Raw genomic sequence first — 57102 nt, 5'->3', positions numbered from 1 at the left:
GGAGCAGGTGGCGCAGTTCGGCCAGTGGGGCCTGGCCGGCGCCCTGTCGCTGCTGCTGCTCGCCGCCGTCTTCCTGCTGCTCGGCCTCGCCTGGCGGCTCTCGGCGGCGCGGAGCATCGCCCCGTGACGCTCTGGCGCTGCCTGCGCGGCGTGGTCTGCGCCCTGGTCGGCCTCTACCTGCTGGCGCCGCTGCTGGTGGTGCTGGTCATCTCCTTCAGCGCCGGCGCCTTCCTGCGCTTCCCGCCGCCCGGCCTGTCGCTGCAATGGTACCGCAATCTCCTGGCCGACCCGGCCTGGCTGGACGCGCTGGCGGTCAGCCTGCAGGTGCTGCTGCCCACCGGCCTGATCGCCACCGCGCTGGGGACGGCGGCGGCGCTCGCCCTGGTGCGCGGCAGGATCCGCGGCGCGCCCCTGCTCACCGCCTTCCTGCTGGCGCCGCTGGTGGTGCCGGGCGTGATCACCGCGGCCGGGCTGTTCCTGCTGTTCCGCCTGCTGGGGCTGGAGGGCACGCTGACCGGGCTGGTCATCGGCCATGTCGTGCTGACCCTGCCCTATGTCCTCGCCACGGTCGGCGCGGCGCTGCGGGTGATGGATCCGGCGCTGGAACGCGCCGCCGCCGGGCTCGGCGCCGCGCCCTGGACCGCCTTCCGGCGGATCACCCTGCCGCTGCTGGCGCCGGCGCTGGCCTCCAGCCTGCTCTTCGCCATGGTGCTGTCCTTCGACGAGCTCATGGTCGCGCTGTTCAACGGCTCGGCGACGCTGCGCACGGTACCGGTGCAGATGTGGTCGAACCTGCGCGGCGACTTCGATCCCACCATCGCCGCGATCGCCGCGCTCTGCTTCCTGGCGGCGCTGCTCGCCCTGCTGGCCGAGGCGCTGCTGCGCCGGCACCGCTAGCGGGCGCGCCGGAGAAGGCGCAGCCGTGATCTCTGCTGCACAGCGCGTCTCGAGCGCAGCGGGGCAAGGCTGCATGCAAAGCAATTCCGCCGAAAGGCGCTTTATGCTACGCCGCTTTCTTCACGCGAACGTGTGTCGCGACGGCGATGCGGGGGACAGGCCGGCGATGATGGCGGAGCGTCTGCCTCCGGGCGACGGGACAACGGGCGGATGGGCCGCGGAATGGCGCAGCCTGCGCCCGGCGGCGCTGCTGCTGGCGGCCAGCCTGGGCGGCATCGCGCTGCTCGGTGCGATCGCTCCGCGCCCGGCCGCCACCATGGCGGTGATCGGCGCCCCCTGGTGGGACGCGCCGCGCATGGCCGCGATCGCGGTCGCCGCCGGCGCCCGGCTGGTCGATGCCGGCCGCTTCGACAATGTGCTGATCGTTCGCCGCGCCGAGGGCGAGGACACCGACCTGGCCGCCGCGCTCTACGGCGCCGGCGCCTGGCTGGTGCTCGACGCGCCCGGCCCGCGCGGCTGCCTGGCAGGATTCTCCGGATGACCGAGCTCGACCGCCTGCGCGCCGGCTTCGCCCGCCTGCTGGTCCCGCTGCTCTGGCTGCACCTGCCGCTGATCTGGCTGGTGGCCGAGATCCTGCACCGTCCGCCGCTGCCGCCGCTGATGCTGGCGGCGCTGCTCGCGGCGGTGACGCACCTGACCTGGCGCCGGCACGGGACGGCGCCGGTCACCCGCTATGTCTCCGCCGTCGCCCTGATGGGCGAGCCGGCGCTGCTGGTCTGGCTGCTCGCCGGGGTCGGCTGGCAGATGGACATGCACATGTACTTCTTCGCCTGCTTGGCGCTGATGATGGCCTGGTGCGACGGGCGCAGCATCCTGGTGGCCGCCGCGGCCATCGCCGCGCATCACCTGCTGCTGAACTACGTCATGCCGGCCGCCGTCTTCGCCCAGGGCACCGATCTGAGTCGCGTGCTGCTGCATGCCGGCATCGTCGCCTTCCAGGCCGCCGTGCTGGTCTGGCTGAGCGGCATGGTGGCCCGGGCCTTCCACCGCATCGAGGCGATGCAGCGCGAGATCACCGAGCAGAACGAGAACCTGGAGATCCGCGTCGAGCAGCGGACGCGCGAGGCCGAGCAGGCCAATGCCGCGAAAAGCCTGTTCCTGGCCAATATGAGCCACGAGATCCGCACGCCGATGAACGCCATCCTCGGCTTCAGCCACCTGATGCTGCGCACCGGGCTGACCGAGCGGCAGCACGACTATGTCTCGAAGATCCGCGCGGCCTCCGCCACCCTGCTGAACCTGCTGAACGACATCCTCGACTTCTCCAAGATCGAGGCCGGCAAGCTGGCGCTGGAGACCGCCCCCTTCGACCTGCGCGACCTGGTCGAGCGGACCATGGGCATCGCCATGGTGCGGGCCCAGGAGAAGGGGCTGGCGCTGCGCTGGGACCTCGACCCCGCCATCCCGGCCCGGCTGCTGGGCGACGAGCTGCGGCTCGGCCAGATCGTGCTGAACCTGGTCAGCAACGCGGTGAAGTTCACCAGCGTCGGCGAGGTCACGCTGCAGCTGCGGCTGCGCGAGCGCCAGGCCGGCCGGCTGGTGATCGAGGGGGTGGTGCGCGACAGCGGCATCGGCATGTCGGCCGAGCAGCAGGCGCGGCTGTTCGAGAGCTTCTCCCAGGCCGACAGCTCGACCACGCGGCAGTTCGGCGGCACCGGCCTCGGCCTCGCCATCTGCCGCCAGCTGGTCGAGCTGATGCAGGGCGAGATCGCCGTGGAGAGCGTGGCGGGCGCCGGCAGCAGCTTCACCTTCACCGTGGTCATGGCCGAGGCCGGCGAGGCGCCGCGCGGGCTGAACCCGGAGGCGCTGCGCCGGCTGCGCGTGCTGATCGTCGACGACAACCAGGCCTCGCGCGAGATCCTGCACGGCTATTTCCAGTCCTGGATGATCAATGCCGAGCTGGTCGCCTCGGCCCGCGAGGGGCTGTCGGCGCTGCAGGCCGCCGCCAGCGAGGGGCATCCCTACGACCTGCTGCTGCTGGACTGGAAGATGCCCGGCATGGACGGCATCGAGGCGATGCGGGCGATGCGCGCCGTGCTGCCCGAGGAGCGGTGGCCGGCGGTCTTCATGATCTCCGCCTATGGCCAGGACCGCGCCATGGGCGAGGCCGAGGCCATGGGCATCGCCGGCTTCCTGGCCAAGCCGGTCACCGCCGCGGCGCTGCTCGAGGCGCTGCAGCGCCAGTTCGGCGGCGCGCGCGGCCCGGCCGCCACGGCGCCGCAGCCGGCCGCCGCCGCCGGCCCGCCGATGGTCGCGCCGTCGCGCCGCGGCGCCCGCGTGCTGCTGGTCGAGGACAACGAGATCAACATGGAGCTGGCGGTCGCCATCCTGGGCGATGGCGGGCTGGTGGTGGAGACCGCCGAGAACGGCCGCATCGCCGTCGACCGCCTGCTGAAGGCGGGCGAGGCCTTCGACGCCGTGCTGATGGACGTGCAGATGCCCGAGCTCGACGGCGTCGCGGCGACCCAGGAGATCCGCGCCGCCCGGCCCGGCGACGGCCTGCCGATCATCGCCATGACCGCGCATGCCTATGCCGCCGAGCGGCAGCGCTGCCTGGAAGCCGGCATGAACGACCATGTCGCCAAGCCGGTCGATCCGGCGGCGCTGATGCGCACCCTCGACCGCTGGATCCGCCTGCCGCTGGTCGCCGGCCCGGGCGGCGCGGTGACGGCCGCCGAGGCCCGCCCGGCGGTGCTGCTGCCCGACAGCCTGCCCCCCTTCGACCTGGCCTCGGCGCTGGCCCGGGTGAACGGCAAGTCGGCCCTGCTGCACAAGCTGATCGGCGATTTCGGCCGGAAGTTCGCCGGCTGCATCCCGCAGCTGCGCCAGCACGCCGCCGCGCGCCGGCAGGCCGAGGCGCGCATCCTGGCGCATACGCTGAAGGGGGTGGCCGGCTCGCTCGGCCTGGCCGAGGTGGCGATCCGCGCCGGCGAGGTGGAGCTGGCGCTGGCCGCCGGCGAGGCGCCGTCGGAGGCGCTGCTGGCGACGCTCGACGCGGCGCTGGGCCCGGCGCTCGCCGCCGCCGCCTCGCTCAGCATGGTGGGCGTGGCGCCGGCCGCGACGCCCGCGGCGGGCTTCGACCAGGCCGCGGCCGCCGCCCTGGTCGGCGAGCTGGAGGGTCTGCTGGCCCGCCGCAGCCTGCGCGCCCGCCGCGTCTTCGAGACGCTGGAGGCGGCGCTGCAGGGCCGTGGCGCGGCCGAGCTCGTGCCGCTGCGCGAGGCGCTCGGTGCGCTGGATTATGCGGCGGCGCGGACCGCCCTGACGGCGCTGGCGGAGAAGCTGGCGCTGACCAAGGAGAAGACGGCTTGAGGCGTCCGAACATCCTGATCGTCGATGACGAGGTCTCGAATATCGAGATCATGAGCGCCATCCTGGAGGATGATCACGAGATCTGTTTCGCGACCTCCGGCGAGGAGGCGCTGGAGGTCGCCCGGGCCGAGCTGCCCGACCTGATCCTGCTCGACGTGCTGATGCCCGGCATCGACGGCTACGAGGTCTGCCGCCAGCTCAAGGCCGATGCGGTGCTGGCCGATGTGCCGGTGATCTTCACCACCGCGCTCGGCGACCAGGAGGCCGAGGTGAAGGGCCTCGAGCTCGGCGCCATCGACTATGTCACCAAGCCGGTGGCGCCGGTCATCCTGCAGGCGCGGGTGCGCAACCATCTCGACATGAAGCGGATGCGCGACGAGCTGGCCGAGCTGGCCGTCACCGATGCGCTGACCGGCCTCGGCAACCGGCGCTGCCTGGAGCAGCGGCTGACGCAGGAGGCGGCACGCCTCGCCGCGACCGGCGAGATGCTCTCGGTCATCATCCTGGATGTCGACTTCTTCAAGCGCTTCAACGACCTCTATGGCCATGCCGAGGGCGACCGCTGCCTGACCATGGTCGCCGCCGCGCTGAACCGCGCCATGCACCGCAGCAACCACCTGGCGGTGCGCTACGGCGGCGAGGAATTCGCCTGCATCCTGCCGGGCCTGCCGCATGAGGAGGCGATGGAAATGGCGCATTCGATCCTGACCCGCGTGCAGGCGCTGGGCATCCCGCATCCGGCCTCCGACGCGGCGCCGCATGTGACGGTGACGGCCGGCGTCGCCACCGCCGCCTGCCGGCCGGAGGTCGAGCCGCAGCGCTGGATCGTTGCCGCCGACCGGCAGCTCTATGCCGCCAAGGCGGCGGGCCGCAACACCGTCGCCGGCCGCTTCTACGACGCCATCGCGCTGGCCGAACTCTAGGCCGGCGCGGCCGGGCGGATCAGCCGCTGGCGCACGGATGCGGCGGCCGCGCCAGGCCGAGATGGTCGCGCAGCGTCCGCCCTTCATAGGCGTGGCGCATCAGCCCGCGCCGCTGCAATTCCGGCACGACACGGTCGACGAAGCCCTCCATGTCGCGCGGCAGCAGGTTGAACAGCAGCATGAAGCCGTCGCAGGCGCCGGCCTCGAACCATTCCTGCATCTGGTCGGCGACCTCGGCCGCCGTGCCGCGGATCGTCCGGTTGCCGCGCTCGTAGCGCAGGTAGAGCTGGCGCAGGGTCAGCTTCTCGACCCGGATCATCCGCACGATGTGGTTGAAATAGGCCTGGTGGAAATTGGCCTTCTGCGGGATCCGCTCCTCCGGGATCGGCTGGTCGAGGTCGAGGCCGGACAGATCCGCCTCCAGGTCCATCGCCAGCCGGCTGCGCCCGACATCGGGGTGGATCAGCGCCTGCAGCTCGGCATGCATGTCCTCCGCCTCCTGCCGGCTCCCAGCCACCAGCACCGGCAGGCCGGCCAGCAGCCTGAGCTGATCGGGATCGCGGCCATGCTTCGGCATGCGGCCCTTCAGGTCGCGGTAGAAGGCGATGGCGTCCTCGAGCGTCGATTCCGAGCCGAAGACCACCTCCGCCGTCTCCGCCGCCAGCTCGCGGCCGGTGTCGGAGGCGCCGGCCTGGATGATCACCGGCCGCCCCTGCGGCGGGCGGGCGATGTTCAGCGCGCCGTTGACGCGGAAATGCGCGCCCTCATGCGCCACCGCATGCTGCCGGGCCGGGTCGAAGAACAGCCCCTGCGCGCGGTCGCGGATGAAGGCGTCATCCTCCCAGCTGTCCCACAGCTTCCGCACCACCTCGACGAACTCGCGCGCCCGGGCATAGCGGTCGCCATGCGCCGGCAGCCTGTCGAGGCCGAAATTCCGCGCGGCGAAGTCATTGGCCGAGGTGACGACGTTCCAGGCGGCGCGGCCCTGGCTCAGATGGTCGAGCGAGGCGAATTGCCGGGCGATGTTGTAGGGCTCGCTGAAGCTGGTGCTGGCGGTGCCGCCGAGGCCGATATGCCGCGTCGCCCCCGACAGCGCCGAGAGCAGCGTGATCGGCTCGAAGACGTTCATGAACAGCGGCATGCGGCTGAAGGCGGTCAGGTTGCTGGTCCGCGCCGCCGGGGTATCGGCGATGAAGAACAGGTCGAACAGCCCGCGCTCGGCGGTCTGCGCCAGCCGCCGGTAGTAGTCGATGCTGGTCGAGGCATCGGCCTGCGCCTGCGGGTGCAGCCAGGAGGCGACGTGGTAGCCCGTCGGATGCACCAGCGTCGCCAGCGCCATCCTCTTTCCGCCTTCCGCCACCGCATCCGCCCCCGCTGGTCGAGCCGGATTTGTCACAGCTGGGCGCCGGGCTGTCCAGAAGGGGGTGGCGGCGCCGGCTCTCCCGCGCCGCATCGGTTTCCGTGGCGCCGCGCCTGTGGCAGACTCGCCGCATGGCCGGAACACGATACGGCGTCGACCTGCGCGGCATCCAGGCCGGCGACGCCCAGGACCTCGCCGCCCTGCTCGACACCACGGCCCCCCGCATCGAGGCGCTGCTGCGCGACCCCGCGGCCGCCGCCACCGTGGCCACTGGCTGGAATGGCAGCGTCATCGGCGTCGTCGCCCTGCGCTGGGGCGCCGAGCTCACCGCCGACCGGCCCGGCGCCTGCATCACCGCTCTGGTGGTCGCGCCCGACGAGCGCCGCAACGGCATCGGGCGGCTGCTGCTGAAGGCGGCGGCGCAGGCGGCGCGGCAGCATGGCTGCGACCAGCTCGACATCGCCCTGCCGGAGGGCGCCGAGGCCGCCGCCGCCTTCTGCGCCGCCCTCGGCTTCACGCCGGGCGGCCAGGCCTGGCGCCGTCCGCTGCGCAAGCGCGCCGAGCCGCGCTGAGCCGCGCCACCCCTCCATCGACGCGCCCTGCCCCCCTGGTCGCCTTCCGGCGGCACCGTTAGCATGGCCGGTGCGAGGGGGCGTGCATGGGACAGTTGGTATTCCTGCTGGTGGGCTCGGAGGCGCTGCGGCGGCGCTGGTACATGCTGACCCTGCTGGCGCTGCTGCTGCTGGCGCTGGCGCTGCTGCTGCTGACCGGCGCCGCCCCGGCGGTGGTCAGCGCCACCACGGCGCTGTTCGGGCTGCTGGCCCTGCTGCACGGCCTGCTGGTGACGCTGTCGGCGCGGCCGGCGGCGGCGCAGGGCGGCAGCTGGCTGAACCTGGCGCGCGGCCTGGCGCTGGCCGCGATCGGCGCGCTGATCCTGGCGCGGCTGGCCGGCGCGCCGCTGCCGGCCGGGCCGCTGGCCGGCCTCGCCTTCATCGTTGACGGCGGCCTGCGCATCTTCGGCGGCCAGCTGATGCGCTTCGCCGCCTGGCGCCGCGTCGTGCTGGGCGGCGCGCTGGAGGTGCTGCTCGGCCTCGCTCTGCTCGCCGGCTGGCCGATTCCCGGCGAACAGGCGGTGCCCGTCTCGCTCGGCGTGCTGCTGCTGATCTCCGGCGCCGTGCTGCTGCAGCTGAGCTGGGAGCTGCGCCGGCTGGAGCCGGAAGCCGCCATCCTGCTGCTCTCGGTGTTCGGCGGCCGCGGCTGGCAGGACAATGCGCCGGTGCTGCCGGATGGCGGCAGCGGCCCGGCCGCGGCGCCGGCGCATCCGCTGACCATCCATGTCTGGACGCCCGCCGTCTCCGCCGGGGTGAAGCCCAGCCTGCCGGTGATCAACCGCTATGTCGCGGCGATGGACAGCAGCGGCAAGGTCTCGACCGGCCACTGCGCGCTGGAGGCCGGGCCGCTCTATATCAGCCACTATCCGGCCAACGAGCTCGCCTATGCGCCGGACCAGTTCGCCCAGACCATGCGGGCCACCGCCGAGAACGACCAGCCCGGGCGCTTCCTGCCCTCGCTCGCCGCCGAGATCGCCGAATGGTGCCCGCCCGACCAGCAGCTGGTGTTCCACCACTATGACGAGCGGCGGCTGCGCGCCTACTGGGCCGGCTACCGGCAGGACGACACCTACAACACCGCCAACCGCAACTGCGCGATCTGCGTCGCCGCCGCGCTGGAGGCGGCGCTGGAGGGCCGGCTCGCCTCGCCGCGGCCCTGGCTGCGCATCCTGCGGCTGCTGTGCAACCCGGACATCTGGTCCGCCGCGGTGCTGCGCAAGCACGCCTCCTCGATCACCTGGACGCCCGGCTCGGTGCTCGACTATGCCCGCGCGCTGCGCGAGGTGGTCGAGCCGCACGAGGCGCATCCGGCGCAGCGCCTGCGCCGCGCCGCCCGCCTGCTGCTCGGCGCCTGGCGCCGCGACAGCCAGGATCCCGTCATCCGCTGAGAGCCTGCGCATGAGCGAGCTGCTGCACCCTTCCGCCCCGCTGCCCGACACCACCCGCCTGCCGCGGCTGCAGGCCGCGCTGCTCGGCCGGCTCGGCGCGCTGCTGCCGCGCGGCACGCTGCTGGTGGTGACGCCGCAGGGCGGCCGCTGGCAGCATCGCGGCGCGGCGCCGGGGCCGGCGGCGGTGCTGGTGCTGCACCGCTGGCGCGCGCTGTCGCGGCTGTATCTCGGCGGCGATGTCGCCTTCGCCGAGGCCTATGGCGAGGGCGACTGGTCGAGCCCCGACCTCGCCAGCCTGATCGAGCTGGCGGCGGTGAACGGCGCGACGCTGGACCGGGCGGTGCGCGGCGGGCTGGCGGCGCGGCTCTGGCACCGGCTGCGGCACCGGCTGCGCGACAACAGCCGGGCCGGCAGCCGGCGCAACATCATCGCCCATTACGACCTGGGCAACGACTTCTTCGCCGCCTGGCTGGATCCGGGGATGTCCTATTCCTCAGGCCTGCACGCCACCGCCGACACCCAGCTGGAGGCGGCGCAGCTGGCCAAGCAGGAGCGGGTGCGCGCGCTGCTCGAGCCCGAGGCGGCCGGCACCATCCTGGAGATCGGCATCGGCTGGGGCGGGCTGGCCGAGCACCTGCTGCGCGGCAGCAAGGCGCGGCTGACCGGCATCACCCTGTCGCCGTCGCAGCTCGCTCATGCGCAGGCGCGGCTCGCCGCGGCCGGGCTGGCCGGGCGCGCCGAGCTGCGGCTGCAGGACTACCGCGACACGGCGGGCCGTTTCGACCGCATCGTCTCGATCGAGATGTTCGAGGCGGTGGGCGAGGCCTATTGGCCGGCCTATTTCCGCATGCTGCACGACCGGCTGGCGCCCGGCGGCATCGCCGTGCTGCAGGTCATCACCATCGCCGAGGCGCGCTACGCCGCCTATCGGCGCGGCGCCGACTTCATCCAGCGCCACATCTTCCCCGGCGGCATGCTGCCGACGGTCGGGCTGCTGCACAGCCAGATGGCCGCCGCCGGCCTCACCCTGGAGCATGAGGAGCGGTTCGGCGACAGCTATGCCCGGACGCTGGCCGAATGGCAGCGGCGCTTCGTGGCGGCCGCCCCGGCGATCGACCGGCTCGGGCTGGATGCGCGCTTCCAGCGGCTCTGGCGCTACTACCTCGCCTATTGCGAGGGCGGCTTCCGCGCCGGGGCGATCGATGTCGGGCTCTACCGCATCCGCCGCGAGGCCGGCTGAGCGCCGGGCGGGCGCGCGGCGCTCAGCCCGGCCAGGGCTGCTCGCCGAGGTCCCAGAACAGGCCGGCGGCGATCTCCAGCCCCTCGCGCATCAGCGGCAGCAGCGCATGCTCGTTCGGCGCGTGCTGCGAGCAGCCGCTGTAGGAATGCGGGATATAGACGGTGGGCAGGCCGAGGGTGATGGCGAAGCTGTCATTCGGCAGCGAGCCGCCGGCATTCGGGATGATCATCGGCGCCTTGCCGGTGCTGCGCTCGATCGAGGCGGCGACCAGCCGCGGCCAGGGCCCCTCGGGGTCCATCCGCGTCGCCGCCCAGTCGGCGCCCTCGACAATCGGCACCACCTCGACATCGTCGAAGCCCTCGGCCGCCAGATGCGCGCGGAGGGCGGGGATGAAGCTCTCCACCGGCCGGTCGACGGTGTAGCGGATCTGGCAGCGGGCGAAGGCCTCGGGCGGCACCGCATTGACCGGCGCCAGCGGATTGCCGGTGCTGAAGGCCAGTACCTCGAAGGTGTTCCATGAGAAGACCTTCTCGGCGGCGGAGAGGCCCGGCTCGCCCCACCAGCCGTTGATCTCCGGCCCGGTCGGCCCGCCATCGACGCGGCAGCTGCGCAGCGCCCGGCGGATGCTGTCGGGGATCGCCTCCGGCACCAGTGCGCGCACCAGCACCTTGCCGTTGCGGTCGATGATGCTGGCCAGCGCATGCGCCAGCCGCACGCCCGGATTGGCCAGCAGCCCGCCCCAATTGCCGGAATGGTGGCCGCCCTCGCGGTAGCGCACGCGCAGGTCGAAGCTGATGGCGCCGCGCGTGCCGAGGCTGAGCGTCGGCACGTCCGGCACCAGGCGCGGCCCGTCGGAGGCGATCAGCACATCGGCCTTCAGCGCCTCGCGATGCGCCGCGCAGAAGGCCTCGATGCCGGGGGAGCCCACCTCCTCGCTGGTCTCCAGCAGCACCACGACATTGTAGCCGAGCCGGCCGCGGATCTGCCGCACCACGTCGAGCGCGGCGAGATTGGCGGTGAACTGGCCCTTGTTGTCGACGATGCCGCGGCCGTAGAGCCGCTCGCCCCGCTGCGTCAGCACCCAGGGCGAGAGGCCCTCGAGCCACTCGCCCTCCATGCCCAGCACGGTGTCGCCATGGCCATAGGTCAGCAGCGTCGGCAGCGAGGGATCCTCGATGCGGCGGCCGATCAGGAAGGGGCCGCCCTTGCCCGAGGGATTCTCGTGCACCGTGCAGGCGAAGCCCATGCGCTCCAGGTCAGGAAGGATCTCCTGCTGCAGATAGGCCCAGAGATGCGGGCCGCTGGCCGGGTCCTGGCTGGCGGTCGGGAAGGCGACGCGGCGCCGCAGCACCTCCAGCAGCGACCCGTCGTCGAGCAGGCTGCGCGCGGCGGCGATGGCGGCGTCACGACTCATGCGGTGGTCTCCCCCGGTTTGTTGCGGCGCGCGATCGGCGCGCCGGAACCCTGTCTCTCGCCCATCCCGCCGGATGGCACAAGGGCGGCGGGGCCGGGCGGCATCAGCCCGGCGGCGGGCGCGCGGCCTCGGCCTCCATCGCCAGCAGGTCGAGCGACCAGAGCTGCTTCATGGTCAGCGCGGTGACCGCGACGATGCCGAGCGTCACCAGCCCGCCCGACCAGATGGCGGCGGTGACGCCGAGCAGGCTGGCGGCGATGCCGCTCTCCAGCGCGCCCAGCTCGTTGGAGGAGCCGATGAAGACCGAGCGCACCGCGGCGATGCGGCCGCGCATCGCCTCCGGCGCGGCGAGGCGCATGATGGCGCGGCGGATCACCACGCTCATCCCGTCGCAGAGCCCGGCGGTGAAGAAGGCGGCCAGCGACAGCCAGAGCGAGGTGGAGAGGCCGAAGATGATGATCGAGACGCCGAAGCCGGCGATCACCGCGTGCAGCACCTGGCCGGCCCGGTGCATCGGCAGGAAGCGCGCGCCGAACAGCGCGGCCAGCAGGGCGCCGGCGCTCATCGAGGCGCGCAGGAAGCCCAGCCCCACGGCGCCCACCCCCAGCACGTCGGTGGCGATCGCCGGCAGCAGCGCCACCGCGCCGCCGAAGAAGACGGCGAAGAGGTCGAGTGCCATCGAGCCGACCAGCAGCTGGTTGCGGAAGACGAAGCCGACGCCCTCGCCGATGCGGCGCAGCACGCTCTCGCCAGGCGCGACCTTGTGGCGCGGCGGGTGTTCCGAGACGCCCAGCGCCAGCAGCGCGAAGGAGGCGGTGAAGACCACGGTCAGCGCCGCATAGGTGAAGCCCGGCCCCATCGCCGCCCAGGCGAAGCCCGCCGCCACCGGCCCCAGGATATCGGCGCAGCGCCCGGTGGTGGCCAGCAGCGACACCCCGCGTAGGATCTGGTTGGGCGGCACCACCTGCGCCTCCAGCCCCGAGGCGGCGGGCACCTGGAAGGCCTTGGCGATGCCGAAGAGCAGCGCGATGCCATAGAGCAGCGGCAGCGCGGCATGGCCGGCCGAGAGCAGCGACAGGCCGAGCGTCAGCAGGCCGAGGCAGGCCGCGGTCACCAGCATGATCCGCCGCCGGCTGCGCAGATCGGCGATATGCCCGCCATAGAGCACCAGGGTGACGCCGGGGACCGCCTCGATCAGCCCGAGCAGGCCGAGATCCAGCGGGTTGGAGCGCACCTCGTAAACCTGCAGCCCCAGCAGCACCGCGATCGCCGAGGCCGCGAAGCGCTCCAGGTTGCTGGAGAGCATGAAGGACAGAAATTCGCGGCTGCGCAGCAGGGAGGTGGGCAGGGAGGCGGTCATGGGCATCCTGGGGCGGGCGGGCTGGGGCCCCGCCAGGATAGGCCAGGGCGGCGCGCGCCACATCCCGCGCCCGGGGCGCAGCTGGGGCGCGGCCGGGGCAGCGCCGGCGCGCCGTCCGTCTCAGCCGCCCGGCCCGGCCGGGCCGCGCTCAGGTGCGGCGCAGGGGCCGGCCGCTGCCGCCATTCGGGCTGCCGGGGGCGGGACGGGCATCCTCCACCCGGTCCTCCAGCGCCCCGACCTTGCCGGCGGGCGGGCGCGCACCCTGCTGATAGGGATTGCCGCCGTCGCGCTGCGACGAACCACCGCTATCGCGCTGCGAGGGGCCGTCATAGGACGGGCCGCCGCCCTTGCCGGTGCCGCCGGTGTTGTTGTCGGGCCCGCCGCCGAAGGGCTGGGTCGGCGCCGAGGGGCGGCCCTCGCGCGGGGTGGCCATGGCCTCGCGGCCGGAATAGCTGGCCATGCAGCTGACCAGGTGGCTGCTGATCTCGCTGGAGCCGGTCAGCGCTGTGGTCCAGGCGCCCTCATTGCCCTGCAGGAACTGGATCTGCATCCGGGCGCCGCTGCGGAAGATATTGAGGAACTCTTTCACATCGGCCAGCTCGGCATCGCTGTCATTGCCGATGGTGATGCTGATCAGGCTGTCGTCGATCGCCCGGGCATTGGCGCGCCAGGGGGCGGCGCGGTCGATCATCAGGCGCACCGGCACGGCGGTGCCGCGCGGGATCGCCCAGCCGACCTTGCCCAGATGCAGCGTCAGGTGCCTGGTGCCGGCAAAATGCTTGATGGCGAAATACCGCCCGCCGCCGCGGATGCTGACGCCGCAGACGCGGTTGCCATCATTGGCGACGCCGCGGAAGGCCGTCCAACCATTGGCGCTGGCATATTCCTGCACCCCGTTGCGCTCCGGCTGCCCCTGGGCGGCGGCCGGGAGGGCGATCAGCAGCCCCGCTGCCAGCCAACCCGCCGCCCCCAGCAGGCCAGCGTGAGCCATCAAGCCTCGACCCGGCAGTCCGCGCATCCGTCCTCTCCGCTCCAGCCCTGTCGATCGCGTGATCCAGGCTTCCCGACGATTTCGCCAAGCCACCACGCTCTAGCCTGGAAGATAAGGGCCTCCAACGCCCCTTGCCGCCCCGGCGGCCGGCTGGCAGAGGCAGTTCACGATGTTTTTCGCCCGCCACCGCCTCCGGGGATCCGCATGACCGAGCTCTTCACGCTGCCGCTGGTGCTGGGCGACGGCCGGCCGACCACGCTGGAGGCCTGGCGCGGCCAGGTGCTGCTGGTGGTGAACACCGCCAGCCAATGCGGCTTCACCCCGCAATACGAGGGGCTGCAGGCGCTGCAGCGGGATTTCGGGCCGCGCGGCTTCAGCGTCCTCGCCTTCCCCTGCAACCAGTTCCGCGGCCAGGAGCCCGGCAGCGATGCCGAGATCGCCGCCTTCTGCACCAGCCGCTTCGCGGTCAGCTTCCCGGTCTTCGCCAAGGTCGAGGTGAACGGTCCCGGCGCGCATCCGCTGTTCCAGGCGCTGAAAGCAGCGCAGCCCGGGCTGCTGGGCACCCGGGCGATCAAGTGGAATTTTTCCAAGTTCCTGATCGCCCGGGACGGCCGGGTGGTGGCGCGTTTTGCGCCGACCACCCGGCCGGAGGCGTTGCGCGGGGCCATCGAGCCGCTGCTCTGAGGCCACCCCGCCGGCGGCCTGCGGAGGAGGATCAGCCGTCGGCGCGGATATTGGCGGCGCGGGCGACCTCGCCCCAGCGGGCATGGTCGCGGCGCACCCGCTCGTCGAACTCGGCGGCCGTGCCGCCGCCCGGCTCGTCGCCCTGACCGGTGATACGCTCGCGCACCGTGGCATCGGCCAGCGCGACGTTCAGCGCGGCATTGACCTTCTGCACCACCTCGGCCGGCGTGCCGCGCGGGGCGGAGAGGCCGATCCAGCTGGTGATCGAGAAGTCCTTCACCCCCTGCTCGGCCGCCGTCGGGATCTCCGGGAAGGCGGGGGCGCGCTTGTCGCCGGTGACCAGCAGGCCCTTAACCTGGCCGGACTTCAGGAAGGGCGCCACCACCGAGGCGGCGTCGAACAGCATCGGGAAGCGGCCGGCGATGAAGTCCTGCATGGCCGGGCCGCTGCCGCGATAGGGGATGCTCTCCATCGCCGGGTTGCCGATGCGGCTGCGGAACAGCTCCATCGCGCAATGCGACATGCTGCCGGCGGCGGCGGTGCCGTAATCGACGCCCTTCGGCTGGCTGCGGATCCAGGAGGCGAGCTCATCGACATTCTTCGCCGGCACGGAGGGATGCAGGCAGAGCACCAGCGAGCTCTGCAGCGCCAGGCCCACCGAGACCAGCTCCAGCGGGTTGATGGTCATGCCCGGGAAGGTATGCGGGTTGATCGCCATCGAGCTGGAATTGGCGGCGAGCAGGGTATAGCCGTCGGGCCGCGCGCGCAGCACCGCCTCGGTGCCCAGATTGCCGCCGGCGCCGCCACGGTTGTCGATCACCACCGGCTGGCCGAGCGCGGTCGACATACCCTGCTGGATGACGCGGGCGGCGAAGTCGGTCTGGCCGCCGGGCGGGAAGCCGACCACCAGGGTGACCGGGCGGCTCGGCCAGGCGGCCTGGGCGGAGGCCAGGCGCGGAGCGGCCAGGGCGCCGGCGCCCAGCGCCAGGCCACCGGTCAGCAGCGCGCGGCGCGAGGCCGCGGGAACGGGGGTCTTGGTCATGATTTCCTCGGTCATTCTTGGACAGGCCGAAGGCATGACGCCCGGACGCAGGCGGGCGCGCGCGGCCACGGGGCGGAGGGGCACCCCCGGCGGACATCGTCATCCCGGATGCGGGCCCTGGGCGGCGGGCCGTCTGGTTGCAGAATGGTTAGATGCGCCGTGGCATGACCGTCCAGCGCATTTTTCCGCCGCCATGATACCGGATCTGATATGCCATCAGGCATGGCCAAGCCCACGCCCCTCCGCCCCCTCGCCCCCGACTGGTTCGCCCGTGCCCGGCTGAAGCTGCGCCACCTGCAGCTGCTGGTGGCGCTCGACGAGCTGCGCAACCTGAACCGCGCGGCGCAAAGCCTGGGCCTGACCCAGCGCCGCCTCGCGGCTGCTGGCCGAGGTGGAGCAGATGGTGGGCGGCGCCGTCTTCGAGCGCCGGCCGCGCGGGGTGGAACCCAATGCGCTGGGCGAGGTGCTGCTGCGCCGCGCCCGGCTGGTGCTGGTCGAGCTGCAGCAGGCGGCGGCCGAGCTGAACGGGCTGCGCTCGGGCAGCGGCGGCGCGGTCGCCATCGGCGCGGTGACGGCGCCGGCGGTGGATGCAGTGATGCGGGCGGTGGAGGCGATGCAGCGCGACACGCCCGGGCTGCAGGTGACGGTGGAGGTGGAGCCCAGCGCCCGGCTGATCGAGGGGCTGCGGCGCGGCCGGCTGGACCTGGCGCTGGCCCGCATCCCGGCCGGCGTCCAGGCCGGGGAGCTCGACTACCGCGAGGTGGGCGAGGAGGAGCTGTGCTTCCTGGTGCAGGATGCGCACCCGCTGCTGGGGCGGGAGCGGATCGGGCTGGCGGACCTGCTGGGCTTCACCTGGCTGCTGGAGCCGGCGGGCAGCCTGCTGCGCCAGGCGGTGGAAATGCTGTTCGCGCGGCACGGGCTGCCGATGCCGGGGCGGGTGATCAACACGGCGTCCATCCTGCTGAACCTGGCGGCGCTGGGACGCGGCGACGCGGTCTCGGTGGTCAGCGCGCCGGTCGCCGCGATGCTCGGCGCGCAGGGGCGCTTCCGCCGCCTGCCGCCGCTGCGCGAGGCCGAGTTCTTCGCGGTCTCGCCCTACGGCCTGATCCGGATGCGCGACCGGCCGCTGTCGCCCGCCGCTGCGCGGCTGCAGGCGGTGCTGGAGCCGATGCTGTTCGGCGTCCGAGATACCGGAATCGTCATGTCGAAGGGGTAAATCCTGATTGGATCGATATGCCGGGCCGTGGCTAGCTTGCGGCCCCACGCTGCTCCCCGGCGGCGCGGCGCTCCAGCGGGATGGGAAACGCGATGGCTGAAGAACAACAGAAAAAGACGCTGCGCAGCCAGGAATGGTTCGGGCGGCAGGACAAGATGGGGTTCTACTACCGCTCCTTCCTGAAGAACCGCGGCATCCCGCAGGACCAGTTCGACGGAAGGCCGGTGATCGGCATCTGCAACACCTGGTCCGAGCTGAACCCCTGCAACAGCCATTTCCGCACCATCGCCGAGCATGTCCGCTATGGCGTGCTGGAGGCGGGCGGCTTCCCGCTGGAATTCCCGGTCTCCTCGCTCGGCGAGGTGACGATGCGGCCGACGGCGATGCTGTACCGCAACCTCGCCGCGATGGACGTGGAGGAAGGCATCCGCGCGCATCCGCTGGATGGCGTGGTGCTGCTGATGGGCTGCGACAAGACCACCCCGGCCCTGCTGATGGGGGCTGCCAGCGCCGACCTGCCGGCGATCGGCGTCTCCGGCGGGCCGCAGCTGCGCGGGGTGTATCGCGGGCAGATCATCGGCTCGGGCACCAACATCATCTCGATGAGCGAGCAGCTGCGCGCCGGCGAGATCACGCTGAAGGAATTCCATGAGGCCGAGGCGGGGATGAACCGCAGCCATGGCTCCTGCATGACCATGGGCACGGCCTCCTCGATGGCCTCGATGGTCGAGGCGCTGGGCATCGGCCTGCCGACCAATGCCGCCATCCCCGCCGTCGACGCGCGCCGCAACGAGCTGGCGCGGCTCTCCGGCCGCCGCATCGTGCAGATGGTGCATGAGGACCTGACACCGACGAAGATCCTGACGCGCGAGGCTTTCGAGAACGCCATCCGCACGCTGGCGGCGATCGGCGGCTCGACCAATGCCGTGGTGCATCTGATCGCCATCGCCCGGCGCATCGGCGTCGAGCTGACCCTGGAGGATTTCGACCGGCTGGGCCGCGGCGTGCATTGCCAGGTCAACCTGATGCCCTCCGGCCAGTATCTGATGGAGGATTTCTACTATGCGGGCGGCCTTCCCGTGGTGCTGCGCGATCTGGCCGAGGCCGGGCTGCTGCACAAGGATGCGCTGACGGTCAATGGCCGGACGATGTGGGAGAATGTGCGCGAGGCGGAGTGCTGGAACCGCGAGGTGATCACCAGCATCGCCGAGCCGTTCAAGCCGGATGCCGGCATCGCCATCCTGCGCGGCAACCTGGCGCCCAATGGCGCGGTGATCAAGCCCTCGGCGGCCTCGCCGCATCTGCTGAAGCATACCGGCCGCGCCGTGGTCTTCGAGAGCATCGAGGACCTGCACCACCGCAAGGACGATCCGGATCTCGACATCGATGCCGACTGCATCATGGTGCTGCAGAATTGCGGCCCGCGCGGCTATCCCGGCATGGCCGAGGTCGGCAACATGCCGCTGCCGCAGAAGCTGCTGAAGGAGGGGGTGCGCGACATGGTGCGCATTTCCGACGCGCGGATGTCGGGCACGGCCTATGGCACGGTGGTGCTGCATGTGGCGCCCGAGGCCGCGGCCGGCGGCCCGCTGGCGCTGGTGCGCAGCGGCGACCTGATCACGCTGGACGTCAAGGCGGGCTCGCTGCACCTGCATGTCGACGAGGCGGAACTCGCCGCGCGCCGCGCTGCCTGGGTGCCGCCCGCGCCGCCGATGGATCGCGGCTATACCCGCATGTATGTCGAGCATGTGCTGCAGGCCGACGAGGGCGCCGATTTCGACTTCCTGGTCGGCAAGAGCGGCTCCCCCGTCCCCCGCGACAATCACTGACAGAAAAAAGATGGGGGTCTGGGGGAATTCCTTCCCCCAGCCTTCCTGTTCGTTGGGAGGATTTTTAATGGCCTATCGCGGCATTTTCCCGGTCGTGCCCACGATCTTTGACGAGCGCGGCGCGCTGGACCTGGACGGCCAGAAGCGCTGTGTCGACTTCATGATCGATGCCGGCTCCGACGGTCTCTGCATCCTGGCGAATTTCTCCGAGCAGTTCGTGCTGTCCGACGAGGAGCGGGCGCTGCTGACGCGGGAGATCCTGGCGCATGTGAAGGGCCGCGTCCCGGTGATCGTCACCACGACGCATTTCAGCACGCGGATCTGCGCCGAGCGCAGCCGCGAGGCCGAGGCGCTGGGTGCCAGCATGGTCATGGTGATGCCGCCCTATCACGGCGCCACCTTCCGCGTGGCGGAGCCGGCGATCTTCGACTTCTTCCAGGGCGTGTCGGAGGCGATCGGCATTCCGATCATGATCCAGGATGCGCCAGTGGCGGGAACGCCACTGTCCGCCGCCTTCCTGGCGCGGATGGCGCGCGAGATCGCGCAGGTGCGCTATTTCAAGATCGAGACGGCCGGCGCCGCCAGCAAGCTGCGCGAGCTGATCGCGCTGGGCGGCGAGGCGGTCGAGGGGCCCTGGGATGGCGAGGAGGCGATCACCCTGCTGGCCGACCTGGATGCGGGCGCGACCGGCAGCATGACCGGCGGTGCCTTCATGGACGGCCTCCGGCCGATCATCATGGACCACCTGGCCGGGCGGCGGGAGGAGGCGGTCGCCGGCTATGCCCGCTGGCTGCCGCTGATCAACTACGAGAACCGGCAATGCGGGCTGCTGGCGGCCAAGGCGCTGATGCTGGCGGGCGGGGTGATCCGCTGCGACGCGCCGCGCGCGCCGCTGGCGCCGATGCATCCGGCGGTGCGCGAAGGCCTGCTGGACGCGGCGCGCCGGCTGGATCCGCTGGTGCTGCGCTGGGGGAAGTAGACCGGCTCCCCGGGGGCCCCGCCCCCGGGAAACCGAAAGAGAGTTACGCCGGTTCCTGGGCGCGGTCGGCGGCCATGCGCTGATGCGCCGGGCGGGCCTGGACGGTGGCGATCCAGGCGGAGATCGCCGGGAATTCGGCGAACAGCGCCTTGGCCGGGGCGGCGTAGCGGACGATCTCGGCGACCATGATGTCGGCCACGGTGAAGCGGCCGCCGAGGACATGGCCGCCGCCCGCCTGCAGCTGGCGCTCCAGCACCGCGAAGGGGCGGCGCAGCGCGGCGGCATTGGCCTCGACATCGGTGCCGCGCAGGATGGCGAGGCTGCGGGGCTCGACCTCGGTCGCCGCCCAGAGCGCCCACTGGATCATCAGCGCCTCTTCCTGCGCGTCGCGCGCGGCGAGCGGGCCGCCGGCCTTGCGCGCCAGATAGAGGCAGATGGCCAGGGATTCGTGCAGGACGAAGTCGCCATCCTTCAGGCTGGGCACCATGCCGTTCGGATTGACCGCCAGGAACTCGGGCGAAGCGGTGTTCAACGGTGCGCCGGCGGCGGCGGGATCGGGCAGGCGATAGGACTGGATCACCGGCACATGCTGGAAATCGAGGCCGAGCTCATGGGCGAGCCAGACCGGCCGGGAGGCGCGCGAGCGCAGGACACCGTAGATGGTCAGCGACATGGTTCTGTCCGTTGTCAGGAAGAACCACGATCAGCTGGTGCCGCGACGATCTTGTCAAGCGGCGCCGCCGCCTGGGCGAATCGTGGTACCGGGCGCGCCGCCGGCGGCGACGCGCAGCCGGGCCGCAGAGGCTAGAAGAAGGGCCGCACCACCAGCACGAGGCCGGTCCAGAGCAGGGCCGAGAGGCCGAGGCCGATCATGATGCCGCGGGCCGGGCCGGCCGGGACGGCGCGCTTCGCGACCTTCGGTGCCGCCAGACGCATGCCGTGGAAAGCCTGGTGAAGATGCGCCATGGTTCGACCCCTGCTGGTGGGGCCAAGTTAAGCGGCAAATTCTCGCCAATTTGTTAACGGCGCCGTGATGGCGGGTGGCGGCCGGCCCGCCGGCGACGGACCGCCGCGGTCAGTCGGCGGCGATCAGCCCCCGTAGGCGCTGCGCCAGGGCCTCCAGCGAGAAGGGCTTGGTCAGCAGCTGCATCCCCGGCCCCAGATCGCCATGGCTCAGCACGGCGCTTTCGGCAAAGCCGGTGATGAACAGGATGCGCAGCCCGGGCCGCAGCCGCTGCGCCGCCTCGGCCAGCTGCCGGCCGTTCATGCCCCCCGGCAGGCCCACATCGGTGACCAGCAGGTCAAGCGGCGCCGCGGATTGCAGGATGCGCAGGCCGGCGGGGCCATCCGCCGCCTCCAGCGCGGCATAGCCCAGCTCCTCCAGCACCTCGGCCACCATCAGGCGGACGCTGGGCTCGTCGTCGACCACCAGCACCCGCTCGCCGCCGCCCTGCGGCATGGTGGCCTCGCCCGACGGCGGCGGCGGCAGGGCCGGCCCCGCATGCCGTGGCAGGTCGAGGCAGATGCAGCTGCCCTCGCCGGGGGTCGAGGCGATGCGCACCGTCCCGCCCGACTGCCGGACGAAGCCATAGATCATCGACAGGCCCAGCCCGGTGCCCTGGCCCTGCGGCTTGGTGGTGAAGAAGGGCTCGAAGGCGCGGGCGATCACCTCGGGCGTCATGCCGCTGCCACTGTCGCTGACGCAGAGGGTGACGTAGTCGCCGGGCGGCAGGCCGCCGGCGGCGGCCTCGGCCGCGTCCAGCCGGCGGTTGAGCGTCGCGATCTCCAGCCGGCCGCCCGACGGCATCGCGTCGCGCGCGTTGATGCAGAGGTTGAGCAGCGCATTCTCCAGCTGCGGCGGGTCGACCAGCACGGTCCAGAGCGCCGGCTCCGCCACCAGCACCAGCGCGATGGAGGGGCCGACGCTGCGGCGGATCATCTCCTCCATGCCGGCGACCAGGCGGTTGGCATCGGTCGGCCGCGGGTCCAGCGTCTGCCGGCGCGAGAAGGCCAGCAGCCGGTGGGTCAGCGCCGCCGCCCGCTGCGCCGCGCCGCGCGCCGCCTCGGCATAGCGCGGGATCTCGGCATACTGGCCCTGGGCCAGGCGCCGGGTCAGCAGCTCCAGGCTGCCGATGATGCCGGTCAGCAGGTTGTTGAAGTCGTGCGCCACCCCGCCGGTGAGCTGGCCGACCGCCTCCATCTTCTGGCTCTGCCGCAGCTGCTCCTCCAGCTCGCGCTGGCGGGTCGTCTCGACGCCGACGCCGAGGCGCCGCACCGGCCGCCCATCGGCGGCGAAATGCGTATGCCCGCGCGACAGCATCCAGCGGACCCGGCCGTTCCGGTGCAGGATGCGGTATTCGAGCTCCTGGTCGCCCTGGTGATGCAGCCCGGACTGCATCACCGCCTGCAGCCGCTCCCGGTCCTCGGGATGCACCTGCGCCAGCACCTGCTCGCGCCCGATGCCGGCCGCGAGCTCGGCCGGATCGAAACCGTAGAGGTCGGCGATGGCGGCATCGGCGGTGAAGCGGCCGCTGGCGACGTCGAAGCTCCAGACGCCGATGCCGCGCACCGCGGCCAGCGCCAGGCGGGAGAAGGCCCGCGCCTCCGCCAGGGCCTGGGCGCGCTCGGCCACCTGCTGCTCCAGCGAGGCGGCCAGCGTGCGCAGCTCCGCCTCGGCGCGGCGGCGCTCCACCGCCTGGCGCAGCCGCTGCGCCAGCTCGCCGGCGAAGGCGACCTCCTCCGCTGTCCAGGCCCGTGGCGCGGCCTGGTTGACGAAGAGCACGGCGACCAGCCGCCCGCCCTCCATCACCGGCAGGTTGATCAGCGCGTGGATGCCGGCCCCCTGCAGCATCGCGGCGATCGAGGCGGTGCGCGGATCGGCGCCGACATCCTCGACCACCACCGCCTCGCCCTGCAGCAGCACCGGGCCATAGTCGCCGAAGATGCACATCGGATAGTCGCCGGCCAGGCTCGCCAGGCCCGGCGCGGTCCAGTCCTCGCCCAGCGTGAAGCTGGCACCCTCCGCCGTGATGGTGCCATAGCCGGCGCGGTCGGCGCGCAGCGTGCGGCCGAGGATGGTGGCACCGATGCGCGCCATCTCCGCCGGCGCCCCGCCCTCACCCAGCCCGGCATCGAGCTCGGCCAGGGCAGCGCGGCGCCGCTCCGCCTCGCGTGCCGCGGTGACCTCGGTGAAGAGGATGACGAAGCGGTCGCCCTCCAGCCGCTGCAGCCGGCCCTCGTAGCAGCGGCCCGGCCGGTCGACCTGCCAGGGAGGCACCACGCCTGCGTCGCCATCGAGGAGGCGGGCGACCTGCCCGATCCGCGCCGCGTCGGCGCCGGGGAAGAGCTGGCGCAGCGGGGCGCCACGCGCCGTCCCGGCCGGCAGGCCGGTCATGGCGCACCAGGCCGGGTTGACGTCGAGACAGCGGGCCTCGACGACCTGCCCGGCCGGATCGCGGAGGGCCTCGCCGAGCAGCAAGGCTTCCTGCAGCCACGCGAAGACGCTGCGCCAGAGCGCCTCGCCCGCCGGCGGCGCCGGCCCGGCCGTGACAGGGGTGTCGACGGCCAGGGCGCGCGGGGTGCCGAGATGGGAGAGCAGCCGCCCGTGCCGGTCGCGCACCGGGGTGATCAGCAGGGCGTTGCGGAAGCGGCTGCCGTCGCGGCGGCGGTTGACCAGCTCGACCGCGACCTCCTGGCCCGCCGCCAGGGCGCCACGGATCCGCCCGCGCGCCGCCGGGTCGGTCTCCGGCGCCTGCAGCATCCGGCAGTTGCGGCCCAGCAGCTCGGCGGCGGAATAGCCGGTCAGTTCCTGGAAGGCCCGGTTGGCGAAGGTGATCGGGTGGTCGGGCTGGTTCGGATCGGTCAGCACCAGCGGCGTCGCAGCCTGCTCCAGCACCGTCAGCAGGGCCGACGGCGGGGTGGGCGCCGCCTCGGCGTGCAGCCGGACGAGTTCGACGAGCAGCGCCTGCTCGCGCTGCCACGGACTTTCGATCTCGCCGCGCTTCATCCTTCCATCCAGGTTGCCGCCGCGTTCCCCTTCGCGTCGCTTATCGCACCCGCCGAGACAACTGGCAATTTTATAAGCCTGTTCTTGACTTTAGCGCCGGATCTCGTGCCGCGGGAAGCGGCGCCGCGCGGGCGGGCCGCCGGGGCAACCGGGGGTGCCGACAGGCTATCGGCCGAGGCTGCCCCTGTCCTCGATCCCGTCGGGAGGGGACAGCCGGCTCAGGACAGCGTCCTCTCCCGGGCAGCGCGGTTGCGCTTGGTCTCGTAGAGGGCAGCATCGGCAAGGCCGATCGCGGCGTCCAGCGTTGCCGCATCGCGCGGCATGACGGCGACGCCGGCGCTGCAGCCCAGCGCCACCCGCCCGGCCGGCGTGTCGAGCCCGGCGCGCAGCATGGCGTCCAGCCCGGCGGCGATCCCCGCCGCCGCTTCGCCGACCCGCTCCGGCCGGCCGGGGAGGCAGAGCAGGAACTCGTCGCCGCCGAGGCGGACGGCGGCATCCCCGTCGCGCAGGTGGCGGCGCAGCCAGGCGCCGATGGCCTGCAGCACGGCATCCCCCGCGGCATGGCCATGCCGGTCATTGACCGGCTTGAAGCCATCGAGGTCGAGCACCACCACGGCAGCGCCGGCCGCCAGCCCCGGCTGGCCCGCGGCCCAGGCGGCAAGGCCGGCCCGGTTGAGCAGGCCGGTCAGCGGGTCGTGCCAGGCCTGGTCGCGCAGCTGCAGCAGCCGGGCCTCGAGCTCGGGCCCGGTCCTGCCCTCGCCCAACACCCGCTGCACGGCGCCGCCGAAGCGATGCGCGTTGCGCCCGGCCAGCGCCCCGCCGACCCCGGCCAGCACCAGCGTGCCGAGGCCCAGCCACAGGGCGAAGCCCCAGAGCGAGGCGAGGATGGTGGCGGTATCCCGCTCGGCCACCACCACCCAGCCCAGCGCCGGGCGGTCGCTGCCGCCCTCATCGGCATTGGCGAAGGCCTGCAGCAGGGCCGGCCCCTCGCCCTCCGCCTCGCGCCAGGCCGGCAGGCCGGGGCCGGGCGGCATGGCGCCGGCCCAGGGCTTGCCGCGCAGCCGCTCGGGGCCGAGCAGCACGGTCCGGTCGGCCCCGACCACCAGCAAGGTCGGCGCCGGCTGCCAGGGTGAGAGGCGGGAGATCTCGCGCCGGACACTCTCGGCCCAGCGCCAGGTCAGGTGGCCGGCGATGACGCCGATGACCCGGCCGTCCTCGCCATGCACCGGCGCCGCCGCGTCGACAAAATAGGCATCCGCCCCGCCGCCCTGCGCCGCCGGCAGCAGGCGGGCCAGCAGGGCCGCCGGATGCACGTCGCCAAGATGCAGCCCCTTCAGCCCGGGAGCGAACCAGGGCCGGGCGGCGACATCCACCCCCTCCAGCAGCCCGCCGGTGGCGGCGATGACGCGGCCGTCGACGCCGGCGAAGCCAATCCAGGCGAAGGTCGGGGAGCGGGTCTGCAGATCCTCCATCAGCCGCCGCGCCATGGCAGGCTCGGGCGGCTGGCGGGAGAAGGCCTCGAAACGGGCCATCAGCCCGACGTCATGCGCCCATTCGACCAGGCCGGAATCCAGGCGCTGGGCCATCACCCGGGCGTAGTCGGCCAGGCGGGCGCCGTCCTCGGCCAGCAGGCGGTCGCGCTCGGCATGCAGCAGCAGGGCGGAGCCCGCCAGGCCGACCACCGCGCAGATGGCGCCCACGGCCAGCCCGTGCCGCCACCCCGACCCGAAGACGTCTCGCAGACGCATCTATCCCTGATCCCTGCCAGGTGCCGGGATCCCAGCAAATTGCTGCCAGACCATTAATGGTCTGGCTACAGTTCGGTACGCTCGCACCATGAAGCCGGGCCTCGGCGTGCAGGCAGATCGCAATCCTGCCCGGCGCAGCCTCAGTCCCAGCTCAGCGCACCGCCATTCTGATACTCGATCACCCGGGTCTCAAAGAAATTCTTTTCCTTCTTCAGGTCCATCACCTCCGACATCCACGGGAAGGGATTTTCCGCCTCGGGGAAAACCGGCGCCAGCGCCAGCTGGGCGCAGCGGCGGTTGGTGATGAAATGCATGTACTGCTCGCAGAGCGCGGCATTCAGCCCGAGGAAGCCGCGCGGCATGGTGTCGCGGCCATAGGCCACCTCCAGCTCGCAGGCCTCGCGCAGCATGGCGCGCACCTCCTCGGCGAAGTCCTTCGTCCAGAGCCCCGGATTCTCGGCGCGGATCTGGTTGATCACGTCGATGCCGAAGTTCAGGTGGATGCTCTCGTCGCGCAGGATGTACTGGTACTGCTCAGCGATACCGACCATCCGCCCGCGCCGGCCGAGCGAGAGGATCTGCGCGAAGCCGGTGTAGAACCACATGCCCTCGAAGACGACGTAGAAGGCGATCAGGTCGCGCAGGAAGGCGCGGTCATTCTCCGGCGTGCCGGTGGCGAAGGCCGGGTCCGACAGGTTCTGCGTATACTTCAGCGCCCAGGCCGCCTTGGCGGTGATCGAGGGCACCTCGCGATACATGTTGAACAGCTCGCCCTCGTCGAGGCCGAGGCTTTCCACGATGTACTGGAAGGTATGGGTGTGCACCGCCTCCTCGAAGGCCTGGCGCAGCAGGTACTGGCGGCATTCCGGGTTGGTCAGGTGGCGATAGACGGCCAGCACGATATTGTTGGCGACCAGGCTCTCGCTGGTGGCGAAGAAGCCCAGGTTGCGCTTGATCGAGCGGCGCTCCTCCTCGGTCAGCCCGTCGCGCGACTTCCACAGCGCGATATCGGCCTGCATCGAGATCTCGGTCGGCATCCAGTGGTTGTTGCAGGCCGAGAGGTACTTCTCCCAGGCCCAGCGGTACTTCAGCGGCAGCAGCTGGTTCACGTCGGCGCGGCAATTGATCATCGCCTTGTCGTCGACCGAGACGCGGCCGCCGCTCTCGTCGATGGCGCCGAGGCCGGTGGCGTCACCGGCCTCCGGCTTCTGCGCCGCCGCGCCAGGGGTCGGCGCCAGCGGCGCCGGGTCGGACCAGTCGAGCATGTTGGTGTCCATCAGGTCCGTTCCTTACTGGCAGGCTTCGCAGGTGGGATCGTCGAGCGAGCAAAAATTGCCGACTTCGGTCGCCGGCACCGGCTTCGGCGCTTCCGCCACGACGGCGGAAGAGGGGGCCGGCGGCGGCGGGGCGGCGACGACGGCCGCGGCCGGCGCGGCGGCAGGCGCCACCTTCACCGCGTTCAGCTTGCCGTCCGAGGTCTTCAGCGTCGACTTCTCGACATGGGTCGCGCTCTGGGTGCGCAGGTAATAGGTGGTCTTCAGCCCGCGCTGCCAGGCCAGGCGGTAGAGCGCGTCCAGCTTGCGGCCGTTCGGATTGGCCAGGTACAGGTTCAGCGACTGCGCCTGGTCGATCCATTTCTGCCGGCGCGCGGCGGCCTCGACCAGCCAGGAGACGTCGACCTCGAAGGCGGTGGCATAGAGCGACTTCAGCTCCGCCGGGATGCGGTCGATGGCGCCCAGGCTGCCGTCATAATACTTCAGGTCGGAGACCATGACCGGGTCCCACAGCTCCAGCGCCTTCAGGTCGCGGACCAGGGCCGGGTTCACCACCGTGAAGTCGCCCGACATGTTCGCCTTCACATAGAGGTTGCGGAAGGTCGGCTCGATCGACTGGGTGGCGCCGACGATGTTGGAGATCGTCGCGGTCGGCGCGATCGCCATCACGTTGGAATTGCGCATGCCGATGGTCTTCACCCGCTCGCGCAGGCCGGACCAGTCCAGCGCCGCCGAGCGGTCGAGGTCGAGGCCGCCGCGCGCCTCGGCGACGAACTCGACGCTGTCATGCGGCAGGATGCCCTGGCTCCACAGCGAGCCAGGGAAGGAGGCATAGGCGCCGCGCTCGGCGGCCAGGTTCACCGAGGCCTCGATGGCGTGGTAGCTGATCAGCTCCATGCTCTCATCGGCGAAGCGCACCGCCTCGTCGGAGGCCAGCGGCAGGCGCAGCGCATGCAGCGCGTCCTGGAAGCCCATCAGCCCGAGGCCGACCGGACGGTGCTTCAGGTTGGAGCGCCGGGCCTGCGGGATGGTGTAGAAATTGACGTCGATGACGTTGTCCAGCATGCGCATCGCGGTGGCGATGGTGCGCGCCAGCTGCGCCCGGTCCAGGCCCTTCCCGGTGACATGGCGGCCGAGATTGATCGAGCCCAGGTTGCAAACCGCGACCTCGCTGTCCGAGGTGTTCAGCGTGATCTCGGTGCAGAGGTTGGACGAATGCACCACGCCGGCATGGCGCTGCGGCGAGCGCAGGTTGCAGGGGTCCTTGAAGGTCATCCAGGGATGGCCGGTCTCGAACAGCATGGTCAGCATGCGGCGCCACAGCTCGACCGCGCGGACGGTCTTGTGCACCTTGATCTCGCCGGCGCGCGCCTTCGCCTCGTAGCGCTCATAGGCCTCGCGGAAAGGAATACCGTAGAGCTCGTGCAGGTCGGGCACCTCGTCGGGCGAGAACAGCGTCCATTCGCCATCGGCCTCGACGCGCTGCATGAACAGGTCCGGCACCCAGTTGGCCGTGTTCATGTCATGCGTGCGGCGGCGGTCGTCGCCGGTGTTCTTGCGCAGGTCGAGGAATTCCTCGACGTCGATATGCCAGGTCTCGAGATAGGCGCAGACCGCGCCCTTGCGCTTGCCGCCCTGGTTCACCGCGATGGCGGTGTCGTTCGCCACCTTCAGGAAGGGAACGATGCCCTGGCTCTGGCCATTGGTGCCGCGGATATGCGCGCCGAGGCCACGCACCCGGGTCCAGGCATTGCCGATGCCACCGGAATACTTGGCCAGCAGCGCGTTGTCGCGGACGGCGCCGAAGATGCCGTCGAGGTCATCGGGCACGCTGGTCAGGAAGCAGGAGGAAAGCTGGCTGTGCCGCGTGCCGCTGTTGAACAGCGTCGGCGTCGAGCACATGAAGTCGAAGGAGGAGATCAGGTCGTAGAACTCGATCGCCCGCGCCTCGCGGTCAATCTCGCGCAGCGCCAGCCCCATGGCGACGCGCATGAAGAAAGCCTGCGGCATCTCGAAGCGGATGCCCTGGGTCTGCTGCAGGTAGCGGTCATACAGCGTCTGGAAGCCGAGATACTGGAACTGCAGGTCGCGTTCCGGCTTCAGCGCGGCGCCGAGGCGCGCCAGGTCGAACTGCGCCAGCTCCGGGTTGAGCAGCTGGTGCTCGATGCCCTTGGCGACATAGGCCGCGAAATACTCGGGATAGCGCGCGGCCATCTCGGCCTGGCTGGTGGCGGGCGTGCCCTCGACGAAGACCAGGGCCTCGCGGCGCAGCTCGGCCAGCAGCAGGCGGGCGCTGACCTGGCTGTAGCCCGGCTCCTGCTCGATCAGGGTGCGCGCGGCCAGGATCGGCGCCTGGGCCAGCTCGTCCTCGCTGATGCCGTCATAGAGGTTGCGCCGGGTCTCGGCCAGCACCGGCTCGGGCGTCACATCGGCCAGGCCCTCGCAGGCCTCGGCCACGGCGCGGGCCAGCGCCGCGGCATCCAGCGGCCGCAGCACGCCGTCGCGGCCCTTGACCTGCAGCGCCGGCGCCGAGGGGGTGCTGACGGAAGCCGCCGCCGCCCGCTCGCGCGCCCGGTCCTCGCGGTAGAGCACATAGGCGCGCGCCACCTTGTGGTGGCCGCCGCGCATCAGCGCCAGCTCGACCTGGTCCTGCACATCCTCGATGTGGAAGATCCGGTCGGCGCCGCTGTGGCGGGTCAGGCCGGCGACGATCTGCTCGGTCAGCCCGGCGACGATCTCGTGGATGCGGTGCGAGGAGGCGGCGGATTGCCCCTCCACCGCCAGGAAGGCCTTGGTCAGCGCGATGCTGATCTTGCCCGGGTTGAAGGGGGTCGGCCGGCCGTCGCGACGGATCACCTGGGCGGCGCCCGGACCGGCGGCCTGCGAACCGGCGCGGCTGGCGGTCGCGGCCTGGGGATCGGCAAGCGTGTCGTAAGGGGACATGGCGGAGGCCTTCGGCTGGCGGCGCGCCGGTCCCTCTGGAACAGGGTGGCGGCGCCGTATGGAGCTGGCAGGGGCGGCACGGCGGCCGGGCTGCGCGAGCCCGGCGACGGGCGGCCACGCCCTGCTGTTGCCCGGAGAATGCCACCCGGACGACCCAATATCTAGGGCTTCACTGCCCCGTTATCGCTACATCTTGTGGATCGATTGGGGACAAGCCGCGCAAGACGCGGAGCGGACTAAGGATTTTCCCAGGCCACCGCGCGATGCCGTTTGCGCGATGTCGGCCGACTCGCGGGGGTCTTTCTGCTGCGAATCGGTCGCAACGACGGCGGTGCGCTCAGCCCCGCGGCAGCCGCTCCAGCAGCGCCGCCAGATGCGGCGCGGCCGCTTCGGCGGCAGCGGCTTCCAGCGCCCGGAACCCGGCCACCACGGCCTCGCCCAGCGGCGTCAGGCGGGCCCCGCCGCCCTTGCTGCCGCCGGTCGCCGTGGCGGCGACCGGGGCGCCGAAGGTGGTGTTGAGGTCCTCCACCAGCTCCCAGGCCCGGCGGTAGGACATGCCCAGGCTGCGCGCGGCGGCCGAGATCGAACCGTCGCGGGCGATCGCCTCCAGCAGGGCCACCTTGCCGGGGCCGAGCCGCCGCAGCCCCTGATGCGCCGTCCCGAGATCCACCCGCAGGCTCAGCCGCGCCTCGGCCATGCCGCACTCCCTACTGGCAGCGGCGGCGGCCGTCCGCGCGCCGCCCCTCCCCGCCTTCTAGGCGCAAGCCGCTAGCGCGCAAAGCGGCAGGCATGAAAAAGCCCGGGGGAGCGGGCTCCCCCGGGCGTTCAGCGGCGGAAGCCGAGCTCAGCTCAGCGCAGCACGATCTCGACGCGGCGGTTCTGCGGCTCGCGCACGCCATCGGCGGTCGGCACCAGCGGACGGCTCTCGCCAAAGGCCTGGACCGAGATGGCCGAGCGGGCAACGCCGAGCCGCACCAGCTCCGCCGCCACCGCATCGGCGCGGCGCTGCGACAGGCGCTGGTTGTACTGCGGCGAGCCGGAGCGGTCGGCATGGCCGGCCACCTCGATCCGCGTCGCCTGCACGCGGCCGGAATTCTGCGCCGCCTCGGCGATGATCTGGCGGGCGCGGTCGGTCAGGTCGGCGCGATCGAAGTCGAAGAACACCAGATAGGTGCGCGTCGGCGCCGGGGCGGCGGCCGGGGCCGGCGCGGCCACCGGAACCGGCGCCGGCGCCGGCGGCACCGGCTGGTTGAAGGCGTAGCGCAGGCCGAGCATCAGCGAATGGTTGTAGTTGTCGGCCTCCACCTTGCCGCGGGCGACGGTGGTGCCGCCGAAGCGGATGGAGGCGTCCATCTCCGGCTGCAGCGTGCCGAGGAAGCGGTATTCGGCGGTCAGCGCCAGGCCCGGCAGGGCGCTGATCGGCAGCGAAAGGCCGGCGATGCCCTGATAGGCGAACTGGGCGTCGCTGCCATCGATGCTGATCCGCCCGCCATTGGCGGCGGTGGCGCGGACGGAGTCGTAATCGGTCCAGACATAGCCGATGCCGGCGCCGATATAGGGCACCACCGGCAGGCCGAGCTGGTGGAAGTCGAAGAAGGCGTTGAACATGGCGCCATAGGAGCGCGCCGTGCCGCCGCTGCGCAGCGGGCCGAAGCCGCTATAGCCGCTCAGCTTGTCGACCTCGTTGGAGCGGAAATTGCCTTCCACCTCGGCGCGCACGCCATTGCCGAAGCCATAGCCCAGCGAGACCACGCCGGCGAAGCCGGTGTCGAACTCGGCCTGGCCGGAGGTGCCGACGCCGTTGCCGCGCAGGAAGCGGGCGACGCCGCCCTGGGTGTCGAGGTCGCTTTCCTGCAGGAAGTTCACGCCGGCGCCGGCGCCGAGATAGACGCCGGTGACCGGCTGGGCGAGCGCGCCCGTGGCGGTGAGGGAGACCGAGGCCAGCGCGACCGAAGCCAGCGCCACGCCCGACAGCAACGACGTCCTGAACTGCATAGCCTGCTCTCCCCCAACCCGCTCTGAATTCGAGCGGAAAGATATTTCCGGGGGCGGGGAAAGAACAGCGGTGACGGGGCGCGCGGCGGTGCGGCCGCGCCAGATGCGCCGTGACTGTGGCGGCGGCGCCACAGCGGCCCGAAGGCCACGCATCCCGGTCAGGCGGGATAGGCGCGCGCGGCGAGCGGCTGCAGCGTGCAGGCCTGGCCGGGCCGCAGCGCCGCCGCCTCGTGCGTGCCGGCCGCCAACTCGGCCTCGATCACCAGGCCGTCCAGCGCGAAGACCGCCTGCAGCCGGCCGCCGACCGGCCGGCAGCTGCGCAGCACCGCCGGGCCGGCGGCAGGGGTCACCCGCCATTCATGGCCGCGGATAAAGGCGGCCACCGGGCCGTCGCCCGCCGGCGCCGCCAGCAGGCTGGCGCGCGGCAGCGGCGCCAGGCCGGGCAGGCGGAAATGCAGCGCGCCCGCCTCCAGCACCCCCTCCAGCCGCAGCGCCTGGCCGAGGAAGCCGGCGACGAAGGCATCGGCCGGCTGGTCGAGGATGCGCGCCGGGGTGTCGAACTGCACGATGCGGCCGGCCTGCAGGATGGCGACCCGGTCGGCCAGCTCCATCGCCTCGTCCTGGTCGTGGGTGACGAAGAGGCTGGTCAGGCCGAGCTCGCCATGCAGGGCGCGCAGCCAGTGGCGCAGCCCCTTGCGCACCTCGGCATCGAGCGCGCCGAAGGGCTCGTCCAGCAGCAGCAGCCGCGGCTCGATGGCCAGCGCCCGGGCCAGGGCGACGCGCTGGCGCTGGCCGCCGGAGATCTGCTCAGGCAGCCGGCGCTCCAGCTCGGCGATCTGCATGCGTTCCAGCAGGCGGCGGACGCGGGCCGCGATCTCGGCCTCGGGCGGGCGGCTGGCGCGGGGGCGGACGCGCAGGCCGAAGGCGACATTCTCGAAGACCGTCATGTGGCGGAACAGGGCGTAGTGCTGGAAGACGAAGCCGATGCGGCGCTGCCGCGCCGGCACCTGGGCCATGTCCTGGCCGTCGATCCGCACCTCCCCCTCATCCGGGAAGTCCAGCCCGGCGAGGATGCGCAGCAGCGTCGTCTTGCCCGAGCCGGAGGGGCCGAGCAGGGCGACGAATTCCCCGCCCGCGACCCGCAGCGCGATGTCGTGCAGCGCCTGGGCCGCGCCGAAGCGGCGGCTGAGACCACGCAGCTCGAGGCTCATACGGCGAGGCCCCCGCGCCGTCCGCCGCGCTCCAGCAGCGCCTTGGCGGCGAGCGTCACCAGAGCCAGCAGCGCCAGCAGCGCCGCCACCGCGAAGGCGCCGACGAACTGGTACTCGTTGTAGAGGATCTCGATATGCAGCGGCATGGTGTTGGTCTCTCCCCGCACATGGCCGGAGACGACGGAGACGGCGCCGAATTCCCCCATGGCGCGGGCATTGCAGAGCAGCACGCCCGAGAGCAGCGCCCAGCGGATTTCCGGCAGGGTGACGCGGAAGAAGGTCTGCCAGCCGGAGGCGCCGAGGGTGGCGGCGGCTTCCTCGGCGCTGCGGCCCTGCTCCTGCATCAGCGGGATCAGGGTGCGGGCGACGAAGGGGAAGGTCACGAACAGCGTGGCCAGCACCAGCCCCGGCAGGGCGAAGACGATCTGCAGGCCCTGCGCCTGCAGCCAGGGGCCGAACCAGCCATGCGCCCCGAACAGCAGCACCCAGACCAGGCCAGAGATCACCGGCGAGACCGAGAAGGGCAGCTCGATCAGCGCCAGCAGCAGGGCGCGGCCGCGGAAGTCGAACTTGGCGATGCACCAGGCGCCCGCCACCCCGCCGATGGTGTTCACCGGCACGGCGATGGCGGCGACCAGCAGGGTCAGCTGGATGGCCGCCACCGCATCGGGGTCGGAGAGCGCCTGCCAGACCGGCCCCCAGCCGCGGCGCAGCGCCTCGGTGAAGACGGCGGCCAAGGGCAGCACCAGGAACAGCCCGAGCAGGATCAGCGCCAGAACGCACAGGAAAATACGGGCCCAGCGCGGCTCGGCGATGGCGGGGCGCGGGTTCATGCGCGCCGCCAGAAGCGGGTGGCCAGGTTCAGGGCCAGCAGCAACAGGAAGGAAAGTGCCAGCATGGCCAGGCCGACGGCGGCGGCGCCGGCATAGTCGAACTGCTCCAGCCGGACGACGATGAGCAGAGGGGCAATCTCGCTGACCATGGGCATGTTGCCGGCGATGAAGATGACGCTGCCATATTCGCCGATGGCCCGCGCCGAGGCCATGGCGAAACCCGCCAGCAGCGCGGGCGCCAGCGCCGGCAGCACCACGCGCCAGATCACCTGGGCGCGGCTGGCGCCGAGGGTGGCGGCGGCTTCCTCGGCCTCCGGCGGCAGGTCGCGCAGCACCGGCTCGACGGTGCGGACGATGAAGGGCAGGCCGACGAAGGCCATGGCCAGGCCGACGCCGAGCGGCGTGTAGGCGACCTTGAGCCCCAGCGCCGCCAACGGCGCGCCCAGCCAGCCATTGGGGGCGTAGAGCGCGGTCAGCGCCAGGCCGGCGACGGCGGTGGGCAGGGCGAAGGGCAGGTCGACCACCCCGTCCAGCAGGCGGCGGCCGGGGAAGCGGTAGCGCACCAGCACCCAGGCCACCAGCAGCCCGAGCGGCAGCATCGCCGCCGAGGCCGCCAGCGCGCCGAGGAAGGACAGGCGCAGCGCCGCCAGCACCCGCGGCTCGGCCAGCGAGCGCCAGACGCCGAGCGGGCCGAGCTCCCACGGCCGCAGCAGCAGGGCGAGCAGCGGCAGCAGCACCAGCCCGGCCAGCCAGACCAGCGTGACGCCGAGGCTGACACCGAAGCCGGGCAAGGCGCGCGGCCGCATGCGCTGGCTAGCGTCCGGGCTGGTAGAGGCGGTCGAACAGCCCGCCATCGTTGAAATGCGTCGCCTGGGCGGTCTTCCAGCCGCCGAAGGCCGGGTCGTCGATGGTCACCAGCTCCAGCGGCGGGAAGCGCGCCTGGTTGGCCGCCAGCACGCCGGCATCGCGCGGGCGGTAGAAATGCTTGGCCGCCAGCGCCTGGCCTTCGGGGGCGTAGAGCGCCTGGAGATAGGCCTCGGCCGCGGCGCGGGTGCCGCGGCGGTCGACATTGCGGTCGACCACGGCGACCGGTGGCTCGGCCAGGATGGAGAGCGCCGGATAGACGATGTCGAACTGGCCGGTGCCGAATTCGGCGAAGGCCAGATGCGCCTCGTTCTCCCAGGCCAGCAGCACGTCGCCCTGGCCGCGCTGGACGAAGCTGGTGGTGGCGCCCCTCGCCCCAGTATCCAGCACGGGGACGTTCCTGAACAGCGCGGCGATATAGGCCTGGGCGGTGTCGGGACTGCCGCCGGGCTGGCGCAGCGCCCAGGCCCAGCCGGCGAGATAGTTCCAGCGCGCCCCGCCCGAGGTCTTCGGGTTCGGCGTGATCACGGCGATGCCGGGCTTCGCCAGGTCGCCCCAGTCGCGGATGTTCTTCGGGTTCCCCTTGCGGACAAGAAAAACGATGGTGCTGGTATAGGGCGCGCTGTTCTGCGGCAGCCGCGCCTGCCAGTCGGCGGCAATCAGCCCCTGGGCGGCGATGGCGTCAATGTCATAGGCCAGCGCCAGGGTGACGACATCGGCCGGCAGCCCGTCGATCACCGACCGCGCCTGCCGCCCCGAGCCGCCATGCGAGGAGATGGCGCGGATCGCCTGGCCGGATTGCGCCTTCCAGCGCTCGGCGAAGGCCGTGTTAAACGCGCGGTAGAATTCGCGCGTCGGATCGTAGGAGACGTTGAGCAGCTGCCCGCCGCCCTGGGCGCGGGCGGTGGCGGCCGGCAGCAGGGCCGCGGCGCCGAGCACCAGGCCACGCCGGCGCAACCGCCGCGTGGCCAGCCGATCCGAAGCCTGGTCGTCGGAACCCGTCATGGGAGCCTCCCTGGCAAAGGGGAGCATCCGGCGCGGCGCGCCGGGATGCAACAGAAAGTGCCGTGTGCCCGGGGCAGCGCCGCGATCAGCCCAGCAGATCGGCGTGGTAACGCTGCGCCACATCGGGGTGCGAGCGCAGCCGGCCCTTCAGGTAGTTGGCGCCGACATTGCGGAACAGCGGGTTGTCGGGGTCGCTGGCCGGGCCTTGCGCCTCGGCGGCGAGCGCCGGCGGCAGGGCCAGCAGCGGCACCTCGGCATCGAGCCGGGCGCCGAGGAAGAAGGCGATGGAGAAGCGCTCGCGCCCGGCGGCGGGGCTGACGACGCGATGGATGGTGGCCTTGAGGTAGCCGTTGGAGGCCAGTTCCAGCAGTTCGCCGATATTCACCACGAAGGTGCCCGGGCGGGGGACGGCGTCGATCCAGCCATCGGCGGTCTCGACCTGCAGGCCGCCGATCTCGTCCTGCAGCACGAAGGTCAGCAAGCCGCTGTCCTTGTGGGCGCCGACGCCCTGGTCCGGCTCGTCCGAGGTGCGGCCGGGGTAGCGGATGATCTTCATGGTCTGGTTGGGGCTGCCGGCATAGATCGCCGCCAGCGCCTGGCGGTCGCCGACGAGGGCCTCGGCAAAGGCGCCGACCAGGCGGATGGCGACCTCGGTCAGGCGGGCCTGCCATTCGAGAAGCGTCGGGCGCAGCGCCGGCAGCGATTCATCGGGCCAGAGGTTGGGGCCCTGCAGCCGCGACCAGGGCGGGCTGCCGGCGGTCTGCGGCAGGGGCTCGCGCTCGGCATGGATGTCGAACTGCTCGCGCCAGTCGGGCTTGCCGCGGGTCAGCTCCAGCCCGGCACGGTTGTAGCCGCGGAAATGCGGCGAGTGGATCATCTGGACCTTCAGCTTCTCTGCCTCGGGCAGGTCGAAGAAGGCGCGGGACAGGTCGCGCACCTGCTGGGCCAGTTCCTCGGGCACGCCGTGGCCGGCGAGGTAGAAGAAGCCGACCTCGCGCGCGGCGTGGCGCAGCTGGTCGAGGAATTTCTTTCTATTTGGCCCTTCGAGTTCGCTGATATCGAGGGTGGGCAGTGTGGCGATGGCGGTCGTCGACATGGCTGTTCCTGGATAGACAGAAAAAAGATGGGGGCCTGGGGGAATTCCTTCCCGCAGACTTTTTTCTATTCTGCTGCCTGCGCGAGATGCCCTGCGGCGTGCAGGCCTCGTTCGATATCCGCCTTGATATCGTCCGGGTGCTCGAGCCCGATCGACAGTCGGACATAGCCCGGCGTCACCCCGGTCAGCGCCTGTTGCTCGGCCGAGAGCTGGCTGTGGGTGGTGCTGGCCGGATGGATGGCCAGCGACCGTGCGTCGCCGATATTGGCCACGTGGTAGAGCAGCGTGAGCGCGTCGATGAAGCGCTGCCCGGCCTCGCGCCCGCCGGCGAGTTCGATGCCGACCAGGCCGCCGAAGCCGCCTTGCAGGTATTTGTCCGCGCGGGCGCGCGCGGTGCCGGTCTGCAGCGAGGGGTGGATGACGCGGCTCACTTCCGGGCGCTGCGCCAGCCAGGCGGCGATGCCGGCGGCGGTCGCGCTGTGGCGGGCGATGCGCAGCGGCAGGGTCTCGATCCCCTGCAGGATCTGGAAGGCGTTGAAGGGCGAGAGCGGCGCGCCGAGGTCGCGCTGCACCGAGGCGCGGACGGCCACCGCATAGGGCGGCAGGCCGCGCTTCGGGGCATCGATGGCCCAGATGGCGCCGTGGTAGCTGGCATCGGGGGTGTTCAGCGCCGGCTGGCGGTCCGGCACGGCCCGCCAGTCGAAATTGCCGCCATCGATCACCGCGCCGGCGATGCTGGTGCCATGGCCGCCGATGAACTTGGTGGCCGAATAGACGACGATGGCGGCGCCGTGATCGAAGGGGCGCGCCAGCAGCGGCGCGGCCGTGTTGTCCAGGATCAGCGGGATGCCGAGCGGGCGGCCGATGGCGGCCACCTCGGCGATGGGGAAGACCACCAGCTTCGGGTTGGGCAGGGTCTCGCCGTAATAGGCGCGGGTGCGGTCGTCGGTGGCGCGGCGGAAATTCTCCGGGTCGGACGGGTCGACGAAGCGGGTCTCGATGCCCTGGCGCTTCAGCGTGTTGGCAAAGAGGTTCCAGGTGCCGCCATAGAGATCGGTCGAGGAGACGATGTTGTCGCCGGCCTGGGCCAGGGCCAGGATCGCGAAGGCGGAAGCCGCCTGGCCGGAGGCGAGGGCCAGCGCCGCGGCACCGCCTTCGAGGGCGGCCAGGCGCTGCTCCAGCACGTCGACTGTCGGGTTCCCGGTGCGGGAATAGATGAAGCCCGGCTGCTCCAGCGCGAAGAGGCTGCGGGCGTGCTCGCTGCTCTCAAACTGGAAGGAGGTGGTCTGGTAGATCGGCACGGCGACGGCGCCATGCCCAGGCGCGGCGCGCCAGCCGGCATGCAGGGCCAGGGTCTCAGGGTGCAGGGTCATGATGGTCCTCGCTCAATCGGCCAAGCCGAGCAGGCCCAGCGCCTGGCGGCGCAGCGCCACCAGCTCCGGGTCGTCGCGGTGGCGGGGATAGGGGCGGTCGACGGTGAGCTCGGCGGTGATGCGGGCCGGGCGGGGCGAGAAGATGATGACACGCTGCGCCAGGATCAGCGCCTCTTCCACGTCGTGCGTGACGAGGATGGCGGTAAGGCCGGAGCGCTGCCAGAGGCGGACCAGCTCGGCCTGCATCGACAGGCGGGTCAGGCTGTCGAGCTTGCCCAGCGGCTCGTCCAGCAGCAGCAGGCGCGGGTCGTTGACCAAAGCGCGGGCGAGCGCCACGCGCTGCGACATGCCGCCCGAAAGCTGGTGCGGATAGGCGGTCTCGAAGCCGGTCAGCCCGACCAGGTCGATCGCCTGCTGCACGCGGTGGCCTTCGCGCTTCAGGATGCCGCGCGCCTCGAGGCCGAGCGCCACGTTCGCCTTGACGGTGCGCCAGGGGTAGAGGGTGGGGTCCTGGAAGACCAGCACGCGGGACGGGTCGGGCGCCGTGATGGGCGCGCCGTCGCCGGTGAGCGTGCCGCCGCTGGGCGCGTCGAGCCCGGCCAGCAGGCGCAGCAGGGTCGACTCGCCGCAGCCCGAGGGGCCGAGCAGCGCCACGAATTCCCCTGGCTTCACATTGAGAGAAACATTGTCCAGCACCGGCAGCGGCTGGCCTTCGAGCAGGAAGGCCTGGCTGGCGTGGCGTACATCGACGGCCATGCCGGCGGCGTCCCGGGTCGTCGTGTCGAGGGCTGCGCTCACCACCGGACGGTCCCCTTCTGCCAGGCGAGCACGCGGTCGCGGCCCTTGAACAGCAGCGTCACCAGGGTCGAGCACATCAGCGCCATGACCAGCAGCGCCGCATACATGTTGCCATAGGCGGCCCAGCCCTGGGCCCATTGCAGGTACCAGCCCAGCCCGGCCTTCACGCCGAGCATCTCGGCCACGACGAGGACCGAGAAGGAGGCGCCCAGCCCCATGAAGAGGCCGACGAAGACCTGCGGCAGGGCGGCGGGGATGGCGACCTTCAGCACCAGGAAGGTCTGGCTGGCGCCCAGCGTCCGGGCGATGTCGTAATAGGCGCGGTTGACCCCGGCGACGCCGGACCAGGTCAGCACCGTCACCGGAAACCAGGTGGCCAGCGCGACCAGGAAGGTGCTGGCGCTGCCGCTGGAGGGAAAGGCGAAGAAGGCGATCGGCAGCCAGGCGGTGGCCGGCAGCGGGCCGACCAGGCGCAGCACCGGATGCACCCAGTAGCCGATGGCCTTGGACCAGCCGAGCGCGACGCCGGCGACGAAACCGGCTGCGGCGCCGATGGCATAGCCGGTCAGCAGCAGCCAGAGCGAGCGGAGGACGCTCTCGCCGAGGCGCGGCCAGTCCTCCAGATAGACTTCCAGCAGGCCCTGGGGCGAGGCGAAGAAGGGCAGCGGCAGGATGGCCAGCTTGGCGGTCAGCAGCTCCCAGCCGATCAGGGCGAGGCCGAGCACGGTCAGCCAGGGCCCGAGGGTGCGCAGCCGCTGGCCGAGCGGCCCGAGCCAGGGCGCGGCGAGGCCGGCGACGGCCAGGGAAGCGCCCAGCAGCAGGGCGAAGGCGGCCAGCTCCTGGGTGCGGCCGACCTCGATCTCGTCGGGGGCCAGGCTGGTGATGGCGGCGGCGGCGAGCCAGGCCAGGCCGGCGACGACGCCGCCGAACCAGGGCCCGGGGCGGGTGGAGGCGTCTTCCGCCCGCCCGCCGAGAATGACGGCGCCGCTCATCACACGCTCAGCACATCGGCGGTGACGCGCTCGGCGAAGCGCCTGGGGTCGGTGTTGGCGCGCATGACGCCGACCGATTTCAGCTCCTCGGCATAGAGCTCGATCTCGCGGCGGATGTCGGTGCCGGCCGGGGTATGGCCATGGGTGTGGCTCCGCAGCATGGCGATCAGGTCGTCGCGGCTGACGCGGCCGGGGGCATAATCCATGAAGGCGTCGGCAGCGAGCTTCGGATCATGCGCCGAGAGCTGCTGCGCCTCGATCAGCGCACGGGTCAGGGCGGCGGCCACCTGCGGCTCATTCTTCACCAGGCTGCCGGCGACGCCGATGATGCAGCAGGCGCGGTCGGCCCATTCGCCGGTCAGGTTGCTGGCGACCTCGACGAAGTTCTTGTCGCGGATCAGGGTCCACGCGATCGGGTCGCCGGCGGCGAAGGCATGCGCCTCGCCGCGCTCGATGGCGAGGCCGAAGACATGCGCCGGGAAGACGCGCCAGGTGACGTCGCGATCGGGGTCAATGCCGCGCCGCTTCAGCAGCATGGAAAAGAAATTCTTGTCGGCGCCGGCCATGTCGCTGACGGCGATGGTCTTGCCACGGATCGAGCTGATGTCGGTGGTCAGGTTGTTGGCGGCGGGCCCGGCCAGCCGCATGCAGCCGCCATGGGTGCCGCCGGTGATCTTGACGTCGAAGCCCATCTCCAGCGGCTTCAGCCAGCGCAGCGCCATGCCGACGCCGGCATCGGCCTTGCGGGTGGCGATGGCTTCCAGCAGCGCCTCGGTGGAACCGCCGAAATTCACCAGCTCCACCTCCAGCCCGTGCCGGGCCAGGATGCCGGCGCGGCGGGCGACCTCGATCGGCGATGTGCAGATGGAGGTGGCGTTCCAGGCAAGCGTCAGCTTCTTCGGCGCGGCGCCCTGGGTGCCTCCGGGGGCAGCAGCGGGCAAGGGGGTCAGGCATCGGCCCTGCTCGGCCAGCATGGCCTCGAAGGCGCGGCGGTCGGCGCTGAGCGGGGCGAAGCCAGCCAGGGGCAGCGCGAGGCCAGCAGCGCCAAAGGCGCCCAGCAGATGGCGGCGCGGCAGGACGGGATGCGGCATAGGAACTCCTGACAGAAGGGCCGGAGGGCCTATCAACGACCTCCGATCGTTCGATCAGAAATGCACGAATCCAAATGAGTCAAATGGATTCTCAGCCGAAAACAGCGCGTTATCTGAAAGGCTCCGCGCCCAGCACAGACATGCTGCGCAATGGCGCCCGGACAGGATAAGCCGCCTCCGCGCCGTCACAGGGCGAAGAAGGGCGTGCCCTTCAGCTCCGGCTCGTCGAAGGCTTCCAGCCGGGCGCGCATCACGTCGATATCCTCGGCGAAGATCGCCGCGGCGATATGCCGGGCCAGCCGCCCGGCGCCGACCGAGACCCCCGGCACGTCGGAGGCGATGGCGCCGAGGCTCGCCATGGCGGCATGGTTGAACAGGTGGATGCGCGACAGGGCCGGCTCGGCGGCCGGGTCGCGCGCGGTCAGGCCGAAGCCGGCGTCCAGCCAGGGGAAGCGGCCGATCTCCGGCCGCTCCAGCCCGGGTGGCGGCGTGTAGCGGTCGGCCCAGAGCGCGATCTTGCTGGCAAAGGGAGAGAATTCGGCGATGCGCCCCATGTCGATGGCGAAGCCGGTGCCGAGGATCAGGAAGTCCGCCCGCGCAGTTCGGCCCTCGCCCAGGGCCAGGGCGACGCCGCCCCCCTGCCCCGGCGTCGCGCCCCGCAGCGGCGTGCCGAGATGGACCTGGAAGCCCGGCCGGTCGAGCACGCGGAGGATGCTCTCATGCGGCGGCGGCGACTGGACGTCGTGCAGATAGGCCAGCAGGCGCCATTTCTCGGCCGGCGGCAGCGAGGGCCAGCCCTCGAAGAAGCCCTGGTTGGCCGAGCCGCGGCCCTTGTTCACCTGCGGCAGCACGCGGCGGCGGATGTAGAGGTCGACGCGCGCCGCGCCCGCCTCCAGCGCCGCGGCGGCATTGTCCCAGGAGGAAGGGCCGGCGCCGATCACCGCGACATCGCGGCCGCGCAGCGCCGCGAAATCGATGACGTCGTTGCTGTGGGCGGCCAGCACCGGGAACAGGGCCGGGTCGACCCCGGGCGGCAGGCTGTGGCCGCCGGTGCCGGCGCGGCCGCTGGCCATGACCAGGCGGCGGGCGGCGAGGCGGCGGGTGCCGGCCGCATCGCGCAGGGTCACGCCGACATGGTCGGCCGCCGGCTGGATGGCCAGCACCTCGACGCCATTGGCGACCGGCAGGCGCAGCGCGCGGCGCACCCAGAGGATGTAGTCCTGCCAGTCGGCATTGAGGATCTTGTAGAGCGGGTCCCAGGCCTCGGCGCCATGCGCCGCCTCGAACCAGGCGCGGAAGGTCAGCGCGGGGATGCCGAGATCGATGCCCGGCAGGTGCTTCGGGCTGCGCAGCGTCCGCATCCGCGCGGTGGTCACCCAGGGGCCTTCCAGGCCCTCGGGGGCGCGGTCCAGCACCTGGATGTTGCGGATGCCCTTGAAGGTCAGGGCGGCGGCGGCGGCGACGCCATACATGCCGGCGCCGATCACCAGCACGTCGGGCATCGGGGCGCCGTCGGGGCCGGGCCGCTCGGCGGGCCAGGCGGCGGCCGGCAGGGTCAGGCGCTGCAGGTCGCGGGCCAGCTCGTCTTCCAGGGCCGCCAGCCCGGCTTGCCGCCTGTCCATGATGCCCTCACCCGCGCTGCGTTGCAGCACGAGACTAGGCGCGGATCGGCCGCAGGAGAAGCCGGGGGAAGCGGCTGCCCTCCCCCGGCCGCCGGCGTCAGAGGCCCTCGCAGCCGTTGCGGCGCAGCGTGGCGTCGACCCAGACGGTGTCGTTGCTGCCATCGGCGATGGCGGCGATGGTCTTCTGCTCGGCGGCGTTCTTGGCCAGGGTCGCGGCTTCCAGCGCGGCCACGTCGTCGAAGGGGACGCAGAGCAGCCCGTCCTCGTCGCCGACGATCAGGTCGCCGGGCTCGATCACCATGCCGTCGATGGCGATGGTGACGTTGATCTCGCCGGGGCCGTCCTTGTAGGGGCCGCGATGGGTGACGCCGGCGGCATAGACCGGGAAGTCCTGGCCGCGGATCGCGCCGCTGTCGCGGATGGCGCCGTTGAGGACGATGCCGCCGAGGCCCTTCTTCACCATCTGCGCCAGCATCAGCTCGCCGATCAGCGCATTGGTCAGGTCGCCGCCGGCATCGACGACGATGACATCGCCCGGCTGGGCCAGGCCGATGGCCTTGTGGATCATCAGGTTGTCGCCGGGGCGGGTCTTCACCGTCAGCGCCGGGCCGGACAGCACGCCGCCGGCATGCATCGGCCGCAGGCGCGGGCCGCCGGCGGTCATGCGCGACATGCAATCGCTGATATTGGCCACCGGCAGCGCGCGGAAGCGCTCGGCCGTCGCGGCATCGACCTGGCGGGCGCGCGGCAGGATGCGGAAACCGATGGGCATGGTCGTGTCTTCTCCGTTCAAGGCGGCGCGCAGTCTCGCGCCAAAGCGGCGGGCTGGACAGGGGGCGGCCGGCATAAAACGCAACGCCGTTTCGGGTGCCGCTTGCCGGGCCGCGGGGCGGCCGGTAATCCTCGCCGCATGAAACGAAGCGCAGACCAGGCACCAGCGCTGGAGGGGGTGGCCTCGGCCGAGCGCACGCTCACCCTGCTGAGCGCCTTCCGCAAGGGCGACGGGGCGGTCAGCCTGGCCGAGCTCTCGGCCCGCACCGGCTTGGTGAAGAGCACCATCATGCGGCTGGCGGTGTCGCTGGAGGCGCATGGTTACCTGGCCCGCCTGCCGGACGGCAGCTACCGGCTGGAGGCGGAGCTGCTGCGGCTGGGTTCGATCTACCAGCAGTCGTTCCGGCTGGAGGCGCATGTGGCGCCGGTGCTGGAGCGGCTGGTGACGGCGACCGGCGAAAGTGCCGCCTTCTACATCCGTCGCGGCGCGCAGCGGCTCTGCCTGTTCCGCGTCGATTCCCCGCAGCGGCTGCGGCTGCATGTGCGGGCGGGCGACCTGCTGCCGATGGATGACTCGGCCATTGCCCAGGTGCTGCGGCTGTTCACGACCGAGGCGCTGGCCGGCGAGGCCGAGGCGACGCGGTTTCCGCTGTTCACCTCGGGCGCTCATGATCCGCATGCCGCAGGCATGGCGACCCCGGTCTTCGGGGCAGAGGATGCCTTCCTCGGTGCCCTGACGCTGAGCGGCCCGGTGACGCGCTTCACCCGCGAGGCCGCCGCGCTGGCCGGCCCGGTGCTGCTGGAGGCCGCACGGGCCTTGTCGCGCGGCCTCGGCAGCCGCCTCGCTTTCTGAGGCGGGGGTCCGGGGGCATTCAATGCCCCCGGAATCTTACTTGCTGGCCTGTTCCATCGCCCGGAGCGCCGTCTCCAGATCCTCCGGCACCTTGCCCTCGAAATGGGATTTGAGATCCAGGCTCTCGACCCAGCGCAGGCGCGCCTCGGTGCCGCGGGTGACCAGCGGCTCGACCCCCGCATCGGCCAGGGCTTCGGCGGCCATGGCCACTTCCTCCGCCCGGCGCTTGGCGTGGATGACGCCGGTGGTCAGCATCCCCGCCGCCAGCTCGTCCAGCGGCTTCTGCAGGGTCCTGGCGGCGGAGGCCATGACGGCATCCGCCAGGCCGTAATGCCGGGCGCCGAGCAGCATCTCGTCGAGCAGCGCCTCGATGCCCTTGATCAGCACCGAGCGCATGATCTTGATGCCCGAGGCGGTGCCGAGCGGGCCCTCGACCGGGTCGATGCGCATGCCCCAGGGGGTCAGCGCCTCGGCCAGGGCGCGGGCGGCGGGGCCGCTGGCGAGGATCGGCAGGGCCAGCCCGTCCTTCGGCGTGCCCATGATCGAGGCATCGGCGAGCAGCGCGCCGCTGCCCGCCAGGGCCCGTTCCACCGACTGCTTCACCTTGGGCGTCGCCGAGGCGACATCGGCATAGACCTGCCCCGGCCGCAGATGCGGCGCGAAGGCCGCGGCGCTGGCGACCGAGGAGGAGCCGGGGGTGACGCCCAGGATGATGTCGACCCGGGCCGCCAGCGCCGCCGGGCTGTCGACCAGGGTGACGCCGGCCGCCGCCGCCCGCTGCCGGATCAGCGCCGCGAAGGGGCCGTCCTGGGCGCCGTTGTCGTAGCTCAGCACCTCGACCAGCCCGTTGCCGCGCAGCCCGGCCCCGAGGGTGCTGCCGATCTCGCCATAGCCGACCAGACCGACGCGGATCTGGTTGCGCCTGTTGCCCTGGTCCTTGTCAGACACGCCGGACGTTCCAGAACTTGACGAAGCCGTCGAGCACGCCGTCGATGTTGCGGCGCCAGGCCATCGGCTGGAAGATCTGGCCGGTGGGCAGGAAGGTGGCATCGCGCCAGGCCTGCAGCTGGATCTCGGCGGCCAGCTTCTTCTGGGTTTCCAGGTCGCGCTCCTCCAGCCAGGCGTCGCGCAGCCGCTCGGCCTCCGGGCTTTCCGGCCAGCCGTACCAGCCCTGCAGCCCGTTGCCGCGCGCCACGCTGGTCACCGCCGGGTCGAGGATGTTCAGCCCCGAGACCATCGAGGGGAAGACCGACCAGCCGCCCTTCTCCACCGGCTCGCGCGAGTTGCGGCGCTGGAACAGCGTGCCGCTGTCGACTGCCTGCACCTCGACATTCAGCCCGAGCCGCTTGAACAGGTCGATGCCCAGCTGGCCGAGCGGCGCGCTGACCGGATGGTCCATCGGCAGCATGAAGGCGATCTTCTCGCCCTTGTAGCCGGCGGCGGCGATCTCCTGCTTGGCGCGGGCGATGTCGGTCGGGCCGAACATCCCCTCCATCCCGGCATCGCTGGCCATCGGCGTGCCCGGGCAGAACATGCCGAGCTTGACGTGCCAGGTCTCCGGATCGCTGCTGTAGGACTGCATGAATTCCGACTGGTCGACGGCGCGCAGCACGGCGCGGCGCAGCGCGACATTGTCGAAGGGCGGCTGGATGCAGTTGAAGCGCAGGATCGGCGTCAGGCCCTGGCGGTCCTTGACCTCGACGCGGACATTGCGGTCGCGCTTCAGCAGCGGCGCCAGGTCGGGCGACGGCGTCTCCCACCAGTCGACCTCGCCGGCCCGCAGCGCGGCGGAGGCCGAGGAAGGATCGGGCATGGTGATCCATTCGACGCGGTCGAAATGCGCGACCTTCGGCCCCGCCGTGCCGCCGACCTGTCCGTCGCCGCGCGGCTGGTAGCCCTCGAAGCGGGCATAGGCGGCCTTCGCGCCGGCCAGGTGCTCGCGCTCGAGGAAGCGGAACGGGCCGCTGCCGACGATCTCGGTCACCTGCCGCGCCGGGTCGGTCTTGGCCAGCCGCTCCGGCATGATGGCGCACATGCTGGGCGAGGCCTTGGCCAGCGCCGCCGGCAGCAGCGGGAAGGGTTTCTTCAGGCGGAACTGGATGGTGTTGTCGTCGGGCGCCGAGAGCTCGGCGGTGGCCGCGGTCAGCGCCTGGCCGAAGGAATCGCGGCTGGCCCAGCGCCGGATGCTGGCGACGCAGTCGCGCGCGGTGACCTTGCTGCCGTCATGGAAGGTCAGGCCGGGGCGCAGCGTCAGCTTCCACAGCTTGCCGTCATCCTCCACCACATGGCCGGCGACCATCTGCGGCTGCGGCTTGAACTCGGCATCCAGGCCGTAGAGGGTGTCATAGACCAGGAAGGCATGGTTGCGCGTGGGCGTCGCCGTGGTGGCCACCGGATCGAGCAGCGACAGATCGACGAAGGGGACGAAGCGCAGCGCGCGCTCGGTCTGGGCCCGTACCAGGGAGGGGCGGGCCAGGGGCAGCAGAAGCCCCGCCGGCACCGCCGCCAGCAATTGCCGACGCCGCATCGTGTTCAGTTTCCTTCCCAGCTTTCGCCCCGGCCAACCCCCAAGGCGGCCAGAGCGTTTCCATTTCGGAATTGCGTTTCGATTTTAGCGACCACTGCGTGCCGGATGTCAAGCGCAGCCCTCGGCCTCACCCCCCCCGGCGATGCGCCCTTCCCGGTGCGAAAGGGTTGGCGGGGTGGTGCCTCCGGCTCTACCACGGCGGCAGACTGAGGAGCCCCGCATGACCCACCCCGCCGCCCTTGCCGGGCCTGCCGCCATGGCAGAGCCGCCGGGCGCCGCCCTCCAGGACCCGGTGCGCGCGCTGGAGACCGCCATCGCCGAGGAGATCCATGCCGGGCTGCTGCCGCCCGGCATGTGGCTGAAGCAGATCCTGCTGCAGGAGCGCTACGGCCATTCCCGCGGCGATGTCCGCCGCGTGCTGGACCGGCTGGTGGCGCAGCGCCTGGTCGAGCATGTGCCCAATCACGGCTACCGCGTGCAGCAGCTCGATCCCCGGCGGCTGGAGGAGCTGCGCCAGGTGCGGCTGATCCTCGAGGTCGCGGCGGCCGAGATGGTCGCCCTGCCCGCCAGCCCCGAGGCGGTGGCCCGGCTGCGCGCCCTGGCGCAGGATTTCTCCGAGGCGACGGAAAGCCGCTCCATCCTCGATCAGAACGAGGCCAACCTGGCCTTCCATGCCGGGCTGCTGGAGCTCTGCCCGAACCGCGAGCTGGCCCGCCAGGTGATGGAGACCCGGCTGCGCATGCCCGCCGCCCCGCTGACCCAATGGGCCCGCCAGGGCTGGGTGGAGGAATCGGCGCGGCAGCACCATGCCATGGTCGACGCCCTGGCCGAGGGCGATGCCGGCCGCTACCGCGCGCTGGTCCGGGCGCATATCCGGGCGCCCGCCCCGACCCCCCTCCGGACGGCCCGACGCGCGAAGGCCGATTGACACCAAAATTGGCACCAGTTTTGATGCGTCCCGGCCGGGTGCCCCGGCGGAGGACGAACGCATGCCAGGACTCACCCCCACCCGCCGCTGGGTGACCCGCGCCGCGCTTGGCGCTGCCCTCGCCGGGACCTCCTGGCTGGAGGCGGCGCTTGCCCAGGGGTCCTCCGGCCAGGCGCTGCCGGGCGGCGGCAAGCGGCTGCGCATCGGCATGGCGGCGCCCAACACCACGCTGGACCCGCATTTCCAGAGCAACGCGCCGAACAACGCGGTGGCCAGCCATATCTTCGACGCGCTGGTGACCAACGACCCGGCCTCGCGCTCGATGCCGGGCCTGGCCGAGAGCTGGACCGCCGAGAGCGACACCCGCTGGGTGCTCAAGCTGCGGCAGGGCGTGCGCTTCACCGATGGCTCGCCCTTCACCGCCGAGGACGCCATCGTCTCGCTGCGCCGGGCCAACGACCTGCCCAGCACCGCCTCCTTCCGCACCTATACGCGCAGCATCAAGGCGATGACCGCGCCGGCCCCGCACACCCTCGTCATCGAGACAGACGGGCCCGACCCGCTGCTGCCCAATTCGCTGAGCCGCATCCGCATCATCCGCGCGGCGTCCAGGGACGCGACCACGCCGCAGTTCAACGACGGCAGCGCCGCGATCGGCACCGGCCCCTTCCTCCTGAAGCAGTACACCCCGGGCAACCGCATCCTGCTGGCGCGCAACCCGGACTGGTGGGGCGGCCCGCTGCCCTGGGACGAGGTGCTGCTGGTGCCGGCCACCGATGATGGCGGGCGCCTGGCGTCGCTGCTCTCGGGCGATTTCGACATCATCGAGGCGGTGCCCTCGCAGAGCACCGGCCGCATCAAGGAGAACCCGCGCTTCCAGCTGATCCGCGGCATCTCCAGCCGCGTCGTCTATCTGTCGATGGACCAGCACCGCGACGTCACCCCCTTCATCACCGACCGCGCCGGCAAGCCGCTGGCGAAGAACCCGCTGAAGGACGTTCGCGTCCGCCAGGCGCTGAGCCTGGCCATCAGCCGCCAGGCGATCGCCGACCGGGTGATGGAGGGCGACGCCGTCCCCGCCTCCCAGCTGCTGCCCAAGGGCGCGGCCGGCACCTCCGACGCGCTGGACGTGCCGGCCTACGACCCCAGCCGCGCCAAGGCGCTGCTGGCCGAGGCCGGCTATGCGGAGGGCTTCCGCATGACCATCCACGGCCCCAACGACCGCTACATCAACGATGCCAAGATCGTGCAGGCGGTCGCCCAGATGTTCACCCGCATCGGCATCGAGACCACCGCCGACGTGATGCCCTGGTCGGTCTATGCCGCCCGCTCCTCGCGCAGCGAGTTCAGCTTCAACCTGGGCGCCTGGGGGGTGAACACCGGCGAGACCTCCAACCCGCTGAAGGCGCTGCTGGCCACCCGCGACGCCAAGGCCGGCATGGGCGCCTCGAACAACGGGCAGTATTCCAACCCGGAGCTCGACCGGCGGCTGCAGGAAGCGCTGCGCAGCATGGACGACGCGGCGCGCAACAGGCTGCTGGCCGAAGCCTCGGAAATCGCCTTCCGCGACTTCGCCATCCTGCCGCTGCACCATGAAGTGTCGGTCTGGGCGGCGCGGCAGGGGATCACCTATGCGACGCGGGCGGATCAATACACCCTCGCCGTGGGGGTCGGCGGCTAGAACAGAAAGAAAGACTGGGGAGAAGGTATTCTCCCCAGACCCCTCATCTATTTTTGGAACATGCCCGCATGACCGACGCTCCCGCGACCGCCGAAGCCACGGCGCGCGCCAAGGCCATCTATGACCTCGGCCCCACCGTCATCTTCTCCTGCAAGGCCGATCCGCGCTTCCAATACTGCCTCTACGTGCCGCCCCAGGTCGGCAAGGGCACCAAGGTCGAGCTGCTGGTCGCGGTGCACGGCACCGGGCGCACCTCCTTCCTCGACTTCCGCGACGGCTTCGCGGAATTCGGCAAGTGGAACGACGTCGCCATCCTCTGCCCGATCTTCCCGGTCGGCGTCCGCGGCGACGGCGCCCGCAGCGGCTACAAGTACATGCAGGAAGGCGATATCCGCTACGACCTGCTGGTCCTCGCGATGGTCCGCGAAGTCGCCGAGAAATACGGCCAGGACTGGTCGACCTTCGCCATGTTCGGCTTCTCCGGCGGCGGCCATTTCACCCATCGCTTCGCCATCATGCACCCGAAGAAACTCTGGGCGGCCTGCATCGGCGCGCCGGGCTCGGTCACCCTGCTCGACCCCGACCGCGACTGGTGGGTCGGCATCCGCAACATCGGCGAAAAGTTTGGCATCACCTTCGACGGCGAGGCGCTGAAAAAGATCCCGGTGCAGATGGTCGTCGGCGACGCCGATCTGGAGACCTGGGAGATCACCCACAAGCCCGGCGGCACCTATTGGATGGAGGGCGCCAATGATAGCGGCAGCACCCGCCCGGAGCGGCTGAAGACCCTGGCGGCCTCCTTCGAGAAGGCCGGCGTCACGGTGCAGCTCGACCTGGTGCCCGGCGTCTCGCATGACCGCATCAAGGTGCTGGACCGGGTGAAGGACTTCCTGGCCGGCGTGCTCGCCACGAAGCGGGGGCGCTGACCATGGGCGGCATGATCGTCGCACCCCAGCCCGAGGCGGTGGAAGCCGGCGCGCTGGTGCTGAAGCGGGGCGGCAATGCGGTCGATGCCGCCATCGCCGCCGCCTTCGTCCAGGGCGTCGTCGACCCGCTGATGTGCGGCATCGGCGGCTTCGGCTCCATGCAGGTCTTCATGCCGCGGCGCGGCCTGCACGAGGTGCTGGAATTCTACGCCCGCGCGCCGCTGGCGGCGACGCCCGAGATGTGGACCGACAAGCTGCTCGGCCAGTCGCGCGACGGCTTCGCCTTCCTGCTGGAAGGCGGCATCAGCGAGCAGGGCCATCTCGCCGTCTGCACCCCCGGCAACGTCAAGGGCTATGCCGAGGCGCTGACCCGCTACGGCACGCTCGACTGGGCCGAGGCCATGGCGCCGGCCATCGCCCAGGCGAAGCGCGGCGTCATGGTGCGCCCGCACATGCACTGGTTCTGGAGCCAGGACCAGGCCGGCAGCGGCCAGGTCAACACGGCGGACAAGCTGCGCCTGACGCCGACCGGCCGCGAGGTCTTCTTCCGCCCCGATGGCAGCGTCAAGCGCCCCGGCGACATGCTGCACAACCCTGACCACACCCGCAGCCTGGAGCGCCTGGCCGCCGAAGGGCCCGACAGCTTCTACCACGGCGCCCTGGCCGAGGAGATGGCCGCCGACTTCGAGGCCTCGGGCGGCCTGCTGCGCAAAGAGGACTTCGCCGCCTACGAGCTCTCGGTCGTGCAGCCGCTCTGGGGCGAATATCGCGGCCACCGCATCTCCACCAGCCCGCCGCCGGCCAGCGGCATGCTGATGCTGCAGATCCTGCACATCCTGGAGAATTTCGAGCTCGGCCGCCTCGAGCACAACGGCGCCGCGCATATCGCCCTCCTCGCCGAGGCGATGAAGCGCATGACCATCGACAAGGACCGCCACATGGGCGACCCGGCCTATGTCGATGTCCCGGTCGAACGCCTGATCTCGCGTGACTACTGCGCGGAACTCGCCGCCTCGATCCGCGCCGGCGAGCGTGCCACGGTGAAGCGCCTCGACCGGTCGCAGCGCGAGACCACCCATATCTCGGTGGTGGACGATGCCGGCAATGCGGTGGCCCTGACCCACACCCTGGGCAGCCCCTCGGGCGCGATCAGCCCCGGCCTCGGCTTCATCTACAACGGCACCATGAGCCGCTTCGACCCCCGCCCCGGCCGCGCCGCCTCCATCGCGCCCGGCAAGCGCCGCGCCAGCTCGGCCGCGCCCACCATCGTCTTCGACGGCGACCGGCCGAAGATCGTCATCGGCGCCCCCGGCGGCAGCTACATCGCCCCGGCGGTCGCCCAGGGCATCATGAACGTCATCGACTTCGGCATGTCGATGCTCGAAGCCGTCGCCGCCCCGCGCATCGTGGCGGTCTCCGACTCGATCGACGTGTCCAACCGCGTGCTGCATTCCGTCACCGACGCGCTTGCCGCCCAGGGCTACGACATCAAGCGCAGCTGGCAGAGCTACGCCTTCGCGGCGCTGCACGGCATCCTGATCCAGGATGGAAAGTTCTCGGGCGGCGCGGATCCGCAGCGGGATGGGATGGCGCTCTGCGTGAAGTGAAGGGAAGACAGAGGCAGGCCAGGGGAATGAATTCCCCTGGACCCCATCTTTTTTCTATCAGATTGCCATGTCCACGTGGGGACAAGACGTGAAACGGCCAACCTACAGCGCGACCTTCGAGGTCGCGCTGTTTTCGTATGATGAACCCCGCCGCGATGCCTTGGTGCCGCCTGTGGTGAAGCGGCTGGGCAATCAACAGCCAACAGAACAGGAAAAAGATGGGGGTTTGGGGGAATTCATTCCCCCAACCTTCAGACTTCCCCTGCGCACTTCCTGATCGTCGACACGATCTGGTCGATCTGGCTGTCCTCGATGGCCAGCGGCGGCGACAGCACCAGCGACTCACCCACGGCCCGGATCAGCACGCCTTCGTCGAAGCAGCGGGCGGCGATGGCCTTGGCCGCCGCGGGGCTGCCGAACTCGATGGCGCCGAGCAGGCCGATGTTGCGGATGTCGGTGACGCCGGCGGCGTCGCGCAGGCTGTGCAGGGCGGCTTCCCAGCGCGGCGCGGTGTCGGCGGCGCGCTCGAACAGGCCTTCTTCCTGGTAGACTTCCAGCGTGGCCAGGCCGGCGGCGGCGGCCAGCGGATGGCCGGAATAGGTGTAGCCGTGCATGAACTCGCTGCTGGTCTCGGGCTGGCTGTAGAGGCCCCCGGCGACGCGGTCGTTGATCAGCACGCCGCCCATCGGCACGGCGCCGTTGGTCATGCCCTTGGCGCAGCAGATCAGGTCCGGCATGACGCCCAGCGCCTGGCTGCCGAAGGCGGCGCCGAGCCGGCCGAATCCGGTGACCACCTCGTCGAAGATCAGCAGCAACCCGTGGCGGTCGCAGATCGCGCGCAGCCGTTCCAGGTAGCCCCGGGGCGGCACCAGCACGCCGGTGGAGCCGGCGACGGGCTCGACGATGACGGCCGCAATGGTGCTGGGGTCCTGGGCGTAGAGAATGCCTTCCAGCGCGTCGGCGAAGGCCTCGCCGCCATGCTCGGGCCGGCCGCGGCTGAAGGCGTTGCGCGCCGGGTCATGGGTGTGCGGCAGGTGGCTGATGCCGGGCAGCAGCGGGCCGAAATGCTTGCGCTGGGTGCCGATGCCGGCGACCGAGAGCCCGCCGAAGCCGACGCCATGATAGCTGCGCTGGCGGCCGACCAGCTTGGTGCGCTGGCCCTGGCCCTGCACCGCATGGAAGGCCAGCGCCAGCTTCAGCGCGGTGTCCACCGCTTCCGACCCGGAGCCGGCGAAGAAGACGCGGTTGAAGTTCTCGGGCGCCGCCTCGGTCAGTCGGTTGGCATAGTCGAAGGCCGCCGGATGGCCGAGGCCGAAGGAGGAGGCGAAGTCGAGCTGCCCGGCCTGGGCGCGGATCGCCTCGACGATCTTCGGGTGGCAATGGCCGGCATTGACGCACCAGAGGCCGGCGATGGCGTCGAGGATGCGACGGCCATCGGGCGCGACATAGTGCATTCCCTGGGCCTGGGTGACGAAGCGCGGGTCGCGCTTCCAGGCGCGGTTCGGCGTGAAGGGCATCCAGAAGGCGTCGAGGGCATTGGGCGGCGCGGCGAAGCGCGCCTCGGGGGCATCCATCATCGGAATCCTGGCTGGTGGGGCCTGGGGAAAAATGTGCTGCTTTGCACAAAATGCAGAACCGCCCGGGAGCGGCCAGCGCCGGGCCGGCGCGCCTCCCTGGTCAGGACGGCTGCAAAGCAGATCATAAAACAGGAGGTGGCCGGCATGATCCTGCTTGCGCTTCCCCGGGCGATGCGGTTCGATGCTTGCACTTTGGACCATCAAAGTCCATTCCGATCGAAACCACCCAGACAGGGGACGTCCGCGCCTTGGAACCCTTTCCGCTCATCGACCTTTCCGGCGGCGCCGAACAGCGTGGCCGTCTCTATGGCCGCCAGGCGGCCGGGCGCATCCGCCGCAGCATCGGCCACTACACGGCGCAGCTCGCGGGATCGGGGCAGAGCCAGGCGCAGATCCGCGCCTGGGCGCTGGACTTCGTCCCCCGCATCGAGGCCTTCGACGAAGACTACGTCGTCGAGATGCGCGGCATCGCCGCGGGCGCCGACGTCGCCTTCGAGGATATCGTGCTGATCAATGCGCGGACCGAGGTGCTGCAGCTCGGCAAGCGCCGCGCCGCCGCCGAGGCCATCGCCAAGCGCGAGCCGGATGGCTGCACCGGCGTGGTGGTGCTGCCCGAGGCCTCGGCGGATGGCGCGCTGATCCATGCGCAGAACTGGGACTGGAAGTCGGAATGCGCCGAGACCGGCGTGGTGCTGCGCATCCGCCGCGAGGACGGCCCCGACATTTTGACCTTTGTCGAGGCGGGCGGCCTGGCGCGGGCCGGGCTGAACGCCGCCGGCGTCGCGGTGACGGCCAACTACCTCGAAAGCGACAGGGATTATCGGGACCTGGGCGTTCCGCTGTCGCTGATCCGCCGCAAGGTGCTGGAAAAGGAGTTCGTGGCGCAGGCCTTCCATGCCGTCTACACGACGCGGAAATCGGCCTCGAACAACATCATCGTCAGCCAGGCCGGCGGCATCGCCATCGACTTCGAATGCGCCCCCGATGAAAGCTTCCAGGTGCATGCCGAGCGCGGGCTGATCGTGCATGCCAACCACTGGCAGAGTCCGGTGGCGCTGGGCAAGCTGCAGGACACCGGCATCGCCACCACGCCGGACAGCCTCTACCGCGACCTGCGGGTGCGCGAGTTGCTGCAGGCCGGCGGCCGCAAGCTCGGCGTGGAGGACGTCAAGGCGGCGCTGTTCGACGACTACCAGGCGCCCTGGTCGGTCTGCCGCCCGCCGCGGCTGAACGCCGCCGGCAATCTCTCGGCCACCGTCGCCATGCTGGTGATGCAGCCGGCGCGCGGCATCCTGGAGATCGCGCCGCTGCCAGCGCTGAACCGCCATTTCACCCGCTACGATCTGTTCGACACCGCCAGCGCGAGGGCCGCCGAATGATCCGCTCCACCCTCGCCGGCCTGGCGATCGCCGGCCTCGCCGCCACCGCCGCCCTGGCGCAGCAGCCGGCGCGCGGCGACTACATGCTGCGCGCCTCGATGAATTCCGACATCCGCAGCACCCAGCCCGGCGGCAACCGCGACTTCAACACCGACACCGTCATGCTGCACGCGGTGGAAGGGCTGGTGGCGCTGAGCGAGAAGGTCGCCGTGGTGCCGATGCTGGCGGAGAAGGTCGAGCTCTCCGAGGATGGCCGCACCTACCGCTTCACCCTGCGCGAGGGCGTCACCTTCCACAATGGCGCGCCGCTGACCTCGGCCGAGGTGCTGTGGAGCCTGAAGCGCTACATGGATCCGGCGACGCAGTGGCGCTGCCTGCCCGACGTCAATGGCAGCTCCGGCCTGGCCAAGGTCACCGGCATCGAGGCGCCGGATGCGCGCACCATCACCATCTCGCTGGAGCAGCCGGCGGCGCTGTTCCTGTCGATCCTGGCGCGGCCCGATTGCGGCGCGACGGGCATCCTGCACCCCGCCTCGGTGGGCGCCGACGGCACCTGGCTGAAGCCGGTCGGCACCGGGCCCTATGTCCTCGGCGAGTGGCGCCGCGGCCAGTATGTCGAGCTGGAGCGCTTCGAGCGCTATGCCGCCCTGCCCGGGCCGCGCGACGGCTTCGCCGGCGGCAAGCAGGCCTATGCGGCGCGGCTGCGCTTCGTCGTCATCCCGGATTCCTCGGCCGCCAAGGCGGCGCTGATGGCCGGCAATATCGACGTGCAGGGCGATGTCCCCTCGCCCGAGCTGCCCGACCTGCGGGCGCGCCCCGGCATCACCGTGCAGGCGGCGCCCGGCATGGGCATGACGGCGCTGCTGCTGCAGACGCGCGATCCGCTGCTGAAGGATGTCCGCATCCGCCGCGCCCTCGCCCTGGCCATCGACGTGCCGGAGCTGGTCTCCAGCATGATCGGCGACGACGCGCCCTCCAACCCCTCGCCGGTGCCCAGCGCCAGCGCCTTCCATTCGGCGGCGCAGAATGTCCGGCCGGCGCGCGACCTGGCGGCGGCCCGGCGCCTGCTGGCCGAGGCCGGCTATCGCGGCCAGACCATCCGGCTGATCACCAACCGCCGCTACCCGAATGTCTATGACGCCGCGGTCGCCACCCAGGCGATGGCCAGCGAGGCCGGCATCAAGCTCGAGCTCGAGGTGCTGGACTGGGCGACGCAGCTCGACCGCTATACCCGCGGCGACTACCAGATGATGTCCTTCATCTATTCGTCCCGGCTCGAGCCTTCCCTCTCCTACGAGATGATCTCCGGCCCCAAGGACACCCAGGCGCGCAAGGTCTGGGAGACGCCGGAGGCGCTGGCACTGATCCAGCGCTCGATGCGCGTCACCGACGCGGCCGAACGGCAGGGCATCTTCGAGGAGCTGTTCCGCCGCTTCATGGCCGAGGTGCCGGCGATCCCGCTCTACAACCAGCCCGACTATGTGGCGACACGCGCGGGGATCAACGGCGTGCAGCCCTGGGCCTCGGGGCAGACCCGGCTCTGGGGCGTCTGGCGGCAATAGGCAGGGCAGGAGGACGGCGAGATGACCCCGCTCTACGCGCTGAAACGCCTGGGCCTGGCGCTGCCGACGCTGCTGCTGGTGGCGGTCGCCGTCTTCGGCCTGCTGCGGCTGGTGCCGGGTGACCCGGCGCAGCTGATGCTCGGCGACGCCGCCGATGCCACGCAGCTGGCGGAGATCCGCCGCAGCATGGGGCTGGACGGCCCGCTCTGGCAGCAGTTCCTGCTCTGGCTCGGCCAGGCGCTGCGCGGGGATCTCGGCGTCTCGCTGGCCAATGGCGAGCCCGTGCTGCCGCTGATCCTCGACCGCTTCCAGGTGACGGCGGCAATCGTGCTGCTGGCCGTGGCGCTGGCCGGGATGATCGCCGTGCCGCTCGGCACCATCGCCGCCTGGAAGCAGAATTCCCTGCTGGATCTGTCGGTGGTGGGCGGCGCGACCCTGCTGCTGTCGATCCCCAGCTTCTGGCTCGGGCTTCTCCTCCTCATCCTGTTCGGCCTGAAGCTCGGCTGGGTCCCCGTCGTCGGCTATGTCACCTTCGGCGAGAATCCCTGGCAGGCGGCGCTCTACATCGTGCTGCCGGTGCTGACGCTGATGCTGATCGAGACCGGCGTGCTGACCCGCATGGCGCGCAGCGCCGCGATCGACGTGCTGCGGCTGGAATATGTGGCGCATGCCCGCTCCAAGGGCCTGTCGGAAGCCGCGGTGCTGGGCCGCCACGTGCTGCCCAATGCCTTTGCGCCGACGCTCACCCTGCTCGGCATCGTGCTGGGCAACCTGCTCGGCGGCATCGCGGTGATCGAGACCGTCTTCACCCTGCCCGGCCTCGGCCGGCTGCTGGTCGATGGCATCTATGCCCGCGACTATCCGGTGGTGCAGGGCACCATGCTGTTCGTCGCCACCCTCTACGTGCTGGTCAATCTGCTGGTGGACCTGCTCTACCCGCTGTTCGACCCGCGCGTCACGGCCGAGTGACCCCGCCATGCGCTTCCGCCTGAACGCCGTCATCGGCGGGCTGCTGATGGCCCTGCTGCTGGCCACGGCCCTGCTCTCCACGATCTGGACGCCCTTCAACCCGCTCGGCGTCGCGCTGCGCGCCCGGCTGCAGCCGCCCTCGGCGCTGCACTGGCTTGGCACCGACGA

General features: G+C 71.6%; 48 protein-coding genes (2 of these 48 running past the window's edge). 21 read left to right on the top strand and 27 right to left on the bottom strand.

All coding sequences use genetic code 11. The features are described from left to right. From WFI16_RS08565 to WFI16_RS08545, 5 genes are all read left to right on the top strand, one after another. Nucleotides 1-127, top strand: the 3' portion of a protein-coding gene (locus tag WFI16_RS08565) for an ABC transporter permease (RefSeq protein ID WP_419897400.1). 689 nt of this gene lie to the left of the window's left edge; 127 of the gene's 816 nt are visible here — the last part of the coding sequence; the start codon falls outside the window, past its left edge; the stop codon is at nt 125-127. Continuing rightward, nucleotides 124-897, top strand: coding sequence for an ABC transporter permease (locus tag WFI16_RS08560; protein WP_419897399.1), 774 nt, complete (start codon nt 124-126; stop codon nt 895-897). Before WFI16_RS08565 ends, WFI16_RS08560 begins: the two co-directional genes overlap by 4 nt. 169 nt (nt 898-1066) lie before the next feature. Next, entirely contained in the window at nt 1067-1438 is a 372-nt protein-coding gene (locus tag WFI16_RS08555) for a hypothetical protein (RefSeq protein WP_419897398.1), read from the top strand. Continuing rightward, complete coding sequence (locus WFI16_RS08550) at nt 1435-4266, top strand: response regulator (RefSeq protein ID WP_419897397.1); 2832 nt, start codon at nt 1435-1437, stop codon at nt 4264-4266. Before WFI16_RS08555 ends, WFI16_RS08550 begins: the two co-directional genes overlap by 4 nt. Next, nucleotides 4263-5189: a diguanylate cyclase domain-containing protein gene (locus WFI16_RS08545; protein WP_419897396.1), complete on the top strand. Its 927-nt coding sequence runs from the start codon at nt 4263-4265 to the stop codon at nt 5187-5189. Before WFI16_RS08550 ends, WFI16_RS08545 begins: the two co-directional genes overlap by 4 nt. 19 nt (nt 5190-5208) lie before the next feature. Here WFI16_RS08545 and WFI16_RS08540 read toward each other — a convergent pair whose 3' ends face one another. Then, nucleotides 5209-6528 (bottom strand): LLM class flavin-dependent oxidoreductase, encoded by a 1320-nt coding sequence (locus WFI16_RS08540; protein WP_419897395.1) that lies wholly within the window; start codon nt 6526-6528, stop codon nt 5209-5211. Nucleotides 6529-6680: 152 nt separating this feature from the next. On the opposite strand from WFI16_RS08540, the gene WFI16_RS08535 reads away from it, so the two are divergent. The 3 genes from WFI16_RS08535 (at nt 6681) to WFI16_RS08525 (ending at nt 9788) form a co-directional block, all read left to right on the top strand. Beyond that, nucleotides 6681-7121, top strand: coding sequence for a GNAT family N-acetyltransferase (locus WFI16_RS08535; RefSeq protein ID WP_419897394.1), 441 nt, complete (start codon nt 6681-6683; stop codon nt 7119-7121). 86 nt (nt 7122-7207) lie between these two features. Further along, nucleotides 7208-8548 carry a protease gene (locus WFI16_RS08530; RefSeq protein ID WP_419897393.1) on the top strand — a complete coding sequence of 447 codons (1341 nt, stop codon included), beginning with the start codon at nt 7208-7210 and terminating at the stop codon, nt 8546-8548. Nucleotides 8549-8558: 10 nt separating this feature from the next. Continuing rightward, complete coding sequence (locus WFI16_RS08525; RefSeq protein WP_419897392.1) at nt 8559-9788, top strand: cyclopropane-fatty-acyl-phospholipid synthase family protein; 1230 nt, start codon at nt 8559-8561, stop codon at nt 9786-9788. A gap of 22 nt (nt 9789-9810) precedes the next feature. Here WFI16_RS08525 and WFI16_RS08520 read toward each other — a convergent pair whose 3' ends face one another. The 3 genes from WFI16_RS08520 to WFI16_RS08510 all read right to left on the bottom strand — a co-directional run bounded on the left by WFI16_RS08520 (nt 9811) and on the right by WFI16_RS08510 (nt 13553). Next, nucleotides 9811-11202, bottom strand: a complete 1392-nt coding sequence (locus WFI16_RS08520) for a M20 family metallopeptidase (protein WP_419897391.1) — start codon at nt 11200-11202, stop codon at nt 9811-9813. A 103-nt stretch (nt 11203-11305) separates the two neighbouring features. After that, complete coding sequence (locus WFI16_RS08515; protein ID WP_419897390.1) at nt 11306-12562, bottom strand: MFS transporter; 1257 nt, start codon at nt 12560-12562, stop codon at nt 11306-11308. 148 nt (nt 12563-12710) lie between these two features. After that, the gene (locus tag WFI16_RS08510; protein ID WP_419897389.1) at nt 12711-13553 is read right to left on the bottom strand and encodes a hypothetical protein; all 843 of its coding nucleotides are present in this window, start codon (nt 13551-13553) and stop codon (nt 12711-12713) included. 204 nt (nt 13554-13757) lie between these two features. Here WFI16_RS08510 and WFI16_RS08505 point away from each other — a divergent pair, with 204 nt between their 5' ends. After that, complete coding sequence (locus WFI16_RS08505) at nt 13758-14237, top strand: glutathione peroxidase (RefSeq protein WP_419897388.1); 480 nt, start codon at nt 13758-13760, stop codon at nt 14235-14237. 31 nt (nt 14238-14268) lie between these two features. On the opposite strand, the gene WFI16_RS08500 is transcribed toward WFI16_RS08505, so the two are convergent. After that, nucleotides 14269-15279 carry a Bug family tripartite tricarboxylate transporter substrate binding protein gene (locus WFI16_RS08500; RefSeq protein ID WP_419897387.1) on the bottom strand — a complete coding sequence of 337 codons (1011 nt, stop codon included), beginning with the start codon at nt 15277-15279 and terminating at the stop codon, nt 14269-14271. Nucleotides 15280-15679: 400 nt separating this feature from the next. Between WFI16_RS08500 and WFI16_RS08495 the strand changes: the two genes are divergently transcribed. From WFI16_RS08495 to WFI16_RS08485, 3 genes are all read left to right on the top strand, one after another. Then, complete coding sequence (locus WFI16_RS08495; RefSeq protein WP_419897778.1) at nt 15680-16495, top strand: LysR substrate-binding domain-containing protein; 816 nt, start codon at nt 15680-15682, stop codon at nt 16493-16495. 92 nt (nt 16496-16587) lie between these two features. Further along, nucleotides 16588-18324: an IlvD/Edd family dehydratase gene (locus WFI16_RS08490; RefSeq protein WP_419897386.1), complete on the top strand. Its 1737-nt coding sequence runs from the start codon at nt 16588-16590 to the stop codon at nt 18322-18324. 67 nt (nt 18325-18391) lie between these two features. Next, complete coding sequence (locus WFI16_RS08485; RefSeq protein WP_419897385.1) at nt 18392-19303, top strand: dihydrodipicolinate synthase family protein; 912 nt, start codon at nt 18392-18394, stop codon at nt 19301-19303. A 43-nt stretch (nt 19304-19346) separates the two neighbouring features. On the opposite strand, the gene WFI16_RS08480 is transcribed toward WFI16_RS08485, so the two are convergent. The 19 genes from WFI16_RS08480 to WFI16_RS08390 form a co-directional block, all read right to left on the bottom strand. Continuing rightward, nucleotides 19347-19976, bottom strand: coding sequence for a glutathione S-transferase family protein (locus WFI16_RS08480; protein WP_419897384.1), 630 nt, complete (start codon nt 19974-19976; stop codon nt 19347-19349). A gap of 131 nt (nt 19977-20107) precedes the next feature. Beyond that, a complete protein-coding gene (locus tag WFI16_RS08475; RefSeq protein WP_419897383.1) occupies nt 20108-20269 on the bottom strand; it encodes a hypothetical protein in 162 nt (53 codons plus the stop codon). 109 nt (nt 20270-20378) lie between these two features. Further along, nucleotides 20379-23309, bottom strand: coding sequence for a PAS domain-containing protein (locus WFI16_RS08470; protein ID WP_419897382.1), 2931 nt, complete (start codon nt 23307-23309; stop codon nt 20379-20381). 218 nt (nt 23310-23527) lie between these two features. Continuing rightward, nucleotides 23528-25057 carry a sensor domain-containing diguanylate cyclase gene (locus WFI16_RS08465; protein WP_419897381.1) on the bottom strand — a complete coding sequence of 510 codons (1530 nt, stop codon included), beginning with the start codon at nt 25055-25057 and terminating at the stop codon, nt 23528-23530. Between the two features lie 140 nt (nt 25058-25197). Continuing rightward, the gene (locus WFI16_RS08460) at nt 25198-26334 is read right to left on the bottom strand and encodes a ribonucleotide-diphosphate reductase subunit beta (RefSeq protein ID WP_442970660.1); all 1137 of its coding nucleotides are present in this window, start codon (nt 26332-26334) and stop codon (nt 25198-25200) included. Between the two features lie 12 nt (nt 26335-26346). Then, nucleotides 26347-29274: a ribonucleoside-diphosphate reductase subunit alpha gene (locus WFI16_RS08455; RefSeq protein ID WP_419897380.1), complete on the bottom strand. Its 2928-nt coding sequence runs from the start codon at nt 29272-29274 to the stop codon at nt 26347-26349. Nucleotides 29275-29611: 337 nt separating this feature from the next. Continuing rightward, entirely contained in the window at nt 29612-29971 is a 360-nt protein-coding gene (locus WFI16_RS08450) for a winged helix-turn-helix domain-containing protein (RefSeq protein ID WP_419897379.1), read from the bottom strand. Nucleotides 29972-30123: 152 nt separating this feature from the next. Then, the gene (locus tag WFI16_RS08445) at nt 30124-31269 is read right to left on the bottom strand and encodes an OmpA family protein (RefSeq protein WP_419897378.1); all 1146 of its coding nucleotides are present in this window, start codon (nt 31267-31269) and stop codon (nt 30124-30126) included. A gap of 158 nt (nt 31270-31427) precedes the next feature. Beyond that, a complete protein-coding gene (locus tag WFI16_RS08440) occupies nt 31428-32480 on the bottom strand; it encodes a sulfate/molybdate ABC transporter ATP-binding protein (protein WP_419897377.1) in 1053 nt (350 codons plus the stop codon). Further along, nucleotides 32477-33313 carry a sulfate ABC transporter permease subunit CysW gene (gene cysW / locus WFI16_RS08435; RefSeq protein ID WP_419897376.1) on the bottom strand — a complete coding sequence of 279 codons (837 nt, stop codon included), beginning with the start codon at nt 33311-33313 and terminating at the stop codon, nt 32477-32479. Before cysW ends, WFI16_RS08440 begins: the two co-directional genes overlap by 4 nt. Beyond that, nucleotides 33310-34119: a sulfate ABC transporter permease subunit CysT gene (gene cysT / locus WFI16_RS08430; protein ID WP_419897375.1), complete on the bottom strand. Its 810-nt coding sequence runs from the start codon at nt 34117-34119 to the stop codon at nt 33310-33312. The genes cysW and cysT overlap by 4 nt, the downstream gene beginning before the upstream one ends. Before the next feature lie 7 nt (nt 34120-34126). Beyond that, complete coding sequence (locus WFI16_RS08425; RefSeq protein WP_419897374.1) at nt 34127-35182, bottom strand: sulfate ABC transporter substrate-binding protein; 1056 nt, start codon at nt 35180-35182, stop codon at nt 34127-34129. Between the two features lie 85 nt (nt 35183-35267). Next, nucleotides 35268-36278 (bottom strand): isopenicillin N synthase family dioxygenase, encoded by a 1011-nt coding sequence (locus WFI16_RS08420; RefSeq protein WP_419897373.1) that lies wholly within the window; start codon nt 36276-36278, stop codon nt 35268-35270. Between the two features lie 65 nt (nt 36279-36343). Next, entirely contained in the window at nt 36344-37651 is a 1308-nt protein-coding gene (locus WFI16_RS08415; RefSeq protein ID WP_419897372.1) for an O-acetylhomoserine aminocarboxypropyltransferase/cysteine synthase family protein, read from the bottom strand. A 12-nt stretch (nt 37652-37663) separates the two neighbouring features. Beyond that, nucleotides 37664-38407 (bottom strand): ABC transporter ATP-binding protein, encoded by a 744-nt coding sequence (locus WFI16_RS08410; protein WP_419897777.1) that lies wholly within the window; start codon nt 38405-38407, stop codon nt 37664-37666. A 38-nt stretch (nt 38408-38445) separates the two neighbouring features. Then, the gene (locus tag WFI16_RS08405; protein ID WP_419897371.1) at nt 38446-39441 is read right to left on the bottom strand and encodes an ABC transporter permease; all 996 of its coding nucleotides are present in this window, start codon (nt 39439-39441) and stop codon (nt 38446-38448) included. Further along, nucleotides 39441-40532, bottom strand: a complete 1092-nt coding sequence (locus WFI16_RS08400; protein ID WP_419897370.1) for an ABC transporter substrate-binding protein — start codon at nt 40530-40532, stop codon at nt 39441-39443. Before WFI16_RS08400 ends, WFI16_RS08405 begins: the two co-directional genes overlap by 1 nt. Before the next feature lie 185 nt (nt 40533-40717). Then, nucleotides 40718-42154: an NAD(P)/FAD-dependent oxidoreductase gene (locus WFI16_RS08395; RefSeq protein WP_419897369.1), complete on the bottom strand. Its 1437-nt coding sequence runs from the start codon at nt 42152-42154 to the stop codon at nt 40718-40720. 97 nt (nt 42155-42251) lie between these two features. Beyond that, on the bottom strand, nt 42252-42926 hold the full coding sequence (locus WFI16_RS08390) for an RraA family protein (RefSeq protein ID WP_419897368.1): 675 nt from the start codon (nt 42924-42926) through the stop codon (nt 42252-42254). Nucleotides 42927-43064: 138 nt separating this feature from the next. On the opposite strand from WFI16_RS08390, the gene WFI16_RS08385 reads away from it, so the two are divergent. After that, on the top strand, nt 43065-43778 hold the full coding sequence (locus WFI16_RS08385; RefSeq protein ID WP_419897367.1) for an IclR family transcriptional regulator: 714 nt from the start codon (nt 43065-43067) through the stop codon (nt 43776-43778). Nucleotides 43779-43814: 36 nt separating this feature from the next. Here the strand turns inward: WFI16_RS08385 and WFI16_RS08380 are convergent, their stop codons facing one another. Next, nucleotides 43815-44726, bottom strand: coding sequence for an NAD(P)-dependent oxidoreductase (locus WFI16_RS08380; protein WP_419897366.1), 912 nt, complete (start codon nt 44724-44726; stop codon nt 43815-43817). Then, nucleotides 44719-46305: an ABC transporter substrate-binding protein gene (locus tag WFI16_RS08375; RefSeq protein ID WP_419897365.1), complete on the bottom strand. Its 1587-nt coding sequence runs from the start codon at nt 46303-46305 to the stop codon at nt 44719-44721. The genes WFI16_RS08380 and WFI16_RS08375 overlap by 8 nt, the downstream gene beginning before the upstream one ends. A 220-nt stretch (nt 46306-46525) precedes the next feature. Here WFI16_RS08375 and WFI16_RS08370 point away from each other — a divergent pair, with 220 nt between their 5' ends. From WFI16_RS08370 to ggt, 4 genes are all read left to right on the top strand, one after another. Further along, the gene (locus WFI16_RS08370) at nt 46526-47233 is read left to right on the top strand and encodes a GntR family transcriptional regulator (protein ID WP_419897364.1); all 708 of its coding nucleotides are present in this window, start codon (nt 46526-46528) and stop codon (nt 47231-47233) included. Nucleotides 47234-47294: 61 nt separating this feature from the next. Next, nucleotides 47295-48914 (top strand): ABC transporter substrate-binding protein, encoded by a 1620-nt coding sequence (locus WFI16_RS08365; protein ID WP_419897363.1) that lies wholly within the window; start codon nt 47295-47297, stop codon nt 48912-48914. A 68-nt stretch (nt 48915-48982) separates the two neighbouring features. Then, on the top strand, nt 48983-49840 hold the full coding sequence (locus WFI16_RS08360; RefSeq protein ID WP_419897362.1) for an alpha/beta hydrolase: 858 nt from the start codon (nt 48983-48985) through the stop codon (nt 49838-49840). An 11-nt stretch (nt 49841-49851) separates the two neighbouring features. After that, entirely contained in the window at nt 49852-51447 is a 1596-nt protein-coding gene (gene ggt, locus WFI16_RS08355) for a gamma-glutamyltransferase (protein ID WP_419897361.1), read from the top strand. 251 nt (nt 51448-51698) lie between these two features. Here the strand turns inward: ggt and WFI16_RS08350 are convergent, their stop codons facing one another. Next, entirely contained in the window at nt 51699-53024 is a 1326-nt protein-coding gene (locus tag WFI16_RS08350) for an aminotransferase class III-fold pyridoxal phosphate-dependent enzyme (protein WP_419897360.1), read from the bottom strand. A gap of 248 nt (nt 53025-53272) precedes the next feature. On the opposite strand from WFI16_RS08350, the gene WFI16_RS08345 reads away from it, so the two are divergent. The 4 genes in view from WFI16_RS08345 to WFI16_RS08330 are tightly spaced (at most 21 nt apart) and all read left to right on the top strand, a layout consistent with a single transcriptional unit that may run on beyond the window. Next, nucleotides 53273-54403 (top strand): C45 family peptidase, encoded by a 1131-nt coding sequence (locus WFI16_RS08345; RefSeq protein ID WP_419897359.1) that lies wholly within the window; start codon nt 53273-53275, stop codon nt 54401-54403. Further along, complete coding sequence (locus tag WFI16_RS08340) at nt 54400-55965, top strand: ABC transporter substrate-binding protein (protein WP_419897358.1); 1566 nt, start codon at nt 54400-54402, stop codon at nt 55963-55965. The genes WFI16_RS08345 and WFI16_RS08340 overlap by 4 nt, the downstream gene beginning before the upstream one ends. 21 nt (nt 55966-55986) lie before the next feature. Further along, complete coding sequence (locus WFI16_RS08335) at nt 55987-56934, top strand: ABC transporter permease (protein ID WP_419897357.1); 948 nt, start codon at nt 55987-55989, stop codon at nt 56932-56934. A gap of 7 nt (nt 56935-56941) precedes the next feature. Next, nucleotides 56942-57102, top strand: the 5' portion of a protein-coding gene (locus WFI16_RS08330) for an ABC transporter permease (protein WP_419897356.1). The gene runs 652 nt beyond the window's last position; the window shows 161 of its 813 coding nt (coding positions 1-161); it begins with the start codon at nt 56942-56944; the stop codon falls past the right edge of the window.

Source organism: Roseomonas sp. USHLN139 (assembly GCF_037145735.1).
GTDB lineage: Bacteria > Pseudomonadota > Alphaproteobacteria > Acetobacterales > Acetobacteraceae > Pseudoroseomonas.
Note: the sequence above shows the minus strand (reverse complement) of the source record. Positions and strands in the feature narration are given on the sequence as shown.

Bases quoted from the DNA above. Each gene is read 5' to 3' on its own strand.
- WFI16_RS08555 (WP_419897398.1), top strand. From the start codon at position 1,067: ATGGCGGAGCGTCTGCCTCCGGGCGACGGGACAACGGGCGGATGGGCC.
- WFI16_RS08550 (WP_419897397.1), top strand. From the start codon at position 1,435: ATGACCGAGCTCGACCGCCTGCGCGCCGGCTTCGCCCGCCTGCTGGTC.
- WFI16_RS08540 (WP_419897395.1), bottom strand. From the start codon at position 6,528: ATGGCGCTGGCGACGCTGGTGCATCCGACGGGCTACCACGTCGCCTCC.
- WFI16_RS08535 (WP_419897394.1), top strand. From the start codon at position 6,681: ATGGCCGGAACACGATACGGCGTCGACCTGCGCGGCATCCAGGCCGGC.
- WFI16_RS08530 (WP_419897393.1), top strand. From the start codon at position 7,208: ATGGGACAGTTGGTATTCCTGCTGGTGGGCTCGGAGGCGCTGCGGCGG.
- WFI16_RS08525 (WP_419897392.1), top strand. From the start codon at position 8,559: ATGAGCGAGCTGCTGCACCCTTCCGCCCCGCTGCCCGACACCACCCGC.
- WFI16_RS08520 (WP_419897391.1), bottom strand. From the start codon at position 11,202: ATGAGTCGTGACGCCGCCATCGCCGCCGCGCGCAGCCTGCTCGACGAC.
- WFI16_RS08515 (WP_419897390.1), bottom strand. From the start codon at position 12,562: ATGACCGCCTCCCTGCCCACCTCCCTGCTGCGCAGCCGCGAATTTCTG.
- WFI16_RS08510 (WP_419897389.1), bottom strand. From the start codon at position 13,553: ATGGCTCACGCTGGCCTGCTGGGGGCGGCGGGTTGGCTGGCAGCGGGG.
- WFI16_RS08505 (WP_419897388.1), top strand. From the start codon at position 13,758: ATGACCGAGCTCTTCACGCTGCCGCTGGTGCTGGGCGACGGCCGGCCG.
- WFI16_RS08500 (WP_419897387.1), bottom strand. From the start codon at position 15,279: ATGACCAAGACCCCCGTTCCCGCGGCCTCGCGCCGCGCGCTGCTGACC.
- WFI16_RS08495 (WP_419897778.1), top strand. From the start codon at position 15,680: ATGGTGGGCGGCGCCGTCTTCGAGCGCCGGCCGCGCGGGGTGGAACCC.
- WFI16_RS08490 (WP_419897386.1), top strand. From the start codon at position 16,588: ATGGCTGAAGAACAACAGAAAAAGACGCTGCGCAGCCAGGAATGGTTC.
- WFI16_RS08485 (WP_419897385.1), top strand. From the start codon at position 18,392: ATGGCCTATCGCGGCATTTTCCCGGTCGTGCCCACGATCTTTGACGAG.
- WFI16_RS08480 (WP_419897384.1), bottom strand. From the start codon at position 19,976: ATGTCGCTGACCATCTACGGTGTCCTGCGCTCGCGCGCCTCCCGGCCG.
- WFI16_RS08475 (WP_419897383.1), bottom strand. From the start codon at position 20,269: ATGGCGCATCTTCACCAGGCTTTCCACGGCATGCGTCTGGCGGCACCG.
- WFI16_RS08470 (WP_419897382.1), bottom strand. From the start codon at position 23,309: ATGAAGCGCGGCGAGATCGAAAGTCCGTGGCAGCGCGAGCAGGCGCTG.
- WFI16_RS08465 (WP_419897381.1), bottom strand. From the start codon at position 25,057: ATGCGTCTGCGAGACGTCTTCGGGTCGGGGTGGCGGCACGGGCTGGCC.
- WFI16_RS08460 (WP_442970660.1), bottom strand. From the start codon at position 26,334: ATGGACACCAACATGCTCGACTGGTCCGACCCGGCGCCGCTGGCGCCG.
- WFI16_RS08455 (WP_419897380.1), bottom strand. From the start codon at position 29,274: ATGTCCCCTTACGACACGCTTGCCGATCCCCAGGCCGCGACCGCCAGC.
- WFI16_RS08450 (WP_419897379.1), bottom strand. From the start codon at position 29,971: ATGGCCGAGGCGCGGCTGAGCCTGCGGGTGGATCTCGGGACGGCGCAT.
- WFI16_RS08445 (WP_419897378.1), bottom strand. From the start codon at position 31,269: ATGCAGTTCAGGACGTCGTTGCTGTCGGGCGTGGCGCTGGCTTCGGTC.
- WFI16_RS08440 (WP_419897377.1), bottom strand. From the start codon at position 32,480: ATGAGCCTCGAGCTGCGTGGTCTCAGCCGCCGCTTCGGCGCGGCCCAG.
- cysW (WP_419897376.1), bottom strand. From the start codon at position 33,313: ATGAACCCGCGCCCCGCCATCGCCGAGCCGCGCTGGGCCCGTATTTTC.
- cysT (WP_419897375.1), bottom strand. From the start codon at position 34,119: ATGCGGCCGCGCGCCTTGCCCGGCTTCGGTGTCAGCCTCGGCGTCACG.
- WFI16_RS08425 (WP_419897374.1), bottom strand. From the start codon at position 35,182: ATGACGGGTTCCGACGACCAGGCTTCGGATCGGCTGGCCACGCGGCGG.
- WFI16_RS08420 (WP_419897373.1), bottom strand. From the start codon at position 36,278: ATGTCGACGACCGCCATCGCCACACTGCCCACCCTCGATATCAGCGAA.
- WFI16_RS08415 (WP_419897372.1), bottom strand. From the start codon at position 37,651: ATGACCCTGCACCCTGAGACCCTGGCCCTGCATGCCGGCTGGCGCGCC.
- WFI16_RS08410 (WP_419897777.1), bottom strand. From the start codon at position 38,407: ATGGCCGTCGATGTACGCCACGCCAGCCAGGCCTTCCTGCTCGAAGGC.
- WFI16_RS08405 (WP_419897371.1), bottom strand. From the start codon at position 39,441: ATGAGCGGCGCCGTCATTCTCGGCGGGCGGGCGGAAGACGCCTCCACC.
- WFI16_RS08400 (WP_419897370.1), bottom strand. From the start codon at position 40,532: ATGCCGCATCCCGTCCTGCCGCGCCGCCATCTGCTGGGCGCCTTTGGC.
- WFI16_RS08395 (WP_419897369.1), bottom strand. From the start codon at position 42,154: ATGGACAGGCGGCAAGCCGGGCTGGCGGCCCTGGAAGACGAGCTGGCC.
- WFI16_RS08390 (WP_419897368.1), bottom strand. From the start codon at position 42,926: ATGCCCATCGGTTTCCGCATCCTGCCGCGCGCCCGCCAGGTCGATGCC.
- WFI16_RS08385 (WP_419897367.1), top strand. From the start codon at position 43,065: ATGAAACGAAGCGCAGACCAGGCACCAGCGCTGGAGGGGGTGGCCTCG.
- WFI16_RS08375 (WP_419897365.1), bottom strand. From the start codon at position 46,305: ATGCGGCGTCGGCAATTGCTGGCGGCGGTGCCGGCGGGGCTTCTGCTG.
- WFI16_RS08370 (WP_419897364.1), top strand. From the start codon at position 46,526: ATGACCCACCCCGCCGCCCTTGCCGGGCCTGCCGCCATGGCAGAGCCG.
- WFI16_RS08365 (WP_419897363.1), top strand. From the start codon at position 47,295: ATGCCAGGACTCACCCCCACCCGCCGCTGGGTGACCCGCGCCGCGCTT.
- WFI16_RS08360 (WP_419897362.1), top strand. From the start codon at position 48,983: ATGACCGACGCTCCCGCGACCGCCGAAGCCACGGCGCGCGCCAAGGCC.
- ggt (WP_419897361.1), top strand. From the start codon at position 49,852: ATGATCGTCGCACCCCAGCCCGAGGCGGTGGAAGCCGGCGCGCTGGTG.
- WFI16_RS08350 (WP_419897360.1), bottom strand. From the start codon at position 53,024: ATGATGGATGCCCCCGAGGCGCGCTTCGCCGCGCCGCCCAATGCCCTC.
- WFI16_RS08340 (WP_419897358.1), top strand. From the start codon at position 54,400: ATGATCCGCTCCACCCTCGCCGGCCTGGCGATCGCCGGCCTCGCCGCC.
- WFI16_RS08335 (WP_419897357.1), top strand. From the start codon at position 55,987: ATGACCCCGCTCTACGCGCTGAAACGCCTGGGCCTGGCGCTGCCGACG.